The sequence below is a fragment of the Kitasatospora sp. GAS1066B genome, from assembly GCF_041262605.1.
Classification (GTDB): Bacteria; Actinomycetota; Actinomycetes; order Streptomycetales; family Streptomycetaceae; genus Kitasatospora.
In genome coordinates, this window is record NZ_JBGCCO010000023.1 from 1 (window position 1) to 56,801 (window position 56,801).

Below are 56,801 nucleotides of genomic sequence, written 5' to 3' on the forward strand. Positions count from 1 at the left end.
GCGTGTTGGCCGTGGTCACGATGACGCTACCGATGCAGTACAAGGCACCGAGCCGGACCACCGGCCCGTCGTGGAGCCGTTCCGACTCCCGCTCGACCGGGTGCACCGCTTCGAGTCCCGCTTCGAACGCTGGCGACCCCAGCTCAAACCCGGCTGCAAGAATCCGCCGACCCCGCGCGGCCGGCGGCATCCTCTACGACCTGGGCAGCCACCTGGTCGACCAGGCGCTCCACCTCTTCGGCCCCACCCGCTCGGTCTACGCGGAGATCGCCGCCCGCCGCCCGGGCGCGCAGGTGGACGACGATGTCTTCCTCGCCCTCACCCACACCAGCGGCGTCCGCTCCCACCTATGGAGCGCCCTCGCCGGACAGGTCGGCCCACGCCTGCGGGCCCTCGGCGACCGCAGCGCCTACACGGTGTACGGCCTGGACCCGCAGGAGGCTGCGCTACGCCAGGGACAGCGCCCCGGCCCCGACTGGGGCGCCCCCGCCCGCACGCAGTGGGGCCTGCTCGGCACCGTGGACGACGCCGAACCGCACCCGCCCCTGCCCGGTGACTACCCCGCCTTCTACGCCGGCGTGGCCGCCGCGCTGCGCGAGGGCAGGCTCGCGCCGGTCGACCCGTATGACGCCGTGGCCACACTCATCGTGCTGGAGGCCGCCCGGGACACGGCCACCCAGGGCCGCACCGTCGAGTTGCCGCAGGTCGCCCGATGACACCCGACCAGGCAGGCGAGCTGGTCGCCCGCATCGAGGAGCAGGAACGCCGCCTCGTGCTGGCCCGCTTCGACAACGAGGACGCCTGGCGGCTGGGCACCCTCCTGGTCGAACTGGCCCGGGCGCGGGGCGCCGTCGTTGCCATCGACATCCGCCGCAACACTCAGCAACTCTTCCACTACGCGCTGCCCGGAACCAGCGCCGACAACGACGCCTGGATCCAGCGCAAAGCATGCACCACAGGCCGCTCCGGACACGCCTCGTACCTGGTGCGGCTGCGGCACCTCGCGCAGGGCAACACCTTCGAGCAGAGGTCGCACCTCCGCCCGGACACCTACGCCGCCCATGGTGGCGCCTTCCCGATCATCCTCGAAGGGACAGGCGCCATCGGCACTGTCACCGTCTCCGGCCTGGCGCAGGACGAGGCCCACGAGTTGGTCACGGCCGCGCTGGAGGAGTACCTGGCACGCGGCTGAGCACGGTGGCACGGAGCTGGGCACAGACGATCACGGGAGCGGCACCCCCGGTCCACGCGATGGCCGGGCCCGACCTGGCAGGGTTGCAGCAAGCCGACAGCCGCACGATCGCCGGCGGGAGACCAACCTCACCGGCCCATCTGGTTCGCCCACGTCCAGATGTGGTGAGATATGCGCTGACGGTCATGGCTCGCTAGTGGGGGTGCGATGTGCTCAGGAGTGGACGGCTGCTCGCACTGGACGAGGACGCCGTGCAGCTCGCCGCCGCGGGCCTGGTCCGGCTGGGCGCGCAGCAGTGGCTGGACGGGGCGGCGAAGGCCACGGCGTGGCGGATCCGCGCCGGCTCGTTCGCGCAGGCGTGGCTGACCTTCGGCGACCCACCCGCTCCGGGCCTGCAGATTCCGGCCGCATCGATCCTGCGGGCACTCGTCCACCGGGCCGCGCAACTGCTCCTACAGGTCCACGACGGGGATGGTCCGGCCGTACTGGAATGGCTGGGCCTGCGCTCGGCCGAGGCTCGCGAACAGGCCGGCCGGGCGGAAGTGGCGCACCCGGCCGAACCCACCGCCCTCACCCTGCTCTGGCACGGCGTCCAGGCCCTCACCGCGGAAAGCGGGCACAGCCACGGCCAGCGCATCGACGACAGGAGCCAGGCGTACATCCGCGAACGACACCGTCGCCAGGACACCCTCGCGCTGATCCTGGCCTGCGCCCAGCTGGCCGCCACCGCCCTGACGGAACTCAGCGACCACGATCCGGACCAGGCCGGCGAACAGCTCGAGGAACACGCCGCCCGACACATGCCGCTCGACGGCCCGGTGCCGCTGTGGGTCCCCGGACGACCCCGACAACCCACCGACTGACGACCAGCCGACCAGCACCACAAGCCGGCCCGGCGAGACACACGCCTCCCCGAGCCGGTCTGCGATCAGTTGTCGATGCCCCAGGAGGGCGCGTCTCCGGTGTAGTCGATGATCTCGGTCCGAACGGAGTGGCCCGGGCCGTCGTAGGTCCACGGGGACTGCGCACCGCTGGGGGAGGCGTACCGAACCTGGCCGCTGTCCCAGACCACGAACTCGCAGTGGCCGTTGGTCCTGGTCGGGTCGATGGCCTGGAAGTCGTGGTACAGGCCATCGGTGTAGAGCCGCGGCTCGATCTTCTGCGCGGCGACGCAGTTCAGGGTGGTGGGCATCGGGAAGTCGCCTTCGGTGGCGGACGCCGGCGAGGACATGGTCAGGGCGAGCGCGGTGCCCGCGCCAAGGACGGCGGTGGCGCTCCGCAGCGAAGTACGGCGAGACAGCATGGTGTGGTTCCCCCGGTGAACGGAACCCGGCACACGCATCGGCGGACAGCTCCACCGGGGTACGGCCGGACGAAGCGATGTTTTCAGCGGATCACGGCGGCAAGAGCTGAGTCGGTTTTCGGACATTCCCGGACACCGCCGCACGGCGTTCGCCGTCCTCGGCGATGTGGGCCTTGAACTCGGCGACTCAAACCGAGCACGCCCCGTGGCGCCTGCACCGCGCGTGCAGACGCCACGGGGCGCTCCGTCCCTCCGGTAGACCGTTCCTCGCCCCCGCGCCGCACGGCTCAGATCAGCCGGTCGGCCGCATCCTCGGCCTGGCTGCGCAGCAGCTTCTTGTCCGGCTTGCCGGCGTCCGTGAGCGGTAGCGCGTCGGTGAAGGTGATCCGGGCCGGCTCGTACATCGCACCCCGCTCCTGACGCACCATCTCGCGCAGCTCCCGCTCGTCCAATGTGCTGCCGGGCGCGGCCAACACCACGGCGTGGACCTGCTCCATCCGGTCGGCGTCGGGGACCCCGAACACGGCACTCTGCAGCACCTGGGGGTGGGTGTTGAGCACGTCCTCCAGCTCGGTGGTGTAGACGTGACCACCCATCACGATGATCATGTCCTTCAGCCGGTCGACGACGGTGAGGTAGCCGTCCTCGTCGAAGCGGCCCAGGTCGCCGGTGTGCAGCCAGCCGCCGCGCAGGACCTCCGCGGTCAGCTCGGGCTGCTTCCAGTAGCCCTGCATCACGCCACCCGAGCGCACGCAGATCTCGCCGAGCTCGCCCACGGGCAGCGCGTGGCCGTCCGGGTCACGGACCTCCACCTCGACCCCTGGCAGCACCTTGCCCGCCGAGCGCAAGCGGTCGGGGCGCTCGGGGTCGTGGTCGGCGGTGGCCAGCGTGCTGATACCGCCGGCCTCGTTCTGACCGTAGAACTGGAAGAGCACCGGACCCAGACGCCGCAGGGCGTCGGCCAGCCGGGCCGGTGAAGCCTGGCAGCCGCCGTAGATCAGGGCGCGCAGGGCGGTGGTGTCGGTGCGCGCCGCGTCCGGGTGGTCGAGCAACTGGTAGAGCAGCGGCGGCAGGACGAACAGCCGGGTGATGCGCTCGTGCTCGATGGCGGCAAGCACCTCGGCGGCGTCGAAGTCCTCCAGCAGGACGACCGCGCCGCCCTCGGCCAGGGTGTGGTCGGCCAGGTGACCGGCCGCGTGCGCCAGCGTGGTGCACACCAGTTGCCGCTCCGGCTCCCTCGCGCCCTCCGCCTCCTCCAGGCCGCCACGGAAGGCGGCCGCCTGCCCGAAGGTGCTGCAGATGCCCTTGGGGTGACCGGTGGTGCCGCCGGTGTGGCGGATGCTGACGATGTCCTCGGGACGGGCCAGAGCCGCCATCGGCTCGGCCGACTGCTCGGCGGCCAGCTCCACCAGGTCCGCGCCGACCTTCGCCTCCCCCAGCACCAGGACGGTGCGGACCGGGACGAGCGCGACCAGGTCCATGGCCCGCTGCGCCAGACGCGGGTCCACGATCAGTACCGCGGTCTCGACGTCGCGGACGATCGCCGCCTGCACCTCCACCGACAGCTTGTTGTAAAGGTGATTGACGGTGCAGCCGATCAGATTGGCCGCATACCGCACGGCTATCGCCTCGGGCAGGTTTCCGCTCAGCAGGGTGACGGTCCTACCGCGGCCCAGACCCTGGTCGAGCAACACCCGGGCCATCCGGTAGACAAGCCCGCGCAACTCCCCCGCACTGATCCGCCGCCCCTCGTGGACCAGCGCCTCGCGCTCGGGCCACTGCCCGAGGGCGTCGAGGGTGTCCTCCACGTAGGTGCGGAACTCCTGGATTTCGCCAGACATTACGGCTGATCCCTTCTACAGCCGGCGCGCGCTCCCCGCGCCCACCGACCATCGTCAAGTTCGTGAGTGACGGGCAGCGGTGACCGACCGTCACGACAGGCGGAGTCTCGATACACCCCACCCCACAGCTGGTTGCCCAAGGCAACCATACGTACCGTAACCGTATCCTCACGCGAGATCAAGTGGGCCGGTGACCGGGCGATGACCCCCGGTAGGCGGCAACGAGCACGCCAAGCTCTCTCGGCCAAGGCGTGTCAGGATCGGGCCCTGCGGAGCTTTCTCATGGGCATCCGGCGCGATGCGATCCCGACCGGGACAGTGCAGGGCGTCCACAATCCGGCATGGCGCTGGGCATCGCCCTGCTGGTTCGCCCGAAGCCGCTGCCTCCGGCGAGTTGACGGCCCATCAGGGCGCACCGGCACCGCCGGGCCCTGATCGGCCGCGTCCGGCTCAGCCCTCCCGGCGCAGCGCGTGCCGTCACCCCTGGCGCGCCACCGGTGCCGGCCGGTGTGCCCAGGAGGGGGCCGGGGACGCCGGGGCGGCTGCGGGGGCAGGAGTGAAGGCGGGCTGGGTTACGAGGGGTCGACCTTGTCGAGTGAGACGAACGGGTCATGGTGGATGCGCTCCAGCGGGACCCCGCCGCGGCGCAGGGTTCGACCGGCGGCCAGGACCATCGGGGCGGGTCCGGCGAGATAGGCGTCGCGCTCCGGCCAGGGCCCTGAGCGGGCCATGGCCCTCAACAACTGGTCGCCGTCTCCGCTCCCGGGCGACTGCTCGTCGGCGACCACGGCCCTGATGGTGAGCCAGGGGTGGCGCTGCGCCAGCTGGTACAGGTCGTCGAGGGAGTAGAGCTCCTCGAGGGCGCGGGCGCCGACGAACAGGTCGACGGGTCGTTGCAAGCCGTCCAGGACAGCCTGTTCGATCAACGCCCGGATCGGCGCGAGCCCGGTGCCGCCGGCCACGCACACCACGCCCCGGCGCGAGCGGCGATCCATCGCCATGTCGCCCAGCGGGGCACCGAGCCGTAGGACGTCACCGACAACGGCTCGGCGCACCAGGGCGTTGCTGACTCGGCCGCCGGTGACGGCCCGGACCTGGAAGGTGATGCTCCCGTCCGGGCGCGGGGCGTTGGCCGGGGAGTAGTAACGCCAGGTCTTGGGCCACCAGGGCGTCTCCATGCTGACGAACTGCCCGCCGGCGAACGGGTACGGCTGGTCGGTCTGCACCGTGATCTCCGCGAGGTCGCCGGAACGGCGGCGGTGGTCGACGACGCGCGCCTGCCAGACGGCGGGGCGGTGCTGCGCGTCGTCGAGGGCGGCCTGGTCCATGGCCTGGGCGGCGGTGTTGTACGCCCGCGTCCAGGCGGCGGCGACCTCGCCGGTCCAGGCCGGACCCGCGTAGTGCTCCAGGGTGGCGAGCAAGCACTCGCCGACCGCCGCGTAGTGGGCGCTCACGGTGCCGAACTTGCGGTGGTCGCGGCCCAGCTGGGTGCAGAAGGTCACCAGGTTCGCGGGATCGTCGACGAGTTCGACGATCAACAGCAGTGCGCGCAGCAGCCGGTCGTGCTGGACGTCCATCTGGACCGGGAACAGCTCGCGGACCTGCGGGTAGCGGTCGAAGAGGGTCGCGTAGAAGAACCTGGGCAGGTCGGCCGCGTACGGCTCGACCGCCGCCGCGCTCGCCTTGACCAGGGCGATCTCGCGCGCCGTCAGCAACTGCCCCGGCTCCGGCAACTGGACGGACGGCGTCGTTGGCCAGTCCTCCTGTGGAGCCGTCTGGGCGGTGGCGCCTCCGGTGGAGCGGTTGGCGCGGAACTTCACAGTGCGGCTCTCCAGTCCAGTTCGTCACCCCCTGTGAACTGTGGTTGCCCGGGCGTGGACCCGACAGATTCTGCCCAGTGCCACGGTCCGCGCCAAGCGGCATCCTGTGAAAGCTGTGTGAGCATGGGCTTCTTGCCAGAACCGGAGTCGACTGGTAGCAGTCCGTCAGCTCAGCGCCGACCCGCACTGACGCGCGGCCTCCTTGCTCTCCAGCCCTGGCAGCCGCCGTACGAGCCGGTGTCGCCGGAGCCGCCGATGGCTGACCATTCTCGGGATGCGATCCCCAATGTTGGAGGAATTGGGTGGAGCACGTGAAGGAGATCACGGTTCGGTCGCGGCCAGGAGCGCGAGTCCCGGCCCCCTCGACTCGCCGCCGGGCGTCGGCCTTACCGAGGAGTAGCCGGCCCCGCACTCGCGAAGCTGGGGGTCGATCGACACTGAGCCTTCGATCAGCAGGCGAGATTCTGAACAGAAGGAAAAATGAAAGGTGCTACGACGATTCTGGTGTAGAATCTGAAGCCAGAGGGCGGGCTCCGGGACAGGCATCACGGTGATGCCGACCAACCGCCCACCGCCAGGGGGAGAACACCATGACCTACCGACTCGACACCGCACAGGCCACGATCGACGAGCGTCTGCGGGAGGCCGCGGAGTACCGCGTCCTGCGCGCGGTCCGACTCAAGAACCGCGCGGAGCGCACCACTCGGCGCGCCCGCCGGGCCCTGACCAGCCTGACCGCATGAACACCCCAACCTCAACGGGCCGTCACCGAAGCACTGGTGACGGCCCGTCCCGCTTCCCGGGCCGGGGGCGCACCGCGAATCGGCCCCGGAGCGTGGGTCGGTAGCGGGCAAGCGGCGGCCGGTCTGTCGTGATCCCGTCCTGCCCGGTCGAAGCGGTGGGACCCCTTTCAGGTGGCGGGCCCGCATGGCGGATGATGGGAATCGGCCGGACCGCGGATGTAAGGGGCAGTGCAGTGACAGACCACGAATCCCACTGGTCGGAGCCAGGCACACCGCCGGCCCGCGGCGGAGGACCGGATACCGTCATGGTCGACCCCTCGTCCGAGGCCGACGTGTCGGTCGATGCCGGGTCGTCGCCGGCGACGAGGGGCGCAGGCGCCGGTCGGACCCTGCGCCGGCTCGCCGTACTCGTCTCCGTAGTCGTCTCACTGTTCTTGCTGCCCTGGTGGACGCTGTTCTCCTCCCACACCGACTGGCCCCTCCCGGTGGTCCTGGTCGGCACGGTCCTCTTCGCCGCCGCGGTGCCCGCCTTGCCGGTGCTGATGGTCATGGGCCACGGGCGCAGGCGCTCGGACCGGGCGGCACGCATCGCCGACACCACTCTCGGGGTGGTCTGGGTGCTGTTCGCCTGGTCGGCGCTGGGCAACCTGCTGCGGCTCGTCCTGATCGCGCTCGGCGTCGGCGACCCGGATCGGTCCAGGATCGTGGCCATCGCCGTCGCGGTGATCGCCACCGGGCTACTGGCCTGGGGGCACCGCGAGGCCATGCGCCTGCCCCGGGTGAAGCGCCTGGACGTCATCGTCCCGCGGCTCGGCCGCGGCCTGGACGGGACGCGGGTCGTCGTGCTGGCCGACACCCACTACGGACCGATCGACCGGGCCGGCTGGTCGGCGCGGGTCGCCGAGGCGGTCAACGAGCTGGACGCCGACGTCGTCTGCCACGCGGGCGATATCGCCGACGGCACCCCGGACCAGCGCCGAGAGCAGGCCGTGCCGCTCGGGACGATGCGGTCACGACTGGCGAAGGTGTACGTCACCGGGAACCACGAGTACTCCAGCGAAGCCCAGGGCTGGCTCGACCTCATGGCGGAGCTGGGGTGGGAGCCCCTGCACAACCGCCACGTGGTGGTCGAACGGGGCGGGGACAGTCTGGTGCTCGCGGGTGTGGACGACATGGTCGCGGCCTCCTCCGGGCTGACCGGACACCGGGCGGACCTGCTCGGCGCGCTGGCGGGGGCGAACCCGGACCTGCCGGTCCTGCTCGTCGCCCACCAGCCCAAGTACGTCGGCCAGGCCGCGAGCGCCGGCATCGACCTGCAGATCTCCGGCCACACCCACGGCGGGCAGATCTGGCCGTTCAACTACCTCGTCCGGCTCGACCAGCCGGTGGTGCACGGCCTCAGCCGGCACGGATCGCGCACCCAGCTCTACACCAGCCGGGGCACCGGCTTCTGGGGCCCTCCCTTCCGGATCTTCGCTCCCAGCGAGATCACGCTGCTCACCCTGCGGTCGGCGTAGCGCCGGTCCGGCGACGGCCGACGGCGCGGGTGTCTGCCTGCGCGCGGGCTCACCCGGGCCGGGAACCGTTGCGGTGGGCGGGGCGTTGTCGCTGACGCGGACCGGTACGTGTGCGCGCGAACGCTGGAGGCGGATTCATGGGCGTGGTCCTGACGCAGGGCGGCAACGTGTCACTGGGCGAGTTGGCCCCGGCGGCCGGCACCGTACTCGTGGGGCTGGGGTGGAGCGCCGCGGAGGGATGCGAGCTCGATGCCAGCGCCCTGCTGTGCGACCACGCGGGACGCTCCTCCGATCAGAACTTCGTCTTCTTCAACAACGTGCGCAGTCCGGACGGTTCGGTGCGCCACCGCGGGCCCGCCGCGGCCGGGTCGGCGGACCGGGAGCAGATCGAGGTCGACCTGGCCGCCGTTCCCGGCGAGGTGCGGAAGATCGCTTTCGCGGTCGCCGTCTACGACGCGGCGCAGCGCGGACAGACCTTCGGCCAGGTCCACAGCGCCCACATCCGACTGCTCGACCCCGCCGGCGAAGCCGAGTTGGCCCGCTACGACCTGCCGCGGGCGGCCGCGGGCGAGAGCGCGATGGTCTTCGGCGAGCTCTACCGCCACGGCGGCGGGTGGAAGTTCCGTGCGGTGGGCCAGGGTTACGCCTCGGGGCTGGCCGGGATCGCGGCCGACTTCGGCGTGCGGGTCCTGCAGCCGGCCGCCGAACCGAGCACCCCGCCGCCTTCCCCCGCCCCGGTCCGCCCGTCCGTGAGGTGCTTCTTCGACCCCGCGCACGGCGCGAGCAGCAGCACTGTGCTCTGGTCGCCGCAGTGGGGTGCCGCGCGCGAGGTCCATGCCTGCGCCGCCTGCGCGCAGCGGGTGCTGACCACCCCGCCGCCCTTCTACGCTCCGCCCCAGCACGTTTCCGCCCAGGCCGGCTACCCGCAGCCTGTCCAGGCCGGCTACCCACCCGCCGGCGGCCACCCGCAGCCTGCCGGGCCGGACCACGGCCGCCGGTTCGGCGCCGGGGCGCTGATCGGCGCCGGCGCCGCCGGCATCCTGGGCGGCATCCTGCTGGACGAGGCGCTGAGCGACGACGAGCCGCGCGTGGTGGTCAACAACTACTACGAGGACGAGGACGACGACTTCTTCTAGCAGATCACTGCTGCTGCGGGTCTACGACGGCACCGAGCGCTGAGCCCTTCCGCGGCGCGTCCGCGGAAGGGCTCAGCGCACTCCGCAGGCCGCCAGTGCCTGGGTCTGGGCCGCGGTCGGCTCGGCCGGGAAGTAGAGGTAGCAGATTCCGCCGCTGCCGTCAGCCGCCTCGCCTTTGGCGTTGGTCCACGTGGTGCGCAACCAGGCGTTCTCGAACTGGTGGCGCTGGTAGACGCGTCGGACCGCCTCGTTGGAGGGTGAGGCGGGATCGTTGGCGATGACGTCTCCGTCGGCGGTGAAGCCGATGACCGCCATGAGGTGTCCGGCGGTGCCGTAGCCGGCGCCGTCGAGCTCGCTCGGCAGGAAGCAGAGGGACGTGATGAGCGGGATGCCGGCCAGGATGAGGTGCTCGGCCTCGGTCAGCGAGCGCAGCCGCGTGACGACGGCTTGCAGGCCCGGGTAGGTCGCGGCGTAGGCGGCGTTGAACGGCCAGTTCCCGCAGCCCTGGTACTGGTAGTCGAAGGTGCCGCGGGCGGCCTGGCAGACCTGCGGGTCGGTGTAGGCGGGGTCGACCCAGGCCAGGTCGGCGGGCGCGGGCGTGCGGCCCCAGTAGGCGAGGACCATCTGCGAGGAGGTGGGGCTGCACCAGGCCTCGCCGCCGCTGTCGTACTGCGGGTACTGGCCCTGGTGGACCTCCTGCGAGTAGCGCGGCACGGGCAGTTCGTGCCCGGCGGCCGGGCCGGGCGCCGTGGCCGGCGTCTGCGCGGAGGCGGGCAGGTCCGAGGTCAGCACACCCAGGCGCTGGACCACGGGGGTGAGCAGGGTGCCCGGCTTGCGGTAGAGGGTGAGCCGCAGTTGGCAGGTGGCCAGGCGCAGACCGCCGGCCGGCGTGTCGATGGCGAAGGTGTCGGTGCGGATGCTGCTCCGGCCGTCCTGCTGGCCCGCCACGCTGGTGCGGCGGATGTCCTGGTCGCCGGCCGCCCAACGGCCCATCACGTACCAGGGTGTACGGGCTCCGTCCGTGTAGCTGCCGCTCAGCTCGACGGCGAGCCAGGTCCCCTCGGGGGTCCGGGCGTTCCAGGAGGCCACGGCCTGCGTCGCCGGGTGGGCGAGCGGGCGTTCGGGCGAGGTCCAGCTCGCCCACTCCCAGCCGGCGGTGGTGCCGGTGTGCGGGTCGAGGTAGTCGACCGTGCCGACCGCCGCCTCGATGCGCAGGCCCGGGACCTCGCCGTCCGCCGCCGTGGTCCCCGGCGCGGCACCGTCGGCCCAGTCGGCGGCGGTGGTCCAGGACTGGTAGTCGATCCCACCGGCCTGGGTATCGTCCATCGCCGCCGGGACCGGTCGGCCCGCCGGGGCGGGCCGGGTCCGCGGGGCGACAGCGGTGGCGGCGGCGGCAGCTGTGGCCGCGAGCAGGGACCTTCGCGTGGTGGGGTCGGGCACGTGCTCTTCAACGCCGATCACCCCGGCCGAGTCACGGTCTGTGCCGCGGTCACGTCCGCGTCCGCGCCGGGTTCTCGCTCAGTCGGGTCCGGGCAGGGTGAGCCGGAAGAGCGCCCCGCCGCCCGTGGCGGGCTCGGCGGTGAGGACGGCGCCGTGGGCGCGGGCGATCTGCCGGGCCATCGCCAGACCGAGCCCCGAGCCGGGCAGTGCCCGTGCCGCCGAGGCGCGGTAGAAGCGGTCGAAGACGTGGGGCAGGTCCTCGGGCCTGATGCCGGGGCCGTGGTCGCGCACGGTGAGCTGGCCGCCGGCCGTCAGCGAGACTTCGACCGCGCCGCCCGGCGGGCTGAACTTCGCGGCGTTGTCCAGCAGGTTGGAGACCAGCCGGGCGAGCCGGGCGGGGACGCCCGCGACGGTGCGCCCGTCCGTCTCGTCCAGCAGGACGAAGGCGACCGCGGGCCAGTGGTCCTGGGCGGCCGCCACGCAGTGCGCGACCAGCGGGCCGATCCGCACCTGTTCGAGCAGGGGGCGCGGCTCCTCGTCTCGGGCCAGCTCGATCAGGTCGTTCACCAGACCGGTCACCTCGCGCAGCTGCCGCTGCAACGCCGCTGCCGCCCGGTCCCGTTGGGCCTCCGTCAGCCGGTCCGCGCGAGCCAGCAGTTCGGCGTTGGTGCGCAGCGCGGTGAGCGGGGTGCGCAGTTCGTGCGAGGCGTCGGCGACCAGCCGTCGCTGGGCGGTGACCGACTGCTCCAGCTCGCCCAGCATGGTGTTGAAGCTGCCGGCCAGCCGGGTCAGTTCGTCCGCGCGGCGCCCCGGTGGCAGCTCGATCCGCAGGCCGGCGTCCCGGGTGGCGGCGATCCGCTCGGCGGTCCTGGTCAGCCGGGTGACCGGCGCCAGGCCGGTGCGGGCGACCGCGTAGCCGAGCGCGGCCGCCAGCAGGACGCCGGCTGCCGCGACGGCCGCCATCAGCTCGCCGGCCTGTCGCACGCCCCGGTCGGCGGCGTCGGAGCGCAGCGCGACCTGCACGGCCTGGTGTGCGCCGGCCGGTGCGGTGCCCATCGCGGTGGTCAGCATCCGGGCAGGGTGGCCGCTGACGGTGATGTCGGAGTGGTACCCGGCGCGTTGCCCGGCGGCCACCTGGCGGGTGGCCTCGGTGACCGGGAGCACGTAGCGGGCCGTCGGGTCCTTGGCGGGGTCAGCGGGCACGATCTGGGTGCAGGCCGGGGCGGCCAGGTAGCCGCACTCGCCGGAGACCGCCTGCGGCGGCTGGTTGCGGTACTGCTGCTGGATCAGAGTGGCCTGCTGGGTCAGGCTCAGGTCGAGCTGGTGCAGCAGTTCGTACCGGACGATGGTGAAGGCCGCCGCGCAGACCCCGAGCGCGACGAACGCGACCGCGGCCGTGCAGGCCAGCGCCAGCCGGGTGCGCAGCGGGCGGTGGCGACGCCAGCGGGCGTGCGCCCTCACCGCTCCGCCAGCCGGTAGCCCACCCCGTGCACGGTGTGCACCAGCCGTGGTTCGCCGTCGGCCTCCAGCTTGCGGCGCAGGTAACTGATGTACACCGCGAGCGAGTTGGAGTCCGGGCCGAAGTCGGCGCCCCAGACCAGCTCCATGATCAGCTCGCGTGGCAGCACCTGTCCCGGGTGGCGCAGCAGCACCTCCAGGAGGGCGAACTCGGTGCGGGAGAACTCCAGTGGCCGCCCGCCGCGGCTGCCGGTGCGGGTGACCGGGTCCACCGTCAGGTCGGCGAAGGCGGCGCCGGGGTCGTCCGGGGCGGGGGCGGTGCGGCGCAGCAGGGCCCGCAGCCGGGCGGTCAGCTCGTCCAGCGCGAACGGTTTGACCAGGTAGTCGTCGGCGCCCGCGTCCAGCCCGTCCACCCGGTCGCTCACCGAGTCCCGGGCGGTCAGCACCAGGATCGGGGTGCGGTCGCCCAGCGCCCGCAGCCGCCGGCAGACCGCCAGTCCGTCGAGCACTGGCATCAGCAGGTCCAGCACCATCGCGTCCGGCTGCCAGTCGGCCAGTTCGCTCAGCGCCGCCAGCCCGTCGGCGGCGCCGCGCACGGCGTAGCCTTCGACCGCCAGGCCGTCCTCGACGGCGGCGCGCACCTCCGGGTCGTCCTCGACGACCAGGACCCTCAGTCCGTTGCTCATGGGACAAGCCTCGCAAACCAGGCTCTGATAACTCTCTTAATGCGGCCGCGCAGGCTGCGGTGCCATGAGAACGGAACACGGGGACCAGCCCCTGTCAGTGGTGATCGGCGCCGGCGGGACCGGCGGTCACATCTACCCGGGCCTGGCGCTGGCCGAGGCGCTGCGCCGAGCGGACCCGAGAGCGGCGATCTCGTTCGTGGGCACTGATCGCGGCCTGGAGGGCAAGCTGATTCCGGAGGCCGGCTACCGGCTGCACACGGTGGACATGATCCCCTTCGACGCCTCCCTCGGCCTGCGCCGGTACCTGCTGCCCGCCGCGCTGCTGCGCTCGGGGCGCCAGTGCCAGGAGATCCTGCGGGCCGAGGGCGCGCAGGTGGCGGTCGGGATGGGCGGCTACCCCAGCGCGCCGGTGATCGTGGGCGCCCGGCTCGCCAAGCTGCCCAGCGTGGTGCACGAGTCGAACGCCGTGCCCGGGCGGGCCAACCGCTTCGCGGCCCGGCTCACCCCGCACGTCGCGCTCGCCTTCGACCGCACCCGCGCGCACCTGCCCGCCGGTCTGACGGCCGAGACCGTCGGCATGCCCCTGGTCGGCGCGGTGGCCACGCTGGACCGGCCGGCGCTGCGCGCCGAGGCCCGGCGGTACTTCGGCGTGCCGCCGGGCGGGCACCTGGTGGTGTTCAACGGCGGCAGCCTGGGCGCCGCCCGCCTGACCGAGGCCGCCGTCGAGCTGGCCCGGCGCTGGTGGTACCGGAACGACCTGCGCCTGCTGATCAAGACCGGCCCGGCCGCCCTCGGCGAGGTCCGGGCCCGGCTGGAGGGCAGTCCGGTGGCCACCGCCGTGGCCTACCTGGACCGGATGGACCTCGCCTACGCGGCGGCCGACCTGATGGTCTGCCGGGCCGGCTCGGCCACCGTGGCGGAACTGTCGAGCACCGGCGTGCCCGCCGTCCTGGTGCCCTACCCGCACGCGCCGCACGATCACCAGACGCACAACGCCCGGGTGCTCTGCGACGCGGGCGCCGGCCTGCTGCTGCCGGACGGCGAGTGCACCGGCGAACGGCTGGCCCAGCTCGTCGAACCCCTGCTCGCCGACCCGGCCCGGCTGCGGGCGATGAGCCGCGCCGCCGACCCGGGCACCCACGCCCGGGCCGCCGACCTGCTCGCCGCCAAGGTGCTGCGCACGATCGGCCGCCTCCCGCTCCCGCTCCCCCAGCCGGTCCGCTGACCCCCACCGGCGCGGCCGACCCGGCCGTGCCCGACGAACCCACGGAGGATCACATGAACGACTACTCGACCACCCCGCAGGAAGTGCGCACGCCGCAGGACTGGGCCGGCCGCACGGTCCTGGTCACCGGTGCGGAGGGCTTCATCGGCAGCACCCTGGTCGACCTGCTGGTCGAACGCGGCGCCCGGGTACGGGCCCTGGTGCACTACAAGCCGTACGCCGAACGCGGCTACCTCGCCCACCATCTGACGAGCGGTCAGGTGGAGATGCTGGCCGGTGACGTCCGCGACGCCGGGCGGGTCCTGGACGCCGTGGCGGGCTGCGACACCGTCTTCCACCTCGCCGCGCTGATCGGCATCCCCTACAGCTACCAGGCTCCCGAGGCCTACGTACAGACCAACGTGGCCGGCACCCAGAACATCGCGGCCGCCTGCCTGCGCCACGGCGCCCGGCTGATCCACACGTCCACCAGCGAGGTCTACGGCACCGCGATCACCGCCCCGATCAGCGAGCGGCACCCGCTGCAGCCCCAGTCGCCCTACTCCGCCTCGAAGATCGGCGCCGACATGGCGGCGCTGTCCTACTGGCACGCCTTCGAGCTGCCGGTCTCCGTGGTCCGCCCGTTCAACACCTACGGCCCCCGCCAGTCCGCCCGCGCGGTGATCCCCACCGTGCTGGCTCAACTGCACTCCGGCGCCGGCGAGATCCGCCTCGGCTCGATCACCCCCACCCGGGACTTCACCTACGTCACCGACACCGCCGAAGGCTTCCTCGCCATCGCCCGCGCCGACCGCACGCTCGGCGAGGTGGTCAACCTGGGCACCGGAACCGAGGTTTCGATCGGCGACCTGGCCAAGGCCCTGATCACCGCCTCCGGACGGCACGCCGACGTCGTGATCGACCCCACCCGGCTGCGCCCGGGCGGCAGCGAGATCGAGCGCCTGCTCTCCGACAACACCAAGGCCCGCGCACTGGCCGGCTGGCAGCCCCGGGTCGACCTCGCGGAGGGGCTGCGCCGGACCTCCGACTGGGTTGCCGAGCACCTGCACCTGCTCGCTCCGGAGCGCTACCAGGTCTGACGGCCCGCTCCCGGTGTCCTCAGCCGATCGCCGCGCCGGACAGCACGGCGATCGGCTGGACGGCGTGGGAGAACCGCTCGTTCTGCGGCGCGGGACCGCCCGGAAAGACGAAGCGGCGCCGGGCGCAGCCGTGGGCCAGGCCGGATCGCGGGTCACCGAAGGCGAGTGCGCCGGCCGCGAACCGCGGCCAGTAGTCAGCGACCGAGCCTCGCCTGGTGGGGGCCGCCCGGTCAGCCCTTCACACTGATCACAGCGGCGACAACCGCCCCCACGGCGGTGATGACAGCTGCGATGATCACCGCCCGAGCGCCGAGCCGGGACGACAGGTCCGGCTCTCGGTCCCGCCATTGGGAACCGGTCTGCGAGGCGGAACCCTTCTGTTCCGGAAAACTGGCACCCATAACGCCCCCCAGAGCCTGCAGCACCGTCGTTCCGTCCAGCATGACGTGTCTGCGGGTTCCTGTCACTGGAACGCCAAGTCTTCTTGCTTGCAAGGACCTTGGTCATGGATCAGGCGGGAGGCGGTCGGCAGCTCGGCGGCGGATCCTCGAGGTCCATCGCTGTGTCAGGGAGCGGCGTCCCGGGCCAGCTCGGCGAGCCGCCGGCCGAGGTAGCGGCGCTCGGCCTCGCTGCCCGCGAGGGCCAGTGCCTGGCGGTAGGCCGCTGCCGCCTCGGCGTCGTGGCCCAGGCGGCGCAGCAGATCGGCGCGGGTGGCGGGCAGCAGGTGGTAGCCCGCGAGCGCACCGGAGTTCTCCAGCTGGTCCACCAACTCCAGTCCGACGTCGGGACCTTCGGCCATCGCCCGGGCCACGGCCAGGTTCAGGCGCACCACGGGCGAGGGCGTCAGCTCGCTCAACCGCCCGTACAGCAGCGCGATCTGCGCCCAGTCGGTGTCCGCTGCCGTGGCGGCGTCGCCGTGGCAGGCCGCGATGGCGGCCTGGATCTGGTAGAAGCCGGGCCGCGCCCGCCGCAGCGCCTGGCCCAGCTGGGCCCGGCCCTCGGCGATCGCCTCGGCGTTCCACCGGGTGCGGTCCTGCTCCTCCAGCGGGACCAGCTCCCCGAGCGCGTTGACCCTGCTGCCGCTGCGCGCGTCGTGCAGCAGCATCAGGGCCAGCAGCCCGCGTGCCTCCGGTTCGTCCGGCATCAGCAGCACCAGCAGCCGGGCGAGCCGGATCGCCTCCGCGCACAGGCCGCTGCGGATCAGGTCCGTCCCCTCGGTCGCGCTGTAGCCCTCGTTGAACAGCAGATACAGCACCGCGAGCACGGCCGAGGTGCGCTCGGGCAGCAGCTCTCCGGGGGGTACCCGGTACGGAATACGGGCGTTGCGGATCTTGGCCTTGGCGCGTACCAGTCGCTTGGCCATCGTCTGGTCACCGACCAGGAACGCGCGGGCGATCTCGGCGGTGGTCAGCCCCGCCAGTGTTCGCAGGGTCAGCGCGACCCTGGCCTCCAGCGGCAGAGCCGGGTGGCAGCAGGTGAAGATCAGCCGCAGCCGGTCGTCCGTGATGCCGCTGCCGTCGGGCTCGGCCGGGCCGCCGCCGCCCGTGCCCGGCAACCCATCGAGTGACGTCATCGCGACCTCCCGTAGCTTGGTGGCCTCGATCCGGGCACGGCGCAACCGGTCCACGGCACGGTTGCGGGCCGTGGTGGTGAGCCACGCGCCCGGATTGTCCGGGACGCCGTCGCGGCGCCACCGTTCCAGCGCTTTCGCGAAGGCGTCCTGGGCGCACTCCTCGGCGAGATCCCAATCACCGGTGACCCGGATCAGGATCGCGACGATCCTGCCCCACTCCTCGTGGAAGGCGCGCGCGACGGCGTCCTCCACCGAATCCGTTACCGCTCCCAGATCGGTCTCACCTCGATCGTCCCGTACCGCGCCCCGGGGATCCTGGACGCGACCTCGATCGCTTCGTCGAGGTCCTTGCAGTCGGCGAGGTAGTAGCCGCCGACCTGCTCCTTGGTCTCGGCGAACGGACCGTCGGCCACCAGGAGCTCGTCCTGCCGGACCCGTACGGTCGTGGCATCGGCGGTCGGTCGCAGCCGCTCGCCGCCCTGCAGCACGCCCCGGCGGCCCATCTCCTCGCCGAAGGCCTCGTATTCGGCCAGCATCGCCTTGCCCTCTTCGGGGCCGAGGGCACCGGTCGTGCTCTCATCGGTACAGATCATGAGCAGATAGCGCATCTGAACCTCCTCATTCCGTTCGTTCCTGTCCGCCCGCTTCGGTCGGACACCTCTACGACGAACGGGACGGGCCCGAATGGACCGATCGCCGGGAGCGATCACCGGATCACACGATCACCCGATCACCTGATCACCTGCCGCTGATCGCCTGGAGCCGGTCATCTCAGCCCATCGTCCGCCCGCCGCACTTGCTCGGCCATCGCTGTCCATCGGGCCCCAGGTCGTTCGTCTAACAGGTGACACGAGGAGGTGTCATCGACATGGCGAACGAGATCTCTCCGCGACGAGGCTGGACCCTGGTGCTCGCTTCACTCGGCGTGTTCATGACCGCACTGGACACCCTGGTCGTGACCACCGCCCTACCGGTCCTCAGAGTCTCGCTGCACGGCAGCCTCTCCGACCTCGAATGGACGGTCAACGCCTACAACCTCTGCTTCGCCTGCTCGCTGCTGACCGCCGCGGCGCTGGGCGACCGGTTCGGCCGACGGCGGATGTTCTGCGTCGGTCTGGCCGTCTTCACCGCCGCGTCGGCGGGCGCGGCGCTCGCCCCGACGGTGGGCGCGCTGATCGCCGCCCGCGCCGTACAGGGGGCAGGCGCGGCGATGGTGATGCCGCTGACGCTGACGCTGATCAGCGAGGCGTTCCCCAAGGAGAAGCGCGGCATGGCCATCGGGATGTGGGGCGGCATCGCCGGGCTGGCGGTGGCCGCGGGCCCGGTGGTCGGCGGCGCCGTGGTCCAGGGGATCAACTGGCACTGGATCTTCTGGCTGAACGTCCCGATCGGCCTGGCGCTGATACCGCTCTGCGCCTGGAAGCTGAACGAGAGCCACGGCCCGCGGCCTCGCCTGGACGTGCCGGGGCTGCTGCTGGCCGGCGCCGGATTCTTCGGGCTCACCTGGGGGCTGGTGCGGGCGAACAGCGCAGGCTGGGCCAGTGGCGAGGTGATCGGCTCGCTGCTCGCGGGGGCGGTGCTCGTCGGACTCTTCCTGCGCTGGGAGCGGCGCACCCTGACCCCGATGCTCTCGCTGGAGATGTTCCGACGGCCGCGTTTCAGCTCGGCCAACGGCGTGAGCTTCTTCCTGTACGCCGGACTGTTCGGCGCGGTCTTCCTGATGTCGCAGTTCTTCCAGTCGGCCCAGCACCTCAGCCCCCTGCAGGCCGGGCTGCGACTGCTGGCCTGGACGGCGGCGCCGGTCATCGTCTCCCCGATCGCCGGGCGGCTCGCCGACCGGTGGGGCAACCGGCCGTTCATGGTGGTCGGCCTGCTGCTCCAGGCCGTCGGCCTGGCCTGGGTCGCGGCCGTCGCCCAACCCCACATCGGCTTCGCCGAGTTGGGCGTGGCGCTGGCCGTCTCCGGAATCGGCACCTCGCTGGTCTTCCCGACGGTGGCCAATGAGGTCCTGTCGGCGGCGCCCCCCGATGAGGCCGGCATGGCCGCCGGCACCAACAGCGCGATGCGCGAACTCGGCGGTGTCTTCGGCGTGGCCGTCCTGGCCTCCGTCTTCTCCCGCCCCGGCGCCTACACCTCGGCCGCCGTCTTCGTCACCGGCTTCACCACTGCCCTCTGGGTCGGTGCGGCCTTCTCCGCCATCGGCGTCCTGGTCGGCCTCGCCCCCTCCCTCCGCCGCCGTCCCCACCCCGAACCCACCCGGCCCGAACCCGCCCTGCTGCACGCCCACGACTGACCACCCCTGCTCGCGGATCGCGACCCCGCCCGGTCGCGATCCGCCCGACCACGCCGCGGCGGATCACCCCCGCGCTGACGCAGAGTCAGTGGCCGGTGCTGGGTTTGGTACCGGTGATCAGGCGTTCACGGTCGAAGAGCTTCGCGACGACCAGGTAGGCGGCGAAGTCGATGACCAGCAGGAGGCCCCCGAAGGCGAGCGCGGTGGCGAGCGTCGGCTTGATCACGTTGAACGACATCAGCGCGATCACCGCGACCGGAGGCAGGCTCGCCAGCGTGCTCAGCTGCTGGGCGACGCGGGTGTCGTTGGCCTTGGTGGAGACGGCGATGCCGACCCAGACCGCCCAGCCGGCCAGCAGCGGGATGTAGAAGACCTCGGCGAGCAGTTGCGGCGAGTGAGAGATCGCCGTGGCGATCACCGGATTCGCGCCGATGCCCACGACCGCCAGGAAGACGCCGAGCACGAGGTAGGACAGGACGACCGCGGGGATGAGGTTCGCCACCGCCTTGCCGATCAGCAGTTCCTCGCGGCGGATGGGTGTGGTCAGCACCGGCTCCAGGGTTCCCTGCTCGCGCTCGCCGACCACCGAGTTCGCCGCGACGGTGGCTGGCAGCAGGAGCGGGATCAGCATCAGGAACATCAACGACAGGCCCACCTGGTGGTCCAGCTTCTGGCTGTCCGCGGCCGCCTTGCTCGCCAGGACGCTGGCGGTCGGCGAGATGAGGAAGAGGACCGGCAGGACCGCCATCGTGGCCAGGATGAAGCGGTTGCGCCGGAACTCGGTGAGCTCCTTGCGGACGACCGCGGCGATGTGGGTGGTGCTGGTGCTGCTGGTACTCATCGCGATCCGCCTTCCTGGTCCTCGACCAGTTCGAGATAGACGTCCTCCAGCGAGTGCCGCGATTCGCCGACCGACAGCACGTCGGTCCCGGCGGCCACCAGGGCGCGGACCACCTCGGGCGCCGCCTGCGCGGGATCGGACACCTGGAGCACGTAGCCGGCCGTGCCGTCGGCCGACCGGGCCTCGGCCCGCCAGCCCTCGACGGCGGGCAGGCCCGTGAAGACGCGGTCCGGGTCGGTGAGCGGTGCGGCCGTCGTGATGTCCAGCGACCTGTCGAAGAGCGTGTGGCGCAGTTCGTCGGGTCGGCCGATGGTCTGCAGGCTGGTGTTCATGATCGCGATCCGGTCGCACAGGCGCTCTGCCTCGTTGAGCCGGTGGGTGGTGAGGAAGACGGTGACGCCGCGCTGCCGCAGCGAGTCGATCAGACCGTGCACCTCGTGCGCCGCCACCGGGTCCAGGCCCGAGGTGGGCTCGTCCAGGAACATGACCTCGGGATCGTTCAGCAGCGTGCGCGCCAGCGCGACCCGCTGGCGCAGGCCCTTCGACAGGCTCCCGCAGGCGTCCTGCGCGCGGTCGACGAGGTTGACGGCGTCCAGCGCCTCGTCGATCCGGGCCGCACGGCCGGCCAGACCGTGCAGGCGGGCGAAGAACTCCAGGTTCTCCCGTACCGTCAACCTCCGGTACAGACCGGGGGCCTCCGGCATGATCGAGATGCGTCGACGGATCTCGGCCTCGTTGCCCGCGGTCAGCGGGATGCCGGCCACGACCGCCGACCCGGAGGTCGGTGCTATCAGCGTGCCCAGGATCCGCACCGTCGTCGTCTTGCCCGCCCCGTTGGGGCCGAGGAACCCGAAGACCTCGCCGCGGGCGACGCTGAACGAGACGTCGTGCACGGCGGTCCGGCCACCGAAGGTCTTGGCCAGGTGGCTGACCTCGATCGCGGCGGCCCTGCCGTTGCCTGGAAGGTCGCCACCGTCGGGCGGTTGCGCTGCGGACGCCGGGCCTCTTCGCGTGAGTCTCATCTGACCGGTCCCTCGTGTCGGCTACGGGCGGCTGGTCGTCCTGGGCCGGCCGCCGGTGTCTATCATAGTGATATCACTTTGTCTGTGTCGACACCCGAGGGCACCTTGTGGCCGACTCGGCGGATCCGCAAGCGCGGCCCAGCACGGTGTGTCCCCGAGGTGCGCCCGACGAGAGCGGCTCTACAGTCGCCCTGACAGATCGTCACCAGGAGGGTCCATGCCGTACGTCGTCGACTTCGTGACCGTGTCCACCGTCGGCTTGGAATCGTCCCCGGTCGCGGACGCTCTCGCTGGACTTCGCGCCAACGAGGCGCGCTACTACAAGAACAAGTACGACCACGTCTTCACCGTCAGCCCGGCGAGCGAGGCACCCGAGACGCTCGACTGGGTGACCCGCATCCTCGCCCACGAGCGCGAGATCGTCGTCTCCGCCCGCCCGCTCGAGGTGACGTCCTTCGAGGTGGACGGGCTCCGGATGGCCTACGTGTTCTACGAGTCCGGGCTGTCGGTCAACGTGATGTACGGCATCGAAGAAGGCGCGAAGCGCGCAGTCGGGTTCAAGCTCTCGGAGGGCATGGACGTTCCCGAGGAGCTGGCTTCGCGTTTCAAGTTCGCGCGTCAGAAGTCAAAGCTGGCCGGGGTGATCCGCGGCTCCTACTTCGTGATCAAGGGCGAGTACTGAGCTCGGACGCACCGGTTGACGTCAACTCAGCAGGGCGGGACGCACGTCAGCCGGCCCAGTTGCGCTGGATGTCAATGACGTCCGGACGAGCCTCTGGTGACGGACGGTCAAAGCGCCTCGAAGCCTCGAAGCTAGTCTGGGCAGATGATCTCGGAACGAGAACCAGACCCGCGCACCGGGTCCATCAGCTCCGCAACCGCTCTGTCGGCACGCGGCGGCTGGTCACCGGCGGCCGAAGGCTCGGCCGCCCCCACGACGCTGCTGCTGCTACGGCACGGGGAGACCACACTGACTCCACAGAAGCGGTTCTCCGGAAGCGGCGGCACCGATCCCGAACTCTCCGAGGTGGGGCGCCGGCAGGCGGCACGCGCGGCCGAATCCACGCTCCTGGCCACGGCGGGGGTCGACGTCGTCGTCTGCTCCCCGCTGCGGCGCTGCCGGCAGACGGCGGCGGTCGTGGCCCGGGGGCTCGGCCTGGAGCTCGTGATCGACGACGGGCTGCGGGAGGCCGATTTCGGGCAGTGGGAGGGACTGACCTACGAGGAAGTACGCTCCCGGTTCCCCGAGGACCTTCAGGCCTGGCACGGCTCGGCGGACGTGGCCCCCACCGGCAGCGCGGAGAGCTTCGCCGAGGTGGCCGAACGCATCGCGCGAACCAGGGACGAGCTACTGTCCCGGTACCAGGGGAAGTTGGTCCTCGCCGTCACCCATGTCACGCCGATCAAGGCACTGATCCAGCTGGCGCTCAACGCTCCGGCGGAGGCGGTGCACGCGATGGAACTCTCCCCGGCCTCCTTCTCCAGCGTGACGTACACCGGCACGACCTCGTCCATGCGCCTGTACAACGACGTGTCACATCTGCGCTGACCAGTCGGGGCGAGATGGATCTGTCGCTTGTCAGCATCGACTCCACGCGCTGCACGGCTGCGCGGCGAAGGGAGATGGCGGCGTCCGCAGGTCAGCTCTTCCCAGAATGCTCACCGAGGTGCAGGTCGCCCGGCGGATACGGCAGTTTGCGGGTTCCGGTGGCGCGGAGCCCGTCCAGGGCCAGTTCGAGGTAGCGGCGCCATGCCTGCGGCTGTGCGGCCAGCAAGGGCGCCGCCGTTTGATGGATGCCCGCGTGTAGCAGCACGATGTCCGTGCCCGTGACGTCACTGCGGACGGTTCCCTGCTGGACAGCAAGGGCGCCGTGGTGCAGGTCTCCTCGACATCAGGGCGCACCGCATCTGCCGGCGGCGGTGTCTACGCCGCAACCAAGTTCGGCATCACCGCCTTCTCGGAAGCCCTGCGGCAGGAAGTCACCGCGCAGGGCGTACGCGTCATCGTCATCGAACCCGGAATGGTCGCAACCGAGCTGGCCACCCACATCACCGACCCCGCCATGCAGGCCCTCGCCAGGAACTACGCCGACTCCATGCGAACCCTTCAGCCCCAGGACATCGCCGGCACCGTCCTGTACGCGCTCACCCAGCCGGAACACGTCGCCGTCAACGAGATCCTGATCCGACCGACCGACCAGACCCGCTGAAATCGGTGTGCGGGCCCACCGTTGGGCCCGCACACCACCGGCCGTGCTCACCGGAGTACTGCCGCTGGACGCCGGCCGAGAACGCCGCGAGCTCCCCACCACCAAGCGGCTCAGCCGCGGGTGAAGCGCAGCACGCCGGTCTCGGTGCCCTGGTAGAGAGTGCCGTCCGGTGCGGTGGTGCCGGTCATCTGCAGCGGGTTGTAGAGCAGGCCGATCCCGATCGGGACGGAGCTGAGCTGCGCCCCGGTGGCGGGGTCGAGCACGGCGTACGCGTAGCTCGCGAAGGTGTCGCTGCCGAGCAGGCCGGTCGGTCCGCTGACGGTCACCGTGTAGATCTTCCCGTCGGCGAGCGAAAGGCGCGGCAGGGCAGCGGACTTGACGCCGCTGTTCCACACCACGTGGCACCCGTCGGCGTCCAGGTCCACCCGGCTCAGCCCGCCGTCGAAGTTCGCCGAGGCGGGCACGCTGGCCGGTGCGCCGGCCGGGAGCGCGGGGTACGGGTAGCCGTAGGTGTTGGTGACGAAGACGCTGCGGCCGGAGGCGATCACCGCGTCCTCGGTCCCGCTGGCCGAGGTGGAGGTCAGCACCGGCGTGGTGCAGACCGGTGCCGGACCGCCCGCGACCCGGTAGACCAGCAGGTGCTCGTGCGGGGCCGCGTTGTCGGTGATGGTCACGTACTCGGTGCCGTCACCGGGTCCGAAGAAGCTCGGGGTCGCACCGGTGCCCCAGCTGAGCTGGCCGGGCTTGCGGCCCGGACCGCGGTCGTAGGGCGCGCGCCAGTCGATCACCGGGGTGCCGTCCGGGGCCTCGGAGAGCAGGTAGAGCGCGTGGTCGGTGGCGACGGCGGTGTGCCCGGGCACGGTGGAGATGCTGTTGCCGACGCCCTCACCGGTGCTGATGCTGCGCACCACACCGGTGCCGGTGTCGGCGGTGCCGATCACGCCGCCCGAGGTGGCGAACCACACCCGGCCGCCCCAACCCGGGCTGAGCCCGGCCACGTTGTCACCGGCCGGGATCGCAGCGGCCAACGGCGTCGACTGATTAACCGTCAGAGACCAACCACCAGCTGCTTGGTGGTGGCCGATCCGCAGCAGGTTGTCGTTGCCGTCCACCACCACCAGGGAGTTGGCGCTGTCGAGGTAGGCGTAGACGCCGCCGAAGAGGCTGCCTTTGGGCAGCGCGAGCGAGGCCAGGTCGGCGCCGGTATGCGGGTCCAGCAGGTGCACCGTCGGGGTCTGGCCGAAGATCGTGGTGCAGAGCGCGACGGGCAGGCCGTCGCCACCGATCACCACCGTCGGACAGGCGGAAGCGAGCGCCGTCCGGCTCCACCGCACCGGACCGGTGCCCGGGCCCGGGTAGGGCGTGGTGTCGCTGGAGGCGCTGTCACCGTGCATGGTCGCGGTGCCGTTGGGCGCGGTGGCCGGGTTCTGCGGCGGCAGGGGCCCGAACGCCGGGGTTGCGGCGAAGGCGGTGGCGGCCGTGGTCCACAGCACGGTGGCGAGGGTGAGCGCGGCGGCGATGCGCGGGGTGCGCAGGCGCATGGCGGGGTCCTGTTCCAGGGTCGGGTGAAGGACGGCGGCCGGGCGCACGGGCCGCCCGGGGAGAAGAACGAGGGCGGCGCTCAAGGCTCCTGAACCGGAGCCGAAGATGGTGAAACAGAGCGGCCGCGTCAGCTGACGCGGCGACAGCCGGTCGTGGTGGCACGCCCGTGATCGACATGGCGGCGGCTCACGAGCGGGGTCATACGGGCCACTGTAGCGAGCGGGGGCGCTCGGTGTCAGCCCCTGACACCAACCGCGGCGTCCTTCTGCGGCCGGGCTGGCCGGATCAGGCACTGCCGGGTTCGGCCAGTTCTGCCGGTGGCAGCCGCGTGCGCACTCGAGCGACAGTTGGGTTGTCAGCGAATCGATCGCTGAGTCACGCACGGGGCTCCGAGTTCAATCCCTGCTGTTCGCCCACAGCCCGTCAATCCAGGGGGATGTCATGAGCACGCCTATTCGCTTCACCCGGATCGTCAGCCTTGCCGCGCTCGCGTTGGCCGCAGCCCTGTTCGCGGTCGGTCCGGTCAGCGGGTACCACGCGGTGGCCGCCGCTGCCGAGCCGGCGGCGGCCTGCCCGGCAAGCCTGATGTGGGACGCCGCCACCGCCACCTGCAACTAGTCGACACCGGAAGAGACCGGAAGAGAAAGGACGAGAACCGATGCACGACACCGAGACCGCGTCCGCGCGGATCCGCGCGACCGTCCGCGTTCCGATGCACCTCAACTCCGGTGCCAGCGTGGAGGCCAAGCTCCACACCTTCCGCGGACTCAGCGATCAGCACGAGCACATCGCCCTCAGCCTCGGCGACCACGACGTCGCGCCGGAGCACGTACCGCTGGTGCGCATCCACTCCGAGTGCCTCACCGGCGACGTGCTGGGGTCCGCCCGGTGCGACTGCGGCCCGCAGTTGCAGGAGGCCGTGCGACGGATCTCCGACGAGGGCGGCTGCCTGCTCTACCTGCGCCAGGAAGGGCGGGGAATCGGGCTCTACAACAAGGTCGACGCCTACGTGCTGCAGGACCGTGGCTTCGACACCTACGCCGCGAACCAGGAGCTCAACCTGGAGCCGGATTCGCGGGACTACCGCGTCGCCGCCGAAATGCTCGCGCTGCTGGGCATCTCGGCGATCCGCCTGCTGACCAACAACCCGCAGAAGGCCGCCCAGCTGGCCGAGTACGGGATCGAGGTGGTCAGCGTCGTGCCGACCGGGGTCTTCATGACCGAGGACAACCGCTACTACCTCGAGACCAAGGCGCGCGTGACCAGGCACACGCTGGCCCTCAGCGGACGCCCGTCCTGAATCGAGAACCGTCATGTCGACGCCATTGTGGGGAGTAATGGTATGAAGGCCCTGGTATTCATGGGCAGTTCGCGTGAGCACTCCCATACGGCAGCGCTCGCACGGGCGATCGCGGACGCGCTCGAGTCGGCCGGCGTCGAGCCCGAGATCGTCAACACCGGGCAGCTGGGTGCGCTGCCGTTCGGGCGCACCGCCACGCAGGTCGCGCGGGAGCTGCGGGAGTTGCGGGAGCGGGTCGGGGCGGCGCAGGCCGTCGTCCTCGTCTCGCCCGTCTACCACGGCGGCTATTCGGCGCTGCTGAAGGCCGTGTTGGACGAACTCCCCGGCGACGCGTTCGCCGACAAGCCCGTCGCGGTCGCGGCCAACGGGAGCGGTCCGCGCACCGGCAACGTCGTGTGCGAGCAGCTGCGGACGGTCGCCAAGGCGATGGGCGCCTGGCTGGTGCCGACCCAGGCGGCCAGTTGCCCGGACGACTTCCTGTCGGGCGACGGCCTGCCGACCCAGGGATCGGCGGAGCTGCAGGACCGCTGCCAGGCGATGGCCGCCGAACTGCACCGGCTCGCGGCACTGTTCCGCGCTCCGGCGGGGGTGTAGCCGATGCACACACAGGCCGAGAACGACGCCATGCTGCGCGCGGTCGAGCTGGCCGTGAGCCGCTTGGGACGCACCGGCGCCAATCCCACCGTCGGCTGCGTTCTGCTCGACCGCGGTCAGCGGATCGTGGGCGAGGGGTGTCACCAGCGGGCCGGCGAACCGCACGCCGAGATCGTGGCCCTGGCCGCGGCCGGCGGGCGCGCCGCGGGCGGCACCGCCGTGGTCACGCTGGAGCCGTGCAACCACACCGGCCGGACCGGTCCGTGCACCGAAGCGCTGCGCGCGGCGGGCATCGCCCGCGTGGTCTACGCCGTCGCCGACCCCTGGCTGCCGGCCGCCGGCGGGGCAGCCGCTCTGGCCGCGGCGGGGATCGAGGTCGTCGGCGGGGTGCTGGCGACCGAGGCGGGGTGGGCCAACCGGTTCTGGCTCAAGAACGTCACCCGGGCGCGGCCGTGGGTCACCTGGAAGTTCGGCGCCACGCTGGACGGCCGGATCGCGGCGCCCGACGGCACCTCGCGCTGGATCACCTCCGCGCAGGCCCGAGCCGACGCGCACCGGCTGCGGTCGACGCATGACGCGGTCCTGGTCGGTGCCGGCACCGTCCGCGCCGACGACCCGCACCTCGGCGTGCGGCACGGCATCGGCGGACGGCCACCGATCAGGGTCGTCATGGCGTCCGGGTCGGCCGGCCTCCCGTTCGCGGCCCGGGTCTTCGACGGAACCGCGCGCACCGTGCTCGCCGTTCCCGACACGTACCCGGACATAGAGGCCCCGCCGAACGTCGAGCTGCTGGCCGTCAAGGCGTCCGACGGTCGCCTGGCTCCGGACGCGCTGCTCGCCGGCCTCCTCGACCTCGGGATCCGCTCGGTCCTGCTCGAAGGCGGACCGGTGGCGGCATCGGGGTTCCTGACCGCCGGGTGCGTGGACGAGATCGTCGGCTACATCGCGCCCGCCCTGCTGGGTGCGGGCCCCGGCGCCGTGGCGGACGTCGGCGTCACCACCATCTCCGAGGCGCTCCGCTGGGAGTTCCGGGACTGCGTCCGGGTCGGCCCGGACCTGCGGATCTCGGCCGCACCGGCCGGGGCGGGCGGGGCGGGCGGGGCGGCCTTTGCGGGCGCCGACCGTGGCCCGGCCGCGGACCGAGGGCGGTGGTTGCCGTGAGGACGGGCATCCTGCTGCCGCTCTACGACGCGCCGTGGCAGCACGACCTCGGCCGGTTGCACGAGATCGCGCGGCTCGGCTTCACCGGCGTGTGGACCAGGGACGTGACGCTGACCGAGAACGACGGTGTCGACCGCGCCGTCGCCGGCGACCCGGTGGCGGACCTCGCCCACGCCATGGGCACGGGCCTGCCGTTCGAGGAGTTCGGCACGGCCATCCTGTGCACCGGGTACCGGCATCCGCTGAGCATGGCCCGATCCGTCGTCATGCTGCAGCAACTGTCGGGCAATCAGCTGGTGCTCGGCATCGGCGCGGGATCCAGGACCAACGTCAACGCCCTGTACGGCCTGGACCCCGACACCCGCCGGGAGAACCTCCTGGAGACCGTGCGAACCCTGGACGATGTGCTGCGCCGTGGTGGCCGGCTCCTGCCGGACACCGTCCGGTTCGAGACACCGCCTACCTTCCAGGCCCCGCCGATCCTGCTGGCGAGCGGGGACCAGCGCGTCCTTTCCGCCCTGGGGCCGCTGCTGGACGGCCTGATGGTGGGCGGCGTCGAACCGGACCGGTTGACCGGGGTCGTCCCGGCCGGCCGGCCCGGCGCACCCGAACTGCCGAGGACGATGCAGCTCAGCGTGGCGATCGACACCGCTGACCGGAGCAGGCCGCTCGGGGTGCGCGACCTCGGCCGGATCTCGGTCGTCGAGGTCGGCGCGCTCCTGGTGGGACCGCTGCTCGAGCGGTACGCCACCTCCGGGCTCGACCGGGTGGTGTTCCACCTGCCGTTCGACGACACGACCGGCCGTCAGCTCGCCTGCCTGGCGGGTCATCTCCGCAGCCTCGCCGTGCCGGTCCCCGCCGGCGCGAGCCCGGGACGGGACGCCTCATGAAGCCTGCCCTCGGCACCGCCACCGGGACCGGGTCGACCCACCACCTCGTCATGCGGGAGGGCGCCGAGCCCGGGCCAGGGTTCACGGAGGAAGTCCGGCGGGCGGTCGCTCAGCGCCCTGATGCGGCGCTCGCCTTCCAGGTCGACTGGAACTCGTGGAACGGCAGCGCCGTGCGGCTGGCGGCGCTTCGCGGGTGCGCGTGGGCGGCGGCTCTGCCACAGGCACAACTGCCGGCCCTCGCCTTCGCGTTGCCCGCGCGCCAGGCGTCCGCGTTCGCCGAGTACGCCGCACGCCACCCGGCCGCCGGGAGGCCGGACGCCGGGACATCGGCCGCCGGGACATCAGCCGCCGCGACATCGGCCACCGGGACATCGGCCGCCGGGACGCCGGTCGGCAGCCTGGTCGCGGCGTTCGCGCGGGAGCGTGGGCTCGACGTCCTGATCCGCGTGCACAGTGCCGTGGAGGATCGCGGTCGGCTGCGGGACGAGGTCAGCCCGCTGCCCACGATCCTTCCGCAGCTGCTGCTCGGCCGAGCCCGCATCGCGCTGTGGGATGCCGGTGCTGCGGTGTGGCGCCAGGCTTCGTGGACGGACCACCTGGTGCGGATCGGCCGGAGCTGGCCGGGGGCGGCGCCGGCGGCGGTGTTCGTCGCCATCACGGACCGTCCCTCGCCCCCGGAGCGGGAGGAGGTGCTGCCGCTGGCCGAAGTCGTCGGGTACGGCGTGGCCATCGGGGCGCTGCTGGAGCGGGCGCCGTGCGAGCACACGGCGCGGGCCGTCCGCGGCTACCTGTCCACCGCCGTGCTCGGCGCCATCGGTCCGACGGCGTACCGGCGCTGGCTCGACCAGTGGACGGACGAGCTGACCGACGTGCTGTGGCGAGCGGTGGGCCTCGGCGCGCGGCTGCGGTCCAACCACGGTGTGACGCGCTGGCGGGTCGAGGAGCTGCGACGGTTGCCCGAAGCGACGGCCGCCTGGAGCGCGCCGCCGGGCCCGCTGGAGTGGACGCCGTGAGCCGCTCCTGGCAGGCCCTGCCCGACACCCGCGGACATCGGCTGATCCTGCTGGCCGCGGCCGTCGACGCGTTCGGCATCGGGGTCTTCTATCCGCTGTCGTTCCTCTATTTGCTACAGCACACCGCACTGACCTCCGCGAGTGTCGGTCTGGCCCTGTCCCTGGGCACCATGCTGGCGCTGCCCTTCGGTCCGCTGCTGGGTGGCCCGGTCGACCGGTTCGGCCCGATCAGGCCACTGGCACTGAGCAACCTGATCGCCGCGACCGGGTACGTGCTGTTCCTGTCCGCGCACTCGTTCCCGCTGATCGTCGGCACCGGATTCCTGGTGATGCTCGCCGACCGGCTGTACTGGGCGAGTTGGCCGGTCTACGTGGCCGGCGTCGCCCGTGGCAGCGAGCTGGACGACTGGTACGCGCTCGTCAGCGTGCTGAAGAACGGCGTCGTCGGGCTCGGGGCGCTGGTCTCCTCCGTAGCGCTGGCCATCAGCGCGCGCAGCGGCGAGGCGCTGCTCCTCATCGACGCGGCGACCTCCGTGGTCGCCGCCGCTCTGGTCATGTCCCAGCACCGGGTCGCCCGCTCCCCCGCCGGCCCTGCCCGCGCCGCTGCTGCCCGCGCCGCTGCTGCCGGCGGGCAGCTGCCGGGCTCGCCGCGCGGGCGAGTGCTGCGGGACCGGGGCTTCGTCCTGTTCTGCCTGGCGTTCACCGCGATCTCGTTCGGCTGGACGCTCCCCACCATCGTCCTGCCCGCGTTCCTGGTCCAGGCCGCGGGCCTGCCGCACTGGCTGCTCAGCACCTCCTTCGGCGCCAACTGCGTCCTGGTGTTCACCTGCCAGAGCGCGATCACCAGGGCCCTGTCCGGAGTGCGGCGCACCCGGCTCATGGTGGTCGGGGCGGGCCTGTTCGCCGTCTCGGTGACGCTGCTGGTGGCGGCCGCGCAGGTTTCGCGAACCGGCGGGATCGTGCTGGCGTCGGCGTCGGTGCTGTCGGTGACCGCCGCGGAGCTGGTCTGCGGGCCGGCGGTGAACGCGGTGGTGGCGGCGAGCGCGCCGCCCGGGTCCATCGGCCGCTACAACGCGTTGTTCCAGCTCACCTGGACCACCTCCACCGCGGTGGCGCCGGCGCTGTTCGGGGCGCTGTGCCTGGCGGGCGGGCCCGCCCTGTGGGCGGTGGTGGCCGCGCTGATGCTGCTGGGCGCCGCCGCCGCGCTCCGCAGTGAACGCCTGCTGTCGCCCGCGGCTGTTGTCGGCAGGGCGCAGCCGGCGAACCAACCACTGTCCGACACCGCAGCACTGACGCAGAGTCAGTGAGGATGGGAGATCATCATGTCCTTGCTCCGCACGAACGACCCGCGATCGGTGGCTCGCCTGATCGCCGATGCCCTGGTTCTCCACGCGGACCGGGACGCCCGCGCCGCGAACCCGTACCACTGGTACCGGGTGCAGCCGTTGACCGAGTCCATCGCCAAGCTGGCCGGGGACGAGGACAGCGCACCGTGGGCGCCCGCGGCTCGCCGGCTGCTGGCGGAGCCGACGCTCCCGGAACGCCACCGTCGGCTGGTGGAGGTGCTCGAACCGATGGCCTCGCGCTTTCCCGAACGCATGGCCGAGCTGGCCGACTTGGCCTGGCAGGCGGCCCACCGCGGACGCATCGGCTACCACCTGGGGGCTGACGTGGTCTCCGGTGCGACGCGCCCTCTGTCGTCCCATCAGGCCCTGCCGGTGCCCGCTCGCCCGGCGCCGGCGGGCGCGGCCGCGCAGCTCGTGATCCCGTTCCGGGACCGCAGCGAGTCCGGGCACCGGCTGCGGAACCTGCTGGCCGGCCTGAGCAGTCTGCGGGACCAGGCACCGGTGGACGGCGGGTACACCGTGACGGTCGTGGAAGCCGACGACTCCCCCCGCTGGCAGTCGGAGATCGAGCAGGTGGCCGACGAGTACCTCTTCGCCCGGCACGAAGGCCCGTTCAACAAGGCGTGGGTCGTCAACGTCGGAGTCGTCCAGTCCGCCTCGCAGGCCGAGACCGTCTGCGTCTTCGACGCCGACCTGCTGCCGGATCGCGGCTTCGTCGCCCGGAACGTCGACCGTTTCAGGGGCCCGGGGGTGGGCGCCGTCCTTCCGTACCGCGACATGCTCTACCTGGACGACGGCTCGAGCGGGCACGCCGTCGGCGCCCGCTGCCTCGACGGCGAGGCGACCCTGGACCCGCAGGCACTGCGCGGCTTCTGGGTGCGCCGACCGGTGGGCGGCTGCGTCTGGCTCACGCGTGAGGTCTTCGACCGCATCGGGGGCATGGACGAGCGGTACGAGGGCTGGGGCGGCGAGGACGTGGACCTCGTCCTGCGGCTCCAGGCATCGACGGCGCTCTACACCTTCGACGACTTCATGGTCCATCTCCAGCATCCCGTGACGCTGCGCCGACCGGACGAGACGGCCCGCAACGATGAGATCCCCTACATGACTTGGCGGCCGACCGAGTCGATCGGACGAATCGATCGCTACTCCTTGACGCGCGATCAGGCGGCCGACCGCGCCCCCGGCCCGCAGGGAGTAAACCGTTGACACGAGCCTCCGCAGTGGTCTAGACCTACAATTCCGAAGTTGTAGGACGGGGGAGCGAGAAATGCAGCGAGTTGTCGGTTCTGTCCGTCAGAGACCGCGCGTCATCATGGCCGAGTCCTGAGATGCCCGCCGTACTGAAGGCGTTCGGCCTGGATCACGCCTCCGAGGCCGTGTATCTGGCACTGTTGCGCAGCCCTGCCCTGACCGAGTGCGAGCTGCCCGCCGAACTCGGCCTGACCGAGGGCGAGGTGACGGCCGCCTACGAGCAACTCACCCGGCTGTCCCTCCTGCGGTCCTCCTGGGAGGACCCGCTGGTGATGCGACCGGTCGTGCCGGAACTCGGGCTGAAGGCACTGCTGGCACGCAAGGAGGCCGAGCTGGCGCGGCGCCGCCACGAGATCGAGCAGTGCCAGGCCGCCATCGAGGTCGTGCTGTCGGAGGTGGCCTGCGCCCGCAGGTACACCCAGGGCGAGGACCTCGTCGGCGTGGACGCGATCCGTGACCGGCTGGTGGAACTCGGCGCCGGAACCCGGTTCCAGGTGCTCGCGTTCATTCCCGGCGGCGGGCAGAGCGAGGCGGCCCGGGAGTCGAGCCGGCCGCTCGACGAGGAGCTGCTGGGTCGCGGGGTCGACGTGCGCACGACCTTCCTGGACTCGGTGCGCAACCACCAGCCGACCACCGACTACGCGCACTGGCTCACCGAGCGCGGCGGGCAGGTCCGGACGGTCCCGGCCCTGCCCATGCGCATGATCATCGTCGACCGCAGCGTCGCCATGGTGCCGCTGGATCCCGAGCGCACCGACGCGGCCACCGTGCTGCACGGCAAGGGCGTGGTCGCCGCCATGTGCGCGCTCTTCGACCTGGTGTGGGCGGGCGCCGCGCCACTGGGCGACTCCAAGAGCCGCGACCCGCACGGCATGTCCGGCCAGCACTACGCGCTGCTGCGCATTCTCGACCAGGGCGACACCGATCTGATGGCCGCGCGCAAGCTCGGCGTCTCCGAACGCACCGTCAGGCGTCTGATCTCGGAGGTGATGGATCTCCTCGGCGCGCGCAGCCGCTTCCAGGCCGGCGCCCGCGCCGCCGATCGCGCCTGGCTACGGTGAGCGGGCCGGCGGGCTCACGGGCGGTGCCGGGCGGAGGCCGACAGGTAACCTCAGGACGCTCTTAGCGGAACCTTGAGCCCTGTCCCCGGTCATCGATCTTGCTCCGCTGGAACGCGCACTGGAGGATCGAGGCGTCGGTCTGTGAGGCGTGCGGGACGTCGCTGGGAGGGCAGTGTGCACAGACATGCTGAGCGGAGCGAGCCGCAACGGGAGACCGAAGCACCGGCTGCACACCGGAACCCTGCGCCGGCTCCCCGTAGAGCCGGCGGCTCCCCGGTGCGAGGCGACCTCCTCGCTCTGCAGCGGAGCATGGGAAACGCCGCTGTGACCTTGGCACTCCAACGGTCGCGAGCCCTCACCATCGCACGGGAGACCGAGGACGGCGAGGTCACCGCGGGCAGGGTCAAGGACACCCTCGACACCGCCGCTCAGAACGTCGCCGCGACGACTGGCCCGACCGTCGGGGCGCAGTTCACCGACCCCAGCTTCAGCACACCCGCTTCTTATGCCGGTGGCATGGCGGGCCCCTTCGGCTCGAGCATCGCGGCAGGGGTCACGCTCGCCACCGGCGTCAAGGCGATGCGGAACGCGCAGCACGGCAGGAACGCGCATCCGGAGGGCACCGCGCCGCACCGGGAGGCATCCCGGGAACTCGGCAGTGCCCGCACGGAGATCGGCCAGAGCGCCGCCGGCCTGGTCGGCAACGTGCTCAACGGGACGGGCGGAGCGTTGAGTTACGCCGGGCAGGCCACCCCGCTGTACAACGCCGTCTTCTCGGCAGGCGGCGCGGTCGGACTGCCCGCGACAGTGGTGCAGACGGGACGGTACGCCCGTAAGGCCGCCAAGGCGCATGCGCGGGTCACGGCGTTGCGGACACTGATGTCCGCGGAGGACCAGGAGCCGAGGAGGGCGTTGGAGGCCGCGGACCAGGAGGTCGCCGCATGCCGTGAACTGGTGTACGCGCTCGACGAGTTGTTCGAGTCCAAGAGTGTGACGTACCAGGCCCGCGTTCAGGAGATGAGCCGTTCGCCGATGGACCGGCCCTTGGGAACCGACCTGGACACCCTCAAGCAGGCGCGACTGGAGGTCCACGAGTTGGAGCGGAATCTCCAGGAGGCCAACGCCGGCCTCCTGGAGGCGTTGGCGAGACAGAAACAGCGGGAGGACGTCCGGGTCGCCATGGAACGCGGGCTCGGTGAGGCCGCCGCGGAGGTCGAGCAGCATCGGGCGGGCGCACCCCAGCAGATCTCGCTGCGCATGATCCAGGCATACGCGGTGCGGAAGAACGAGCGTGGCCGGATCAAGAAGATCATCACCGCGACGGGTGGGGCGCTGGGATCGGCGGGCGGCGTCGCCGCTCTCGTCACCTCGATCGCCGTCGCCGCGGGCACGGCCGCCGGCGCGAGCGTGCTGCTCGCGACCCCGGTCGGCTGGGGGCTCGCCGGCGCCGCTGCCGCCCTCGGGCTGGGCCTTGCCTCGTACAAGGCATGGAAGTACTTCGCCAGGCGCTGGGAGCAGTTGGCCGGGCCCGACGCCGATGGCAAGCCCACCCGCCCCGCTCTCGCACGACTCGGCAAGACCCTGGCTTTCTGGAAGAAGGCGGGGCCGAGCAAACGCGAGGAGTACGCCTCCGCGCTCTACGAGATGGCCAAGGGCGGACCGGACACCGACCGGGTCCGGGCAGCGGAGGCGCGGAAGACCGTCACAGCCCTCGGGCTCGACTGGGACGGACTCAGGATGAGCGACGAACCGGCGAGCGCCAAGAAGCTGATCGCCGCGAAACTCGCCTCGTAGTCGGAGATCTCAAGGGGCACCCGGCGGCCGGTCCGTGGTGAGTGCCGTGCTACGCCACTCCCGTGGCGACATGCCGTACGCGGTGCGGAAGGCGCGGCTGAAGTGGGCGGCGTTGACGAAGCCCCAGCGTTGCGCGACCGAGGACACGGTCGGGCTGACCCGCCCGCGGCGCGCGAGTTCGCGGCTGCACTCCTCCAGCCGGCGCTGCAGGATCCACCGCGTGATCGTCATCCCCTCGCCCTCGAAGAGTCGGTGCAGGTAGCGCACGGAGATGTGGTGGTGGGCGGCGACCGTCTGGGGGGAGAGGCCGGGGTCCGACAGGTGATCGTTGACGTAGCCGCGCACGCGCCGTGCCATGCCGCGACCGGCACTCCCCCCGTCGGGCGGCTCGTGTTCCGCGGCCTGCTCGCCGATCAGCGCGGCCAGCAGGTCGCTGACGGTGCCCGCCAGTTGTTCGCCCACCCGCGGGCTCCACTGCTCGGCGGTGGTGACCAGAGTGGTCAGGAAGGGCGTCAGCATGCCCGTCATCCCTGTGTCCGGGGGAAGTTCCGTCGCGGTGACGCGGTGGATCTCCGCCTCGCGCATCGCCAGGACGCGGCGGGGCAGTTGGAAGACGTGCAGGCGGAAGGGCTCGAGCTGGTCGAGGGTATAGGGACGGGCCGTGTCGTAGAGCACGAGCCCGCCAGGCGCCAGCTGGGCGGTGCGCCCGTTCTGGGCCAGCGCGCCGCGCCCGGAGCTCTGCAGTCCGACGGAGACGAACTCCCCGTCGGACTGGGCGATGTGCCGGTCGGTGCGGCTCATGCGCTGCGGGTCCGCCTCGATGGTGGAGACCTGGAGATAGCCCAGCCGGTAGGAGGTGAGCCGGCCCGAGAACGGTGTCCTGACCCGGGGTGTGACCGCTTGCGGGACGAGCGTGCGCGTGAGGGCCTTGTTCCAGTAGTCGAGCTTGTCGTCGTCCGGCAGGCCGGCCGTGGTCAGTGCGACATTCATGTGGAGCCCCTTGAGCAGGTGTTTCTTCGGGACACCATGCCAGCGGGGGCTACCTCGACACATCGCGTGAATCCGCTAGATCCGGGGTGCGGGTGCCCTCACTTGACGGACCCGCCGGCCGCGCCGGCGGCGACATGGCGCTGAGCGAGGACGAGCAGCACGGCCGCCGGGGCGGAGGCCAGCACGGCGGTGGCCATGACGGCGTTCCAGTGGTCCGTCGATGCGCCGATGTACTGGTAGATCCCCACGGTGACCGGCCGCACGGTCTGTGTGGTGGTGAGGGTGAGGGCGAAGAGGAAGTCGCTCCAGGTGAAGAGGAAGGTGAAGAGGGCGGCGGTGATCAGCGCGTTCGCGCTCATCGGGAGCACCACGGCTGTGAGGACGCGCAGTCTCCCGGCGCCGTCCACGCGCGCGGCCTCGATGATCTCGCGGGGAATGCTCCGCATGAACGACCGCATGACGATGATCGCGAAGGGGACCCCCGCGGTGGAGTCGGCGAGGATCAGCCCGAGGTAGGAGTTCAGGAGTCCCAGGTCGTTGTAGGCGCTGTAGAGCGCGTTGGCCACGACGATGCTCGGCACCATCTGCGTGATCAGGATGCCGAGCAGCACCAGGTTGCTTCCCCGGAGCGGGAACCGGGCCAGCGCGTAGGCCGCCGGGGCGGCGAGCGAGAGGCTGAGCACGACGCTGCCGAGGGCTACGACGAGGCTGGTGACGAGGTTGCCTCCCTGATCGCGCAGTGCGGTGCGGTAACCGCTGAAGTCCGGGTGGAAGGGGAACCAGTCGCCCCGCAGGAGGTTGCCCGCCGGCTGGAGGGAGGCGTTCACCATCCAGTAGACGGGGAAGAGCATCAACGCGAGCAGGACGATCCCGACGATCGTGGACGGCCAACCCCGATTGGGTGCGCGCTTCACCGGATCACCGCTCAGACGCTCGTGGCGCGACGGTTGGCGCGCAGGTAGCCGACGGCGAAGACGAGCGAGAGGACGACGAGGACGTTGCTCATCGCGGCACCGCGCCCGAATTCGAACTGCTGGAAGGAGAGTTCGTAGGACTGGGTGGCGATGGTCTCGGTGGCGTTCGCCGGTCCTCCGCCGGTCACGAGGAGGATGATGTCCAGCACTTTGACCGTGTAGACCGCGCCCAGCACCAGCACGACGCTCACCACGGGCCGCAGCAGTGGCCAGGTGACGTGGCGGAACGTCGCCACCGGTCCGGCGCCGTCCAGCTTCGCCGCCTCGTACAACTGCGTCGGGATGTTCTGCAGACCGCCGTACAGGATCGTGGTGTTGAAGGGGATGCCGACCCAGATGTTGATGAGGGTCACCGACACGAGTGCCTGCGAGGTGCCGGTGAGCCAGGGGACGCCGGACGGCAGGAGGTGCAGGTGGCGCAGCACGTCGTTGACGACTCCGCTGTCGGTGTCGAGCATCCACCGCCACGTCGTCCCGGAGGCGACCAGCGGCAGCAGCCACGGCAGCAACAGGAGCGAGCGCAGCACCCGGCCGAGCGGGAAGCTGCGCTGGAAGAACAGCGCGAGGGCCAGGCCGATGACGAACTGCCCGCAGATCGAAGCGGCGGTGAACAGGACCGTGGTCAGCAGGGCTTTGGAGAACAGGTCCGAGGAGAGGATCGTCGAGTAGTTGCGCAGCCCGACGTACGGCGCGGCGCCGGTGTAGAAGGTCGTGATCGTGTACTGCTGGAAGCTCATCACGAGGTTCTTGACGACCGGGTAGCCGAAGAACAGCAGCAGGTATGTCGCTGCGGGCGCGATGAACAGCCACGGGGACGGGTCAGGGGCTGGTCGCGATCTGCTGCGCATGCTTGAGTGCTTCCTCCGGTGTCTGCTCGCCCGTCAGCGCGGACTGGATCGCGGTGTATATCCCGGTCGCCGCTCTGGGCCAGCCGACGCCGAGTTCGCTGGTTCGGGCCCGGGCCGCTTCGACGCTGGTCACGAAGGCAGCCATCGACGGGTCCTGTTCGGCGTACTGGGCAGCCGCCGCCGAGCGGGAGGGCACGGTGAAGTGCTGCTCGGCCAGGGCGATCATGCTCGTGGAGTCGTTCAGGCAGGCGAGGACCTGGGCGGCCTTCTGCTGCCGGGCCTTGGACGCGCTCTGCGGGACCGTCCACACCTCACCGCCGAGCGGTGTGACCGGGGTCTGCCCCGCCTGCGGGACGGGGATGGTGGCCACCCCCCAGTGCAGGGTCGTCGCTTGGTTCAGGGCGGGGATCCGCCACGGGCCGTTGATCATCATGGCCGTCCGGCCGGCGACGAACTGATCGCTGACGTCGGCCTGATTCCAGTTCAGCACCGACGTCGACATGGATCCGCTCTTCACCAGGTCGACCCAGAGCTGGAGGGCCTGCGCGGCCTGCGGGGTGTCCAGTTGCTTCTCGTCCCCGCCGTTGGACCACAGGAAGGGCAGGAACTGCCAGGTGCCCTCGAAGGTGGCGTTCGCGTCCACTGCCATGCCGTAGCGCCCGGGGCGGGTCAGCTCGGCCGCCGCCGCCTTCAACTCCTGCCAGGTCCCCGGCACGGCGACACCGGCCTCGGCGAGCATGTCCTTGTTGTAGAAGAGGGCGATCGTGTTGACGTCGGGCGCCAGTCCGTACAGCTTCCCCTGGTAGGTGCTGGCCGACCGGATGCCCTCGGCGAAGCCGCTGGAGTCGATGCCGTACTGGTCCAGCGAGGTCAGCGCGCCGCTCTGGGCGATCTGCTGCAGGTCGGGGTTGTCCAGCATCAACAGGTCGGGAAGGGTCCGCGAGGACGCCTGCTGAAGGACCTTGGGGATCAGCGACGGCCCCGGCACGCTGGTCTGCTGGACCGCCACGCCGACGCTCTTGCCGCAGGCGGTGAGCGACTCGGCCCACTGGGTGTGTTCGGGTTCGTCGGTGTAGTAGTCGAGCGCGGTGATGGAGGTGACCTTGCCCGTCGCGGACCCCGCACCGGTTGGCCCACCGCACCCGGTGGCGACCAGGACCAGGGTGACGATTCCGGTCCCCAGGCGGGCGGAGATCCGCCGCGCCAGTGGTCTGGCTGGTGAGGTCATGGTGGTGCCTTTGCCGGGTGTCGTGGGTGGCCGGGGTGTCGGTGGAGGTGAAGAGAGGGGCATCCAAGATCACCCGTTGGCGACTCGATCAGCCTAGGCCTGCGGGCAACGGCCGGGCGTCCCGGGGTCGCCTCCGTGGCGGGCGCCGGTCAGGCCCGCTCAGTCGTCGGGCAAGGCCGTGACCAGGTTGGCAAGCTGCACCCGGGAGTTGATCGACAGCTTGCGGAAGACCGAGGTCAGGTGGGTGTTGACCGTGTGCGGCGAGACGATGAGCAGGTCGGCGGCCGACCGGTTGGTGCGGCCCGCGGCGATGAGGCGGGCGACCTTCTTCTCCGAGGCCGTGAGCGCCGCCCAACCCTGGACGGGGCGCGGTACGACCGCCGCCCGCTGGCTGCCGGCTCCCGCACCGTCCAGCTCGCGCTGCACGCGTGCCGCCGCGGCGTGGGCGCCCGATCCGGCGAACGTGCCTTGGGCGTGTGTCAGGGCCGCCACTGCCTGAGGCTTCCGGCCTGCTGCCAGGAGTGCCCGCCCGAGATCGGCATAGGCGGCGGCCCGGACCAGCGGGCGCGGGCCGGGCTTGAGCAGGGTCACGGAGTGTTCCAGCATGGCGAGATCGTCGTTCACGAGCCCGGCGGCCTGCGCCGCGATGCCCGCGGCGGTGGGCACGGCCGGGTTGCGTTCGGCGTAGGCGGCGGCCTGCGCGGCCAGGTCCTCGGCGAGCTCGCGGTCGGCGCCTCGCAGGGCCATGCGGATCGCGGCATCGATCTGCTCGCGAAGCAGTCGCCAGCGCATGAAGGGACCTTCCTGCTGCACCTGCCGAATCCTGTCGACGGCGAGCCCGATGTCCCCGTCGGCCTCGGCGTGGACCGCTTCCAGGAAGCGCACCGCGGCCCTGTTGCCCGGGTTCGGTCTGGTCGCCAGTCTGGTCCGCGCCGTGGCCAGGTGCTGCCGCGCCGCTTCCCGATCGCCGCGCAGCAGGGCGATCTGGGAGCGGATCACGGCTGAGTTCACCTGCTTGACGGGTACCCGCACGTCGTCTTCCAGGCGCTCCATCGTCACGAAGTCGGCGTCGGCGTCGGCGAGCCTGCCGAGCGCCAGGTCGTGCTGGCCCTGTCCCCACAACAGCATGGCCTGACGGGGCGACCCGGCCTGGTCCGCCGCCCGCAGGAGCAGTCGTTCGCTGGCCTCGAAGTCGTCCAGGTGCTGGTGCGCGACGATCTCTTCGGGCAGGAAAGCCGAGTCGACGGCACTGAGCGCGGCGAACTGCTCCAGTGCCACGGCGTTCTCACCCGCGTTCAGCGCGATCTCGCCGAGCGCGCACAGCGACAGCACGTGCGCCTCCCGGTCACCGCTCGCGGTGGCGGCGCGCAGCGCGCTCTCGCCGGCCGCACGCGCCGCGAGGAGATCATCGTCGCGGGAGAGCGCCAGCGCGCGCAGGGCCGCCAGCCTCGCCCCGACCTCCGGGGCGGCGCCGCCGACGGCGAGGGCCGCTTCGGCCCGGCGGCGCAACTCGCCGGCGAGATCCATGTTCCACAGCGTCCCGCCGAGGGCGGCCTGCAGCCGGCTGAACGCCTCCAGCGGCGGTCGGCAGTCCAGCAGCCGGTCGCCGGTTGCCAGCGCCTCTCGGTTCCGGCCGGCCCGGGTCAGGCAGACGATCGCCTGCTCACCCACGACGAACCTCAACGGCCGTGCTGACGGCACCAGTTCCAGGGCTCGCGTGGTCAGGTCGGCCGCGAGACCCGGTGCGAGGGGCAGCACGTCGTCGGCGGCTCGCCGCAGCAGCGCCACCGCTTCCTCGTCACCGGGCAGGGCGCCTTCGAGGATGTGCGGCACCGCGTCGATCGGCCGGCGGCCCGCGGCGAGCAGGTGGTTGGCGGCCTCTCGGTGCAGTGCCTTCCGGGCGGAGGGCGGGATGTCGAGGTAGACGGCCTGGCGCAGCAGATCATGCCGGAAGACCAGCTGATCGCCGTCGTCGTCCAGGAGTCCGACCCGCACCGCCTCCTCGAGCGCCGCGATCAGCGTGCTGGACGGCCGGCCACAGAGCGCGCCGGCGTCGTGGAAGCCGAACCTGCGTCCCAGCACCGCTCCCATCCGCAGCAAGCGCAGCGTGCTGGGCTGCAGGGAGCTGAGCCGGCCGCGCACACCCACCACGAGCCCCGGGGGCACGAGTTCAGCGGAGCCTTCGGCGGTCCGCAGTCCCGCGAGCATCTCGACCGCCAGGAACGGATTCCCGCCGGCTCCGCCGAGCAGGTCCCGCACCCGCTCGTCGACGGCCGCACCCAGTGTGTCGTCGGCCAGTTGGCCGATGGCCGCGCCGGACAGCGGCCCCAGCGGCACGGTGAGCGTCGCCAGCGTGGCCCGCGCGGCCGCGACGATCTCTTCCGCCGGCCCGGCGGGCTCCGGTCGCCCGGCCAGGATCCACAGCACCGGCGAGGTCCACAGGCGGGTCGGCAACTGCTTCAGGGCGAACCGGCTCAGCGGGTCGGCCCACTGCACGTCGTCCAGGGCGATCAGCACCGGCACACTGCCGGCTCTGGCTTCGATCGCCTCCGCTATGCGCTCCACCAGCCAGATCCGCTGATCGTGATGGCGCGCGAGATCGGCGAAGGCATCGCCGGAGAGCAGCGGTTGATCGCCGTGCAGGACGCAGGCCGCGAGCGACGAGAGCGGCACAAGGCGATGCAGCTCGTCGGCCTTGCCGAGACCGACCGAGAATCCCGCTGCCCTGGCCCCGGTGACGGCCTCGGCGAGCAGCGTGCTCTTTCCGATCCCCGGCTCCCCCTGGAGCAGGGCCAGTCCCCCGCTTCCGGTGCGGGCCACCTTGGCGATCAGCGCCCGCAGCTCTTCGAGTTCCAGCTCTCGGCCGCGCAGACCGCGACGGGACAGCGATCCGCTCGACCCCGCCACTCACGCGCCCTTCCTGCCCACACTCCGGGCGCGAACGACGCGCCGGATGTGCCCATTATCCAAGGAACGGCAGCTCAGGATGGTCCATGGGGCGGGTGACTCCGGCCACACCACCGGCAGCAGCGATTCGTCAGAGCGTCTGTCGCATCACTCATTCGAACCGGGTCGGCGGCGAGAGCCGACCGTCGGCGAGGGCCTGAAGGCTTGCGCGGGCCTCGTCCACCAGGGCTGCGGGGATCCGGCCTGCCAGCGTGAGCACGGTGCGGTACTCGGTGGCGGCCTCGGCGTCCGCACCGAGGTGGGCCAGCGCATGGGCGAGGTGGAGGTGGAGCTGGCCTTCGCGGCGGTGATAGCCACGGGCCTCGAGCTGCCCGCGGATGGACCGCAGGGTGTCGACCGCCTCCGCCCAGTGCCCGAGGTCGAGATGGACGAACGACACGTGGAAGGTGGCGATCAGGCCGGTGATCTCCCGGACGTTCGGCGGGATGCGGTCGCGGTTGCGCGGGTCGGCGTAAGCGTCCATGACCTCCTGGTAGGCCTTGATGGCTTCCTGCATGCGACCGGCCTCCTGCAGCAACTTGATGCTCACGTTGCAGGCCGGGAGGTATCCGGTGATGTCATCGGCCTGGACGAACAGGTCCATGGCCCGGCGACAGCTGTCGGCTGCGGCGGACGCGTCGCCGACCGCGTGTTGCATGACGCTCAGTCGCACGTGCGCCCTGGCTTGCTGGACGAGGTCTCCGCAGGCCTCGGCGAGCGCGAGCGCGCAGGTGGCGGCGGTGATCGCGTCGTCATGGCGGTTCTCGCAGACCCAGTAGGCCCACGCGAGGTCGTTGCGGTGGCTGGCCTCCCTGACGGCATCGCCGAGAGCCGCCGCGGCCCGGGCCGCGTGTTCGAAGATCTCGACCCAGTGGCCCCAGGACACCCAGTCGTCGGAGATCAGGCGCATGGCTCCCGAGACCGCGTCGACCCTGGCGTGCTCACCGCCCTCGGCGGCCTCGCGGAAGGCCGCCAACCAGTTGTCGCTCTCCGCCTTGATCCACTGCAGGGCCTGCGCACGGTCCTCCAGCACGAGCAGCCCGCGGGGGTCCGGTACCGGCGCACCGTGGTCCGGCCCGTACCCGCGACCGGCGACGACGACCGTGTCGAGCAGCCAGGACCGCAGGCCGAAACGGGCGGCCGCCGACTCCTGCTCGCCGTCCACCAGGCGGTGCTGGGACCTGGCGTACAGGCGCAGCAGATCGTGGAAGCGGTAGCGGTCCTGACGGTAGGTCATCAACAGACCGGCCTCCAGCAGTTCCTCCAGGACGTCCTCCGCCACGGGCAGGGACACGCCCGCGAGCACGGCCGCCAGCGGGGCGCTGAAGTCCGCTCCCGGCACCAGCGACAGCAGCCGGAACAGCCGGGCCGCCCCGGGAGCCAGACGCGAGTAGGACAGCGAGAAGGCCGAGTTGACCCGCAGGTCACCGGCGCTGAGCGAGTCCAGCCGGCGATCCTCGTCGGTGAGCCGGGTGGCGAGCCGCTGCAGGCTCCAGTTCGTCCGGGTGGCGGCCCAGTTCGCGGCCACCCGCAGGGCCAGCGGAAGGTGCCCGCAGGACTCGGTCACCGAGCGTGCGGCCTCGGGCTCCGCGTCCACCCGCCCTGCGCCGACGACGGCGCGCAGCAACGAGGTGGACTCCTGCTGGGTCAGGGCGCCCAGCTCCACGCGCTGCACTCCCTCCAGGCCGGCGAGGGTGCGACGGCTGGTCACCACCACCAGCAGACTCCCCTCGCGCGGCAGCAGCGGCCTGACCTGGGACTCGCTACCGGCATCGTCCAGCACGAGGATCCCCCGGAGCCCGGCCGCGGTCGCGTGGTAGCGCGCGAGACGCTCCTGCGGGCTCAGCCGCACCAACTCGAGCTCATCGGCGCCCCAGGCGCCCAGCAGGCGCAGCGCCGCTTCCTGGGCCGACAGCGGCTGCGCGTCCAGGCCCCGCATGTCCAGCAGGAACGCCCCGTCCGCCAGCCCTGGCGCCAGCTCCTCGGCCAGCCGGACCGCCAGGGTGCTCTTGCCGCTGCCGGGCGCGCCGAACACCACGGCCACCGGCGGCGCCGGAGCATCCCATCCGCTGCCCGGCCTCGCGCCGTCCTCGGCGGGTCGCTGCGCAAGAGCCCGCAGCACCGCCAGCTCCGCGTGCCGCCCGACGAAGTCCCGGACACCTCTGGGCAACGTGTAGGGCGACGCCTTGACGGCGGCGACCGGCTCCGCGCCCGGACGGCCGGCGCGGGCGACCGACAGCAGTTCGGCATGCGCCGCTTCGTCCAACCGCAGACCCTGGACGAGCGCGGTGACCGTGCCACGACGCGGGCGCAGGCTCCGCCCCCGCTCCATGTCGCCGATCGCGCGCCCCGACACACCCGACGCTTCGGCCAGTTCCTCGATCGTCAGACCACGGTCCTGCCGGAGCTCGCGCAGCAGCCGGCCGAACGGCGTCCCGCTCCGGCTCTCCATCGCACTCCTGACTGACTGTCCGTCCACCACGACGGCTCGCTCCAGTGCTCCTTGGTCACCGGTCAGGCCGACCGTAGCGAGTTCCGCGGGTGCGCCCTTCGCCGTCGACGCACCGGTTCTTGCCTGTGCGCGCACAGCGAGCCGGGCAGGCCGATTCCCGGGCGCTCACGGAGCACCGGACGTGCACGCGCCGGGCACTTCGCCGCGGCATCCCGTCCTAGCGTGACGGCGTTCCGCGAAGGGCTCGAGACCGAGGAGGCCACCTCATGCCCAAGCCGTACAAGCCACTGTTGCAGCAGTGGGCCTGGCAGCAGTCAGCTGCCTGCCGCGGCATGAATGCCGTGGACTTCTACTCACCTCACGGTGAGCGCCGCAAGGCCCGCCGCGAGCGTGAGGCCCGGGCCCGGCGGGTGTGCGCAAGCTGCCCGGTGCTCGAAACCTGTGCGCAGTTCGCCCTGCACGCCGGGGAGCCGTACGGCGTCTGGGGTGGACTCAGCGAGGGTGAGCGCCGCGAGTTGACCAGAAGGGCCTGCCACGCACCCTCCGGCAGTACCGGGAGGGGACAGGGGACGGCACCTGGAATCAACACGGCGCGGCCCGGCGGCGGTTAGCTCCCAACAGACCGACAACTCGACGCCCGATACGCACGTTCCGCCTTCTACCTCTAGCAACGGAGATCTTCTGATGTACACACCCCGCACCGGCCGCAGAGCCGCACTCGCGCTGGCCGCCGTCCCGCTCGTCCTGGTGCTCGCCGCCCCGGCGGCCCAGTCGGCGCCGAACTCCGCGGCCCAGCACCCTCAGGTGGTGCTGGAGCCCGACGCCCAGGCTTTCGCCGACGCCGCCGCCAAGAACCCGCCCATCTACACGCTGTCGTACGCGAACGCACGCAAGGCCCTCGACGGCGTCCAGTCGGGACCGGTCCCGCTGCAGCCGGCCGACATCTCGCACCGCACCTTGAACGTCGGGCCGACGGGCCAGGTGACCATCCGGATCGTCCGCCCCCAGGGCGTCCAGGGCAAGCTTCCGGTGGTGATGTACTTCCACGGCGGCGGCTGGGTCCTGGGCGACGAGGGCACGCACGACCGCCTGGTCCGCGAGATCGCCAACGGGGCACACGCCGCGGTGATCTTCGTCGACTACACGCCCTCCCCCGAGGCGCAGTTCCCGGTGCCCATCGAGCAGGCGTACGCCGCCACCACGTGGGTCGCCGAGCACGGCAGCGAGATCAACGTCGACGGCTCCAGGATCGCGGTGGCCGGCGACAGCGTGGGCGGCGACATGACCGCCGCGGTCACGCTGATGGCCAAGCAGCAGAACGGTCCGAAGCTGGCGGGCCAGCTGCTCTTCTACCCCGTCACCAACGCCGCCTTCGACGACTCCTCCTACAACCAGTTCGCCGACGGACCCTGGCTCACCCGCAAGTCGATGCAGTGGTTCTGGAACGCCTACGCCCCGAACAAGGCGGACCGCAGCAACATCCTGGCGTCGCCGCTGCGTGCCGACCTGACCCAGCTCAAGGGCCTGCCGAAGGCACTGGTCATCACGGACGAGGCGGACGTGCTGCGCGACGAGGGCGAGGCCTACGCGGCCAAGCTGCGGGCGGCCGGCGACGACGTCACCGCCGTCCGCTACGAGGGCGTCATCCACGACTTCGCGATGCTCAACGCGCTCAGGAACACCAACGCCGCCCAGGCCGCCGTCGCGCAGGCCGACGCGTTCCTCTACACGACGCTGCACGGCTGACCGTTCCCGCCACGACGACGGAAGCCCGTTGGGGCCGGGGATGTTGATCCCTGGCCCCGACGCGATTGACCACAACGACATTCAGCACAGAGGGTGATGACACGTGCAGTTCGGAATATTCAGCGTCGGAGATGTGACCCCCGACCCCACCAGCGGGCGAACGCCGAGCGAGCACGAGCGGATCAAGGCCATCGTCGCCATCGCGCTCAAGGCGGAGGAGGTCGGCCTGGACGTCTTCGCCACCGGCGAGCACCACAACCCGCCGTTCGTGACGTCCTCGCCCACCACCATGCTCGGCTGGATCGCCGCCCGCACCGAGCGGATCATCCTCTCCACTTCCACCACGCTGATCACCACCAACGACCCGGTGAAGATCGCCGAGGACTACGCGATGCTCCAGCATCTCGCCGACGGCCGGGTGGACCTGATGATGGGTCGCGGCAACACCGGCCCGGTCTACCCGTGGTTCGGCCAGGACATCCGCCAGGGCCTGCCGCTCGCGATCGAGAACTACGCGCTGCTGCACGAGCTCTGGCGCGAGGAGACGGTGGACTGGTCGGGCCGCTTCCGCACCCCGTTGCAGTCCTTCACCTCGACGCCGCGCCCGCTGGACGGCGTGCCGCCGTTCGTCTGGCACGGGTCGATCCGCTCGCCCGAGATCGCCGAGCAGGCCGCGTACTACGGTGACGGCTTCTTCGCCAACCACATCTTCTGGCCCAAGGAGCACTTCCAGAAGCTGATCAACCTCTACCGCGAGCGCTACGCCCACTACGGCCACGGCACCCCCGAGCAGGCGATCGTCGGCCTCGGCGGGCAGGTGTTCATGCGCCGCAACTCCCAGGACGCGGTGCGCGAGTTCCGCCCGTACTTCGACAACGCGCCGGTGTACGGGCACGGACCCTCGCTGGAGGAGTTCACCGAGCAGACCCCGCTGACCGTCGGCAGCCCGCAGGAGGTCATCGAGAAGACGCTGACCTTCCGGGAGACCTTCGGCGACTACCAGCGCCAGCTCTTCCTGATGGACCACGCCGGACTGCCGCTGAAGACCGTCCTGGAGCAGCTCGACCTGCTCGGCGAGGAGGTCGTCCCGGTGCTGCGCAAGGAGTTCGCCACCGGCCGGCCGGCCAGGGTCCCCGACGGCCCCACTCACGCCGCCCGGGTCGCCGAGGCCACCGAGGTCCTGGAGGTGGCCAAGTGAGCGACGGCGCCCTGCACTTGGCGGTGGTCGCGGCCGGGCTCTCGGTCCCGTCGTCGACCCGGCTGCTGGCCGACCGGATCACCGACGCCACCATACGTCAACTGCGCTACGGCGGACGGGAGGTCGACCTCCAGGTGATCGAACTGCGCGACCTGGCACGGGAGATCGCCGACAATCTGGTCACCGGCTTCCCGCCGCCCGCGCTGCGCGCGGCGATCGAGGCGGTCACCGCGGCGGACGGGCTGATCGCCGTGACGCCGATCTTCAGTGCGTCGTACAGCGGCCTCTTCAAGTCCTTCGTGGACGTGATCGACAAGGACGCGCTCACCGGCGCTCCGGTGCTCGTCGCCGCCACCGGTGGAACCGCCCGGCATTCGCTGGCCCTGGAGCACGCCATGCGACCGCTCTTCGCCTATCTGCGGGCCGTGGTGGCGCCCACCGCCGTCTACGCGGCCTCCGAGGACTGGGGCTCGACCGGTGACGCCAGCGGCGGCCTGGCCGCCCGGATCGCCCGCGCGGCAGGCGAGTTGGCCGATCTGATGACGGGCCGGCCGGTGCCCGCGCGCGCCACGGCCGAGACCGTCGTCCCGTTCGAGGAGCAGTTGGCGGCGCTCGCCGTCGGTCGCCGGTGATCGCGCGACCGCTTGCCGCCCCGACCTGGTGACGGTGCGCCCAGGGGCAACGGTCGGTGCACTCCAGGCCCATACCCGCAGTTCAGGTGCCCCTAGCTTGGCTCGAGTCGATGTTCCGCTGAAACCCCGCTACCCCCCCAAGGAGTTCCCATGACCAGTTCCGACCACCCCACCGTCAGCGGCAGCAGCCAGCCGCTGCTGCACCAGAAGGGCGAGGAGATCCAGGAGTTCGGCACCGTCAACCAGGTGCCGCTCGGTCTCTCCTACGACGCCCGCCTGTACGCCTGCCAGCGGCTCAACCGGGTACTGGCGGACACCAGCATCCTCTACACGCTCTACAAGAAGCACCACTGGCTGATGCGCGGAGCGACCTTCTACCAGCTGCACCTGCTGCTGGACAAGCACGCGGACGAGCAGCTGGCGCTGGTGGACGCGCTCGCCGAGCGGGTGCAGGCCCTGGGTGGCGTGGCGGTCGGCGACCCGCGGCACGTCGCGGAGATCACCTCGATCCCGCGTCCGCCGGACGGCGTCGAGGAGGTGCCGGCGATGCTGTCACGGCTGCTGGCGGCGCACGAGGCGATCCTGATCGACGCCCGCGATGCCGCCCGCCGGGTGGCGGAGCTCGGCGACGACGGGACGAACGACCTGCTGGTCTCCCAGGTCGTGCGCACCGGCGAGGCGCAGGTGTGGTTCCTGGCCGAGCACCTGGTGGACGTCCCGCTGGTGCGGCTGTGACCTGCCGGTTCCACCCGCACCCCGCCCCGCAGCGCTGACAGGAGTCGCCATGGCGTCATCCGCGACGGTGGAACTGTCCCGCTGGCAGTTCGCCATCACCGCCATATTCCACATGACCTTTCCCGCTCTGACCGTCGGGCTCTCCATCCTGCTCGCTGTCGTCTACACCGCCTACCTGCGCACCCGTGATCCGCTCTACCTGCAGATGTTCCGCTTCTGGCGGAAGATCTTCGCGGTCGGGTTCGGTCTCGGTGTGGTCGCCGGCACGGTGATGACCTTCGAGTTCGGCCTGAACTGGGGAAGTTACGCGCATGCGGTGGGTCCCATCCTCGGTGTCACCATCGGGATGGAGGTGATCACCGCGTTCTTCCTGGAGGCCGGCTTCATCGGCATCATGCTCTACGGCGAGGGACGGGTGCGTCCGCGCACCATGGCCTTCGCCTCGTGGATGGTCGCCTTCGGCACCCTGCTGTCCACCACCTGGATCCTCTCCGCGAACAGCTGGATGCAGGATCCGGCCGGCTTCACCAAGGTCGCGGGCCAGTTCCAGGCCCGCGACTGGTGGCAGGTGCTGTTCAACCCCGCGTTCTCCTACCGCTTCCCGCACATGCTGCTCGCGGTGCTGATCAGCGCCGCCTGGTTCGTCGGCGGCATCGCCGCCTGGTACCTGGTCAGGCAGCGCTCGCTCGCCTTCGCCCGCCGCACGCTCTCGCTCGCGCTGGGAGTGCTGGCCGTCCTGATGCCCGTTCAGCTGTACGCGGGCGACGAGACCGCGGTGTTCATGGGGCAGCACCAGCCCGCCAAGCTGGAGGCCTTCGAGGGCAACTGGAAGACCGACAACAACGGCTACAACCTGGTCGTCATCCCCGACCCGGGCAAGGGCAAGGACAACCTGCGCATCGAGATCCCGCACCTGGGCGCGGTGATCGGCAAGGACCTGACCGGCCAGGCCCACGTGCCCGGCCTGTTGCAGACCCCGCCGGACCAGCGCCCGAACATGTGGAGCGCCTTCTACGGCTTCCGGGCGATGTACTTCACCGCGCTCACCATGTTCGCGATGGCCTTCGCCGGACTGGTACTGCGCCTGCGCGGGCGGCTGTTCACCGCCCGGCGCTTCCACCGGCTGCTGGTCTGGATGACGCCCGCCGGCCTGATCGCGATCACCGGGGGCTGGATCACCGCGGAGACCGGACGCCAGCCCTGGGTGGTCTACGGCCAGCTCCGTACCTCGGACGCCGTCTCCCAACTATCCACGACCGAGGCCGCGCTGAGCCTGGCCGGCTTCGTCGCGGTCTACGCCGTGCTGGTCGCGGTCTGGGTCCGCTACATCGTCCGGGCCGTCAAGGCGGGGCCGGAAGCCCTCGACTCGCCAACCGCCGGCCACCCGATCCTGCCGGAGGCCGTCCATGGCTGAGTACGCTTCCTACGCGCTGATCCTCTTCGCGCTCGGCGCCTACGTGGTGCTGGACGGCTACGACCTCGGGATCGGGATCCTCGGTCTCTTCGACCGCAGCGACGAGCGGCGCAAGGAGTACACCGAGCTGGTCGCGACGGCCTGGGACGCCAACGAGAGCTGGATCATCCTCGCCGGGGTCACCCTGTGGGCGGCGCTGCCCGGCGTCTACGCCACCGTGCTCCCCGGGGTCTACCTGCCGCTGATCGTGATGCTGCTGGCCTTCGTGCTGCGCGGGTTGGGGCTGGAGCTGCAGAGCTCCGCACCGGACTACCGTCGCGGCTGGGGGCACCTGTTCGGCATCTCCTCACTGGTGGTGACGGTCTGTCAGGGTCTGGTGGTCGGCACCGTGCTCAGCGGTCTGCCGCAGCACGGGGGTGTCTACGACGGCGGTGCGCTGCGCTGGCTCACGCCCTACAGCGTGCTGTGCGCGCTCGGCCTGACCGCGCTGTACCTGCTGGCCGGCGCCGCCTGGCTGCAGGCCAAGACGGAGGGCGGCGCCCGCCGTCGGGCCGCGCGGCTCGGGCGCCCGCTGCTCGCCGTGACGGTCGGGGCCTGCCTGGTGCTGGGCTTCGGCCTGGAGGTGGCCGACCCGCAGCACTTCCGCTTCGACCAGCCGCTGCGCGCCGTCCTGTTCGGCCTCCTGGTGGCGGCCGCCGCCGGGTGCGGTGCCGTCGCCTGGTACGGCTTCGGCAAGGAGCCCGACGCCCGGCCGTTCATCGCCGTGCTCGGCGCCCAAGTCGCCGGACTGCTGGCGCTGGTGACCGCGACCGCCCCCATCGTCGTGCCGCCCGGCCTGAGCGTGCACGCCGCCACCAGCCCGGTCGGGTCACAGGTGTTCCTGCTGATCGGTGTCGGCTGCTGCATGCCCGTGGTGCTCGCCTACAACAGCTACGCCTGGTGGGTGTTCCGGGGGAAGTACCGGCCGCCGGCCCCGGCCGCGCTCGCCGTACCCGTCAATCATGTTGAGGTCCACGCGGATCTGACGGTCAGTCATGTCCCGGTGGCGGAAGCGGGCGTGTGGGTCCTGGTCCGTCGGGTCGGGTTCACCGTGCTCGGTGTCGGGCTGGTCGCGGTCGTGCAGGACGTGTTCGGCGGTCAGGGCGAATGGATCGCCCCTGTCGCGCTCGTGCTGTTCGGCGCCCTCGCGCTGGCCGCCTGGCTGGTCGGCGACCGGCGGTCCGCCGCCGCCGGGGAGTTCGACGTCGAGCAGGCGGCACGGCGGTGAGCGACACCGCCGCCCTGCTGACGCGCCTGGCCGACGACGACGCGCAGCAGGACCAGAAGCGGGCGCTGCGCCGGTTGCACGAGTGGGCGCACGCGCAGGCACCCGCCTTCCGGCGGGCCGGCACGCTGCGCGGGCTCGCCGCGCTCGGCACCGTCGGCTGGGCGGCCGGGCTCGGCTGGGCCGCCCAGTTGGCGCTGCACGGCCAGCGGGCGGCGGTCACCCCCGTCTCGGTGCTGCCGGCGGCCGGCCTGATCGCGGCCGGGCTCGCGCTGCGGGCCTGGCTGCTCGCGGCCGGCGACCGGGCCGCGGACGAGGCGGCCGCCGCCGTCCGGCACGCACTGCGCGGCCGGTTGCTGGACGCCGCCCTGCCCGCCTGGCGGCAGCCGGCCGGCGCGGCGCGCCCCAGCGGAACCGACGCCGCCTTCGTCCAGGCCCTGGACGAGGAGATGGACCGCCTCACCGACTGGCTGACCGGCTACGTCCCGGCGCGCCGGACCATGCTGATCGCCGGCGGCATCGTGCTGGCGGCGATCGCGTCGGGCAGCCGGGTGGTCGCCCTGCTGCTGGTGCTGGCGACCCCACTGCTGCCGGCCAATCTCAAGGTCATCGGCATGGGCACCCGCGCCGCCGTCCAGGCCCAGCTGACCGCCGCCCGGACCCTCAGCGCCCGCCTGCTGGACCAGTTGCGCGGGCTGCCGACGCTGGTCGGCCTGGGCGCCGACGAGCGCGCCGCGCTCGCCGTCGAGCAGGACGACCGCGAACTGGCCGACCGGACCCAGGCGGTGCTGCGGGTGGCGTTCCTCTCCACCGCCTGGGTGGAGCTGCTGGTCACCGGAACGCTCGCCGTGGTCGCCACCTACTGCGGCCTGGTACTGCTCGACTACCTGCACCTACCCGGCATCCCCTCGAGCATGAGCCTGGGCACGGCGCTCTTCGTCCTGGTCCTCACCCCTGCCTACTTCGCACCGGTGCGGGAACTGGCGCGCGGCTACCACGCCCGCGCCGAGGCGTCCGCCGCCGCCGAGCTCGTCAACGGTCTGCTGGACGTGTCCGCGACCGGGCGAGCGATACCCAGGCCCGCCTACGCTCCCCGCAGCGTCCAGCTGCGCGCGGTCGAGGTCACCTTCCCCCACCGCGACCGGCCCGCCCTCGACGACGTCACCCTGACCGCGCGCCCTGGGCAGGTACTGGCCCTCACCGGCGCCAGCGGAGCGGGGAAGTCCACGCTGCTGGCGGTCGCCGCCGGACTGCTCGCCCCTGAGTCCGGGTCGAGCACGCATGAGGTCGGCGGTGTACCGCAGCCCGCCGACCCCCGTGCGGTGTCCTGGATCGGCCAGCCCTGCTACCTGCTGCCGGGCACGGTGCGGGAGAACCTGCTGCTGGCCCGCCGGGACGCGGACGACGCGGCGCTCGACGCCGCCTTCGCCACGCTCGGCTTCGCCGACCTGCGCGCGGCACTGCCGCACGGCCTGGACACCGTCGTCGGCGAACGCGGCAGCGGGCTCTCCTCCGGCCAGATCCAGCAACTGGTCTTCGTCCGCGCCCTGTTGCGGGACACACCGGTGCTCTGCCTGGACGAGCCGACCGCCCACCTGGACCCCGGAGCCGAGGAACGCGTGATGGCCGCCGTCCGCACCCTGGCGCGCGACCGAACGGTCCTGCTCGCCACCCACAGCCCCGAACTCCTCAAGATCGCCGACGCGGTCGTCGCCATCGACCGGGGGCGCATCCGCACGGTGACATCAGATGGCACGCCGTCGGACGGCCTGATTTCGTACGGGGTGACGTCGTGAAGCCCCTCACCCTGCTCTGGACGTCGGCCGACCGCCGGGCCCGACGCGACCTGCTGCTCGGCGCGCTGCTGGCCGCCGCCGCCGAGGTGACCGCCGCCGGACTGCTCGGCGTGTCCGGCTGGTTCCTCACCTCCTGCGCACTGGTCACGCTCCAGGCCAACACCACCTGGTCCTGGATGTATCCCTCGGGCACCGTGCGAGCGTTGGCCCTCGGGCGGACCGGCCTGCGCTACACCGAACGGCTCACCAGCCACCGCGCCCTGCTCGGCGCGACCGTCGCGCTCCGGGCCACGATGGTGCGCACCGCCGGCGCGCTCCCGCCACGCCAGTTGCGGGAGCGGCGCGACGGCGCGCTGCTCGCCCGGCTCACCGACGACGTGACGGCCGTGGGCGCGGCACCGGCCCGGACGATCGCCCCGCTGACCGGCGTCGCGGCGACCGCCCTGGTCGTGGTGGCACTGATCTGCGTGGCGAGCCCGGCGGCCGGGGTGGCCGAGGTGCTGCTGCTCGCGCTGGCCATCGCCGTGGCCGTGCGCGCGGACCGCCGCGCCGCCGCCCGCCTGGCCGAGGCCACCGTTGAGCGGGCCGCCGCCCGATCCGCGCTGCTCAGCGCCCGGGCCGCGCTCGCCGAACTGCGTTGCCTGGACGCCGTCGACCTGGCCCGCGACCAGGTCGCCCAGCGGGTGGAGCGGGCGCGGCGAGCTGACGCCGCGTCACTGGCGGCCCTGCGGGGCGGCCGGCTGCAACTGCGCCTGCTCGCCGTGCTCGGGCAGGTCGCGGTCCTGCTGCTCGCCCTCTCCGGCCGGCCGACGATCCAGCCGGTGGCCGACGCCATCGGGGAGACCCTGCTGATCGCCGCCGGGTACGAACTGGTCGAGACCCTGCCGCAGATCCTGCGCGACCGCGGCTCGGCCGTGCGCTCCGCCGTGCGGCTGACCGACCTGCTCGCGCGCGCCCGCGCGCTGCCCGCCGGTCCGGCCGTCCTGCTCCCCCGCGCGCCGCTGGTGGTGCGCGATCTCCCCGTGGGCCTCGGGGCGGCCCGGGCCCGCTGGTCGGCCACCCTGCTGCCGGGCAGCGCCACGCTGGTCACCGGGCCGAACGGAAGCGGCAAGAGCACCCTGCTCAACCTGCTCGCGGGACGGATCGAGAGCCCGGCACCGGGTGTCGTCCTGCTCGGTGACGCCCGCCTGGACACGCTCTCGGCGGCCACCGTGGCCGCCGCGCTCACCCTGGTCGAAGCCGAGGACTGGCTGGCCGACAGCACCGTCGCCGGCAACCTGCGGCAAGCGGCGCCCTGCGCCGACGACGAGGCACTGCACGCCGCGCTCGCCGCCGCGGCGCTGGCGGACCTCCAACTCGAGTCACCCACCGGCCCCTTGGGAAGCACGCTCTCGCAGGGACAGCGGCGCCGGCTCGCCATCGCCCGCGCGATCCTGCGCGACCCCGCCGTGCTCCTGCTCGACGAACCCACCGCCGGGCTCGACCGAGCCACGGCCGTGCGGCTGCTGAGCGGGGTCCGGCAGGCGCTGCCGCACTGCGCGCTCGTCATCGCCCTGCCGGACCAGCACCACGACCTGCTGCCCTTCCCCGTGGACGGCACGGTGCGCCTGGACGGTGCGGATCAGCGGAGCAGCGGTGCCGACCAGGAGGCCTCCCGCCTGGGGTGAATGGGGTCGTCGATCGCCGAAAGGGCTTGTCCGCTACGACCGTTGCGCACGGCGATGAGTTCCGCCGCGATGGACACGGCGGTCTCCCGCGGCGTGCCGGCGCCCAGGTCGAGCCCTACCGGTGAGCGCAACCCGGCCAGCGCGTCAGGTGACACGCCGGCCTCGATCAGCTCTCGCTCCCGAGCCGCCCGCACCCGCCGCGAACCGAGCGCTCCGACGTACGACAGCGGTCGGCGCAGTGCCTCGACGAGCAAGGGCACGTCGAACTTGGGATCGTGCGTCATCACGCACACCGCCGTGCGGCGATCGGTTCTTGCGGCCGCCAGGTAGCGGTGCGGCCAGTCGACCACCACCTCGTGGGCGGCCGGGAAGCGCTCGCGCGTGGTGAAGGTGGCGCGTGCGTCGCAGACCGTGACGTGGAAGCCGAGAAAGGCCCCGATCTCGGCGACCGCGGCGGCGTGGTCGTTGGCACCGAACACCAGCAGCCGAGGGCTGGGGGCCCAGGACTCGAGCAGCACCCGGGTCACACCACCCGTGTCGTAGACGCTCACGGTGGTGACGTCCACGCCCAGCAAGCTGCGCGCGTCGGCCAGGACCGCCCGGTCCAGGTCCCGCTCTCCGGTGCTCCCGAGGTGCCGGTCGCCCACCAGCGCGATCGCCCGTCCCGCCCAGCCGTTCGGACCGTCCAGCACCCGCGCCAGGACCACCGGCCGCCGTGCCGCCACCGCCCGGAACGCGGCGGCCAGGACCCGGGCCGTGTCACCCTGTACCGCCTGCACGAAGACCTCGAGCCCGCCTCCGCAGGTCAGGCCGGCGGCGAAGACATCGTCGTCCGAGGGCCCGAAGCCGGCGAGCCGCGGTTCGCCCGAGGAGAGCACCTCGCGCGCCAGCTCGTACACCGCGCCCTCGACGCAGCCGCCCGAGACGCTGCCCAGCGCCCTGCCGTCCGTGTCCACGCACAGGGCCGACCCCAGCGGCATCGGCGCGCTGCCCCGCACCGCCACGATGCTCGCGACGGCGTAGCGGGCGCCGGATTTCTGCCACTCGAGGAGTTGTGGCGCCAGTTGTCGCATCAGAACCATCGCTCCACGAATACACACCTCTGCGCCTGGTAGTTTCTGCGGGAATTGACCGCGCATGCAGCGTAGGCGTCGCCGTCAAGCGTGCGGCGGGCGACTTACCGCCCCGTGCACTCTCGGACAGACTCTGTGCACTGGTCGGCGAAATCATTCGGGGTGGCGCGCTATTCCGAGAGTGCACCGGGGATGCTCATCGGTGCACTGATGATCGGAACCAGCAGCTCCAACTGCCAAGCCAGACAACCGATATGTATGGTCGCCAGGAGACGGTGACCGTCACCGTCGTCACATGGAGATCGGGAGATCCCTGATGGACATCACGCTGGAGATCGCGGAGAACGGCATCGTCGTCGAGGAGCTGGGCCAGGCCGAGGCCGGATTCTGCTCGCAGGGCTGGGCCGTCCCCGCCTTCTGCTCGCAGGGCTGGGCCACCGAGGCCTGAGCATGGCCCCGCGGGCCGCACGGGACGTTTCGGCGCTGTCCCGTGCGGCCCTTTTC

Annotated in this window: 52 protein-coding genes; 32 read left to right on the forward strand and 20 right to left on the reverse strand. The window is 71.9% G+C overall.

All coding sequences use genetic code 11. From position 1 onward, the window contains the following. The 3 genes from ABH937_RS24580 to ABH937_RS24590 form a co-directional block, all read left to right on the forward strand. Positions 1-716 (forward strand): Gfo/Idh/MocA family oxidoreductase (locus tag ABH937_RS24580; RefSeq protein WP_370219479.1); only part of this gene is annotated, 716 nt, incomplete at its 5' end. Further along, a complete protein-coding gene (locus ABH937_RS24585; RefSeq protein ID WP_280689538.1) occupies positions 713-1,192 on the forward strand; it encodes a heme-degrading domain-containing protein in 480 nt (159 codons plus the stop codon). The genes ABH937_RS24580 and ABH937_RS24585, both read left to right, overlap by 4 nt. A 209-nt stretch (positions 1,193-1,401) precedes the next feature. Next, a complete protein-coding gene (locus ABH937_RS24590) occupies positions 1,402-2,055 on the forward strand; it encodes a hypothetical protein (protein ID WP_280689537.1) in 654 nt (217 codons plus the stop codon). A 65-nt stretch (positions 2,056-2,120) separates the two neighbouring features. Here ABH937_RS24590 and ABH937_RS24595 read toward each other — a convergent pair whose 3' ends face one another. The 3 genes from ABH937_RS24595 to ABH937_RS24605 form a co-directional block, all read right to left on the reverse strand. Next, entirely contained in the window at positions 2,121-2,495 is a 375-nt protein-coding gene (locus ABH937_RS24595) for a hypothetical protein (RefSeq protein WP_280689536.1), read from the reverse strand. Positions 2,496-2,782: 287 nt separating this feature from the next. After that, positions 2,783-4,336, reverse strand: coding sequence for an AMP-binding protein (locus ABH937_RS24600; RefSeq protein WP_370219481.1), 1,554 nt, complete (start codon positions 4,334-4,336; stop codon positions 2,783-2,785). Positions 4,337-4,908: 572 nt separating this feature from the next. Next, a complete protein-coding gene (locus tag ABH937_RS24605) occupies positions 4,909-6,156 on the reverse strand; it encodes a globin domain-containing protein (RefSeq protein ID WP_280689534.1) in 1,248 nt (415 codons plus the stop codon). Between the two features lie 590 nt (positions 6,157-6,746). On the opposite strand from ABH937_RS24605, the gene ABH937_RS24610 reads away from it, so the two are divergent. The 3 genes from ABH937_RS24610 (at position 6,747) to ABH937_RS24620 (ending at position 9,552) form a co-directional block, all read left to right on the forward strand. Then, positions 6,747-6,899, forward strand: a complete 153-nt coding sequence (locus tag ABH937_RS24610; RefSeq protein ID WP_280689533.1) for a hypothetical protein — start codon at positions 6,747-6,749, stop codon at positions 6,897-6,899. A 305-nt stretch (positions 6,900-7,204) separates the two neighbouring features. Continuing rightward, entirely contained in the window at positions 7,205-8,416 is a 1,212-nt protein-coding gene (locus tag ABH937_RS24615; RefSeq protein ID WP_370219482.1) for a metallophosphoesterase, read from the forward strand. A gap of 137 nt (positions 8,417-8,553) precedes the next feature. Continuing rightward, positions 8,554-9,552, forward strand: coding sequence for a TerD family protein (locus ABH937_RS24620; RefSeq protein WP_370219484.1), 999 nt, complete (start codon positions 8,554-8,556; stop codon positions 9,550-9,552). A 72-nt stretch (positions 9,553-9,624) separates the two neighbouring features. On the opposite strand, the gene ABH937_RS24625 is transcribed toward ABH937_RS24620, so the two are convergent. From ABH937_RS24625 to ABH937_RS24635, 3 genes are read right to left on the reverse strand one after another with little or no spacing between them, the layout of a single operon-like run. Further along, entirely contained in the window at positions 9,625-11,013 is a 1,389-nt protein-coding gene (locus ABH937_RS24625; RefSeq protein WP_280689530.1) for a C39 family peptidase, read from the reverse strand. Positions 11,014-11,070: 57 nt separating this feature from the next. Further along, positions 11,071-12,453, reverse strand: a complete 1,383-nt coding sequence (locus tag ABH937_RS24630; protein ID WP_370219485.1) for a sensor histidine kinase — start codon at positions 12,451-12,453, stop codon at positions 11,071-11,073. Beyond that, positions 12,450-13,136, reverse strand: a complete 687-nt coding sequence (locus ABH937_RS24635) for a response regulator transcription factor (protein ID WP_280689528.1) — start codon at positions 13,134-13,136, stop codon at positions 12,450-12,452. The genes ABH937_RS24630 and ABH937_RS24635 overlap by 4 nt, the downstream gene beginning before the upstream one ends. A gap of 64 nt (positions 13,137-13,200) precedes the next feature. Between ABH937_RS24635 and ABH937_RS24640 the strand changes: the two genes are divergently transcribed. Together ABH937_RS24640 and ABH937_RS24645 are read left to right on the forward strand one after the other, a co-directional pair. Next, positions 13,201-14,361 (forward strand): UDP-N-acetylglucosamine--N-acetylmuramyl-(pentapeptide) pyrophosphoryl-undecaprenol N-acetylglucosamine transferase, encoded by a 1,161-nt coding sequence (locus ABH937_RS24640; RefSeq protein ID WP_280689527.1) that lies wholly within the window; start codon positions 13,201-13,203, stop codon positions 14,359-14,361. 53 nt (positions 14,362-14,414) lie between these two features. Further along, entirely contained in the window at positions 14,415-15,440 is a 1,026-nt protein-coding gene (locus ABH937_RS24645; protein WP_370219486.1) for an SDR family NAD(P)-dependent oxidoreductase, read from the forward strand. A 230-nt stretch (positions 15,441-15,670) separates the two neighbouring features. On the opposite strand, the gene ABH937_RS24650 is transcribed toward ABH937_RS24645, so the two are convergent. The 3 genes from ABH937_RS24650 to ABH937_RS24660 all read right to left on the reverse strand — a co-directional run bounded on the left by ABH937_RS24650 (position 15,671) and on the right by ABH937_RS24660 (position 17,621). After that, positions 15,671-15,883, reverse strand: a complete 213-nt coding sequence (locus ABH937_RS24650; protein ID WP_280689525.1) for a hypothetical protein — start codon at positions 15,881-15,883, stop codon at positions 15,671-15,673. A gap of 122 nt (positions 15,884-16,005) precedes the next feature. Further along, complete coding sequence (locus ABH937_RS24655; protein ID WP_370219487.1) at positions 16,006-17,265, reverse strand: RNA polymerase sigma factor; 1,260 nt, start codon at positions 17,263-17,265, stop codon at positions 16,006-16,008. A gap of 8 nt (positions 17,266-17,273) precedes the next feature. Further along, positions 17,274-17,621 carry a YciI family protein gene (locus ABH937_RS24660; RefSeq protein ID WP_370219488.1) on the reverse strand — a complete coding sequence of 116 codons (348 nt, stop codon included), beginning with the start codon at positions 17,619-17,621 and terminating at the stop codon, positions 17,274-17,276. A gap of 260 nt (positions 17,622-17,881) precedes the next feature. On the opposite strand from ABH937_RS24660, the gene ABH937_RS24665 reads away from it, so the two are divergent. Further along, complete coding sequence (locus tag ABH937_RS24665) at positions 17,882-19,306, forward strand: MFS transporter (RefSeq protein ID WP_280689522.1); 1,425 nt, start codon at positions 17,882-17,884, stop codon at positions 19,304-19,306. Positions 19,307-19,391: 85 nt separating this feature from the next. On the opposite strand, the gene ABH937_RS24670 is transcribed toward ABH937_RS24665, so the two are convergent. Then, positions 19,392-20,147 carry an ABC transporter permease subunit gene (locus ABH937_RS24670; protein ID WP_280689521.1) on the reverse strand — a complete coding sequence of 252 codons (756 nt, stop codon included), beginning with the start codon at positions 20,145-20,147 and terminating at the stop codon, positions 19,392-19,394. Beyond that, complete coding sequence (locus ABH937_RS24675; protein WP_370219489.1) at positions 20,144-21,169, reverse strand: ABC transporter ATP-binding protein; 1,026 nt, start codon at positions 21,167-21,169, stop codon at positions 20,144-20,146. Before ABH937_RS24675 ends, ABH937_RS24670 begins: the two co-directional genes overlap by 4 nt. Positions 21,170-21,386: 217 nt before the next feature. On the opposite strand from ABH937_RS24675, the gene ABH937_RS24680 reads away from it, so the two are divergent. Together ABH937_RS24680 and ABH937_RS24685 are read left to right on the forward strand one after the other, a co-directional pair. After that, on the forward strand, positions 21,387-21,851 hold the full coding sequence (locus tag ABH937_RS24680; RefSeq protein WP_280689519.1) for a hypothetical protein: 465 nt from the start codon (positions 21,387-21,389) through the stop codon (positions 21,849-21,851). Between the two features lie 144 nt (positions 21,852-21,995). Continuing rightward, entirely contained in the window at positions 21,996-22,718 is a 723-nt protein-coding gene (locus ABH937_RS24685) for a histidine phosphatase family protein (RefSeq protein ID WP_370219490.1), read from the forward strand. A 91-nt stretch (positions 22,719-22,809) separates the two neighbouring features. On the opposite strand, the gene ABH937_RS24690 is transcribed toward ABH937_RS24685, so the two are convergent. After that, positions 22,810-23,049, reverse strand: coding sequence for a hypothetical protein (locus ABH937_RS24690; RefSeq protein ID WP_348533645.1), 240 nt, complete (start codon positions 23,047-23,049; stop codon positions 22,810-22,812). Here ABH937_RS24690 and ABH937_RS24695 point away from each other — a divergent pair. Next, positions 23,023-23,379 carry an SDR family NAD(P)-dependent oxidoreductase gene (locus tag ABH937_RS24695; RefSeq protein WP_280689551.1) on the forward strand — a complete coding sequence of 119 codons (357 nt, stop codon included), beginning with the start codon at positions 23,023-23,025 and terminating at the stop codon, positions 23,377-23,379. The two genes, ABH937_RS24690 and ABH937_RS24695, sit on opposite strands and share 27 nt — an antisense overlap. A gap of 110 nt (positions 23,380-23,489) precedes the next feature. On the opposite strand, the gene ABH937_RS24700 is transcribed toward ABH937_RS24695, so the two are convergent. Next, entirely contained in the window at positions 23,490-24,920 is a 1,431-nt protein-coding gene (locus tag ABH937_RS24700; RefSeq protein WP_370219562.1) for a hypothetical protein, read from the reverse strand. Between the two features lie 442 nt (positions 24,921-25,362). Here ABH937_RS24700 and ABH937_RS24705 point away from each other — a divergent pair, with 442 nt between their 5' ends. The 10 genes from ABH937_RS24705 (at position 25,363) to ABH937_RS24750 (ending at position 35,334) form a co-directional block, all read left to right on the forward strand. Beyond that, entirely contained in the window at positions 25,363-25,539 is a 177-nt protein-coding gene (locus ABH937_RS24705; RefSeq protein ID WP_280689516.1) for a hypothetical protein, read from the forward strand. A 40-nt stretch (positions 25,540-25,579) separates the two neighbouring features. After that, on the forward strand, positions 25,580-26,221 hold the full coding sequence (ribA, locus tag ABH937_RS24710; RefSeq protein ID WP_370219491.1) for a GTP cyclohydrolase II: 642 nt from the start codon (positions 25,580-25,582) through the stop codon (positions 26,219-26,221). A gap of 42 nt (positions 26,222-26,263) precedes the next feature. Further along, positions 26,264-26,815: an NADPH-dependent FMN reductase gene (locus ABH937_RS24715; RefSeq protein WP_370219492.1), complete on the forward strand. Its 552-nt coding sequence runs from the start codon at positions 26,264-26,266 to the stop codon at positions 26,813-26,815. Between the two features lie 3 nt (positions 26,816-26,818). Further along, positions 26,819-27,976 (forward strand): bifunctional diaminohydroxyphosphoribosylaminopyrimidine deaminase/5-amino-6-(5-phosphoribosylamino)uracil reductase RibD, encoded by a 1,158-nt coding sequence (gene ribD, locus ABH937_RS24720; RefSeq protein WP_370219493.1) that lies wholly within the window; start codon positions 26,819-26,821, stop codon positions 27,974-27,976. After that, positions 27,973-28,866 carry an LLM class flavin-dependent oxidoreductase gene (locus ABH937_RS24725; RefSeq protein ID WP_370219494.1) on the forward strand — a complete coding sequence of 298 codons (894 nt, stop codon included), beginning with the start codon at positions 27,973-27,975 and terminating at the stop codon, positions 28,864-28,866. The genes ribD and ABH937_RS24725 overlap by 4 nt, the downstream gene beginning before the upstream one ends. Continuing rightward, positions 28,863-29,879, forward strand: coding sequence for a hypothetical protein (locus ABH937_RS24730; protein WP_370219495.1), 1,017 nt, complete (start codon positions 28,863-28,865; stop codon positions 29,877-29,879). Before ABH937_RS24725 ends, ABH937_RS24730 begins: the two co-directional genes overlap by 4 nt. After that, entirely contained in the window at positions 29,876-31,186 is a 1,311-nt protein-coding gene (locus ABH937_RS24735) for an MFS transporter (protein WP_370219496.1), read from the forward strand. The genes ABH937_RS24730 and ABH937_RS24735 overlap by 4 nt, the downstream gene beginning before the upstream one ends. A gap of 15 nt (positions 31,187-31,201) precedes the next feature. Continuing rightward, positions 31,202-32,434, forward strand: a complete 1,233-nt coding sequence (locus tag ABH937_RS24740) for a galactosyltransferase-related protein (RefSeq protein ID WP_370219497.1) — start codon at positions 31,202-31,204, stop codon at positions 32,432-32,434. Positions 32,435-32,556: 122 nt separating this feature from the next. Beyond that, entirely contained in the window at positions 32,557-33,540 is a 984-nt protein-coding gene (locus tag ABH937_RS24745; RefSeq protein WP_370219498.1) for a helix-turn-helix transcriptional regulator, read from the forward strand. 324 nt (positions 33,541-33,864) lie between these two features. Further along, positions 33,865-35,334 carry a hypothetical protein gene (locus ABH937_RS24750; RefSeq protein WP_370219499.1) on the forward strand — a complete coding sequence of 490 codons (1,470 nt, stop codon included), beginning with the start codon at positions 33,865-33,867 and terminating at the stop codon, positions 35,332-35,334. Between the two features lie 9 nt (positions 35,335-35,343). On the opposite strand, the gene ABH937_RS24755 is transcribed toward ABH937_RS24750, so the two are convergent. From ABH937_RS24755 to ABH937_RS24780, 6 genes are all read right to left on the reverse strand, one after another. Beyond that, the gene (locus ABH937_RS24755; protein ID WP_370219500.1) at positions 35,344-36,324 is read right to left on the reverse strand and encodes a helix-turn-helix domain-containing protein; all 981 of its coding nucleotides are present in this window, start codon (positions 36,322-36,324) and stop codon (positions 35,344-35,346) included. Between the two features lie 98 nt (positions 36,325-36,422). Further along, on the reverse strand, positions 36,423-37,238 hold the full coding sequence (locus ABH937_RS24760; protein WP_370219501.1) for a carbohydrate ABC transporter permease: 816 nt from the start codon (positions 37,236-37,238) through the stop codon (positions 36,423-36,425). A gap of 11 nt (positions 37,239-37,249) precedes the next feature. After that, positions 37,250-38,146, reverse strand: coding sequence for a carbohydrate ABC transporter permease (locus ABH937_RS24765; RefSeq protein ID WP_370219502.1), 897 nt, complete (start codon positions 38,144-38,146; stop codon positions 37,250-37,252). After that, positions 38,118-39,374, reverse strand: coding sequence for an extracellular solute-binding protein (locus ABH937_RS24770; RefSeq protein ID WP_370219503.1), 1,257 nt, complete (start codon positions 39,372-39,374; stop codon positions 38,118-38,120). The genes ABH937_RS24765 and ABH937_RS24770 overlap by 29 nt, the downstream gene beginning before the upstream one ends. Positions 39,375-39,533: 159 nt before the next feature. Beyond that, a complete protein-coding gene (locus ABH937_RS24775) occupies positions 39,534-42,281 on the reverse strand; it encodes a helix-turn-helix transcriptional regulator (protein WP_370219504.1) in 2,748 nt (915 codons plus the stop codon). A 151-nt stretch (positions 42,282-42,432) separates the two neighbouring features. Continuing rightward, positions 42,433-44,772, reverse strand: a complete 2,340-nt coding sequence (locus ABH937_RS24780; RefSeq protein ID WP_370219505.1) for a helix-turn-helix domain-containing protein — start codon at positions 44,770-44,772, stop codon at positions 42,433-42,435. A gap of 266 nt (positions 44,773-45,038) precedes the next feature. Here ABH937_RS24780 and ABH937_RS24785 point away from each other — a divergent pair, with 266 nt between their 5' ends. The 9 genes from ABH937_RS24785 to ABH937_RS24825 all read left to right on the forward strand — a co-directional run bounded on the left by ABH937_RS24785 (position 45,039) and on the right by ABH937_RS24825 (position 55,224). Then, the gene (locus ABH937_RS24785) at positions 45,039-45,383 is read left to right on the forward strand and encodes a WhiB family transcriptional regulator (protein WP_280689501.1); all 345 of its coding nucleotides are present in this window, start codon (positions 45,039-45,041) and stop codon (positions 45,381-45,383) included. A gap of 73 nt (positions 45,384-45,456) precedes the next feature. Next, positions 45,457-46,518: an alpha/beta hydrolase gene (locus ABH937_RS24790; protein ID WP_370219506.1), complete on the forward strand. Its 1,062-nt coding sequence runs from the start codon at positions 45,457-45,459 to the stop codon at positions 46,516-46,518. A 103-nt stretch (positions 46,519-46,621) separates the two neighbouring features. After that, positions 46,622-47,716 (forward strand): LLM class flavin-dependent oxidoreductase, encoded by a 1,095-nt coding sequence (locus ABH937_RS24795; RefSeq protein WP_370219507.1) that lies wholly within the window; start codon positions 46,622-46,624, stop codon positions 47,714-47,716. Beyond that, positions 47,713-48,348: an FMN reductase gene (locus ABH937_RS24800; RefSeq protein WP_370219508.1), complete on the forward strand. Its 636-nt coding sequence runs from the start codon at positions 47,713-47,715 to the stop codon at positions 48,346-48,348. The genes ABH937_RS24795 and ABH937_RS24800 overlap by 4 nt, the downstream gene beginning before the upstream one ends. 150 nt (positions 48,349-48,498) lie before the next feature. After that, a complete protein-coding gene (locus ABH937_RS24805; protein WP_370219509.1) occupies positions 48,499-49,083 on the forward strand; it encodes a Dps family protein in 585 nt (194 codons plus the stop codon). A 49-nt stretch (positions 49,084-49,132) separates the two neighbouring features. Then, on the forward strand, positions 49,133-50,497 hold the full coding sequence (locus ABH937_RS24810; RefSeq protein WP_370219510.1) for a cytochrome ubiquinol oxidase subunit I: 1,365 nt from the start codon (positions 49,133-49,135) through the stop codon (positions 50,495-50,497). Further along, positions 50,490-51,764 (forward strand): cytochrome d ubiquinol oxidase subunit II, encoded by a 1,275-nt coding sequence (locus ABH937_RS24815; protein WP_370219511.1) that lies wholly within the window; start codon positions 50,490-50,492, stop codon positions 51,762-51,764. The genes ABH937_RS24810 and ABH937_RS24815 overlap by 8 nt, the downstream gene beginning before the upstream one ends. Then, positions 51,761-53,557, forward strand: a complete 1,797-nt coding sequence (locus ABH937_RS24820) for an ATP-binding cassette domain-containing protein (RefSeq protein ID WP_370219512.1) — start codon at positions 51,761-51,763, stop codon at positions 53,555-53,557. The genes ABH937_RS24815 and ABH937_RS24820 overlap by 4 nt, the downstream gene beginning before the upstream one ends. Further along, the gene (locus tag ABH937_RS24825; protein ID WP_370219513.1) at positions 53,554-55,224 is read left to right on the forward strand and encodes an ATP-binding cassette domain-containing protein; all 1,671 of its coding nucleotides are present in this window, start codon (positions 53,554-53,556) and stop codon (positions 55,222-55,224) included. Before ABH937_RS24820 ends, ABH937_RS24825 begins: the two co-directional genes overlap by 4 nt. On the opposite strand, the gene ABH937_RS24830 is transcribed toward ABH937_RS24825, so the two are convergent. After that, positions 55,179-56,297, reverse strand: coding sequence for an XdhC family protein (locus tag ABH937_RS24830; RefSeq protein WP_370219514.1), 1,119 nt, complete (start codon positions 56,295-56,297; stop codon positions 55,179-55,181). The two genes, ABH937_RS24825 and ABH937_RS24830, sit on opposite strands and share 46 nt — an antisense overlap. A 295-nt stretch (positions 56,298-56,592) precedes the next feature. On the opposite strand from ABH937_RS24830, the gene ABH937_RS24835 reads away from it, so the two are divergent. Beyond that, a complete protein-coding gene (locus ABH937_RS24835; protein WP_280689491.1) occupies positions 56,593-56,745 on the forward strand; it encodes a hypothetical protein in 153 nt (50 codons plus the stop codon). The last annotated feature ends 56 nt before the right edge of the window (positions 56,746-56,801 follow it).

Coding starts and splice junctions, on each gene's coding strand:
- ABH937_RS24765 (WP_370219502.1), bottom strand. CDS start 38,146: ATGCGCAGCAGATCGCGACCAGCCCCTGACCCGTCCCCGTGGCTGTTC.
- ABH937_RS24745 (WP_370219498.1), top strand. CDS start 32,557: ATGCCCGCCGTACTGAAGGCGTTCGGCCTGGATCACGCCTCCGAGGCC.
- ABH937_RS24585 (WP_280689538.1), top strand. CDS start 713: ATGACACCCGACCAGGCAGGCGAGCTGGTCGCCCGCATCGAGGAGCAG.
- ABH937_RS24650 (WP_280689525.1), bottom strand. CDS start 15,883: ATGCTGGACGGAACGACGGTGCTGCAGGCTCTGGGGGGCGTTATGGGT.
- ABH937_RS24670 (WP_280689521.1), bottom strand. CDS start 20,147: ATGAGTACCAGCAGCACCAGCACCACCCACATCGCCGCGGTCGTCCGC.
- ABH937_RS24620 (WP_370219484.1), top strand. CDS start 8,554: ATGGGCGTGGTCCTGACGCAGGGCGGCAACGTGTCACTGGGCGAGTTG.
- ABH937_RS24755 (WP_370219500.1), bottom strand. CDS start 36,324: ATGAATGTCGCACTGACCACGGCCGGCCTGCCGGACGACGACAAGCTC.
- ABH937_RS24685 (WP_370219490.1), top strand. CDS start 21,996: ATGATCTCGGAACGAGAACCAGACCCGCGCACCGGGTCCATCAGCTCC.
- ABH937_RS24680 (WP_280689519.1), top strand. CDS start 21,387: ATGCCGTACGTCGTCGACTTCGTGACCGTGTCCACCGTCGGCTTGGAA.
- ABH937_RS24815 (WP_370219511.1), top strand. CDS start 50,490: ATGGCTGAGTACGCTTCCTACGCGCTGATCCTCTTCGCGCTCGGCGCC.
- ABH937_RS24785 (WP_280689501.1), top strand. CDS start 45,039: ATGCCCAAGCCGTACAAGCCACTGTTGCAGCAGTGGGCCTGGCAGCAG.
- ABH937_RS24665 (WP_280689522.1), top strand. CDS start 17,882: ATGGCGAACGAGATCTCTCCGCGACGAGGCTGGACCCTGGTGCTCGCT.
- ABH937_RS24740 (WP_370219497.1), top strand. CDS start 31,202: ATGTCCTTGCTCCGCACGAACGACCCGCGATCGGTGGCTCGCCTGATC.
- ABH937_RS24805 (WP_370219509.1), top strand. CDS start 48,499: ATGACCAGTTCCGACCACCCCACCGTCAGCGGCAGCAGCCAGCCGCTG.
- ABH937_RS24830 (WP_370219514.1), bottom strand. CDS start 56,297: ATGCGACAACTGGCGCCACAACTCCTCGAGTGGCAGAAATCCGGCGCC.
- ABH937_RS24835 (WP_280689491.1), top strand. CDS start 56,593: ATGGAGATCGGGAGATCCCTGATGGACATCACGCTGGAGATCGCGGAG.
- ABH937_RS24730 (WP_370219495.1), top strand. CDS start 28,863: ATGAAGCCTGCCCTCGGCACCGCCACCGGGACCGGGTCGACCCACCAC.
- ABH937_RS24790 (WP_370219506.1), top strand. CDS start 45,457: ATGTACACACCCCGCACCGGCCGCAGAGCCGCACTCGCGCTGGCCGCC.
- ABH937_RS24660 (WP_370219488.1), bottom strand. CDS start 17,621: ATGCGCTATCTGCTCATGATCTGTACCGATGAGAGCACGACCGGTGCC.
- ABH937_RS24640 (WP_280689527.1), top strand. CDS start 13,201: ATGAGAACGGAACACGGGGACCAGCCCCTGTCAGTGGTGATCGGCGCC.
- ABH937_RS24675 (WP_370219489.1), bottom strand. CDS start 21,169: ATGAGACTCACGCGAAGAGGCCCGGCGTCCGCAGCGCAACCGCCCGAC.
- ABH937_RS24700 (WP_370219562.1), bottom strand. CDS start 24,920: ATGCGCCTGCGCACCCCGCGCATCGCCGCCGCGCTCACCCTCGCCACC.
- ABH937_RS24780 (WP_370219505.1), bottom strand. CDS start 44,772: ATGGAGAGCCGGAGCGGGACGCCGTTCGGCCGGCTGCTGCGCGAGCTC.
- ABH937_RS24715 (WP_370219492.1), top strand. CDS start 26,264: ATGAAGGCCCTGGTATTCATGGGCAGTTCGCGTGAGCACTCCCATACG.
- ABH937_RS24770 (WP_370219503.1), bottom strand. CDS start 39,374: ATGACCTCACCAGCCAGACCACTGGCGCGGCGGATCTCCGCCCGCCTG.
- ABH937_RS24810 (WP_370219510.1), top strand. CDS start 49,133: ATGGCGTCATCCGCGACGGTGGAACTGTCCCGCTGGCAGTTCGCCATC.
- ribA (WP_370219491.1), top strand. CDS start 25,580: ATGCACGACACCGAGACCGCGTCCGCGCGGATCCGCGCGACCGTCCGC.
- ABH937_RS24705 (WP_280689516.1), top strand. CDS start 25,363: ATGAGCACGCCTATTCGCTTCACCCGGATCGTCAGCCTTGCCGCGCTC.
- ABH937_RS24610 (WP_280689533.1), top strand. CDS start 6,747: ATGACCTACCGACTCGACACCGCACAGGCCACGATCGACGAGCGTCTG.
- ABH937_RS24615 (WP_370219482.1), top strand. CDS start 7,205: ATGGTCGACCCCTCGTCCGAGGCCGACGTGTCGGTCGATGCCGGGTCG.
- ribD (WP_370219493.1), top strand. CDS start 26,819: ATGCACACACAGGCCGAGAACGACGCCATGCTGCGCGCGGTCGAGCTG.
- ABH937_RS24635 (WP_280689528.1), bottom strand. CDS start 13,136: ATGAGCAACGGACTGAGGGTCCTGGTCGTCGAGGACGACCCGGAGGTG.
- ABH937_RS24645 (WP_370219486.1), top strand. CDS start 14,415: ATGAACGACTACTCGACCACCCCGCAGGAAGTGCGCACGCCGCAGGAC.
- ABH937_RS24595 (WP_280689536.1), bottom strand. CDS start 2,495: ATGCTGTCTCGCCGTACTTCGCTGCGGAGCGCCACCGCCGTCCTTGGC.
- ABH937_RS24600 (WP_370219481.1), bottom strand. CDS start 4,336: ATGTCTGGCGAAATCCAGGAGTTCCGCACCTACGTGGAGGACACCCTC.